Genomic DNA, 49810 nt, shown 5'->3' with positions numbered 1-49810 from the left:
GGGCCTTTGTTCCGGGGGCTTCGGGGCGGGGCGATCTTAGCATCGGGAAATATCTTGACGGTGCTAAGATTTAAATCTTAGCATCGCTAACATTCAGCCCCGAGGTGCATCCCATGGATTCAAGATATGCGTGCTTCGCGCTCAGCATCGACAGCGGTGTCGCCCACTTGCAACTCAATCGCCCCGACAAGGCCAACAGCCTGACGCGGGCCTTCTGGAGCGAGCTGCCGGAAGCGGTAGGGCGCCTGAGCCGTTCCGGCCAGGTGCGGGCGCTGGTCATTTCGGCGCAGGGCAAGACGTTCTGCGGCGGCCTGGACATGCAGATGTTTTCCACGGCCAAGGAATTCCATGCCAGCAGCCCGCAGGAGCGGGAGCTGCTGCAGGTCAACCTGGAGCGCATGCAGGGGGCGCTGAATGCCCTGGAGCAGGCGCGCTTCCCGGTGATCGCGGCGGTGCAGGGCGCCTGCATCGGCGGTGGCTTCGACCTGATCGCCGCCTGTGACCTGTGCTTCGCCAGCGAGGCGGCCACCTTCCGCATCGAGGAAACCAACGTCGGCATGATGGCCGACCTGGGCGTGCTGCAGCGCCTGCCACGGCTGATCCCGGCCGGCGTGGCGCGCTACCTGGCGTTGACCGGGGACACCCTGGGCGCCGCCGAAGCCTACCGCCTGGGCCTGCTGGCCAAGCTCTTCGCCACGCCCGAGGCGCTGCTGGAGGGGGCCTTCGCCGCCGCCCGCAGGATCGCCGAGCGCCCGCCGGTGGCGATCAACGGGATCAAGCGCGCGATGCTCTACAGCCGTGACCACGGCGTCTACGAATCCCTGCAGCACACCGTCCTGCTGCAGAGCGCCATCCTCAGCGGGCAGGACATCCTGCGCTCGGTGGGGGCGCGGGCGGCGGGTACGCCGGCGCAGTTCCCCGACCTGCTCGAATTGCAGGAAACCTTCTGAGGCCTTTTTTCCAACCCAATCTTATCGTTGATAAGTTCGAGGTGATCGATGACGCATTACGACGCCGTGGTGATCGGCGCCGGCAACGCCGGGCTGACCGCCGCCACTGCGCTGCAGCGGGGCGGCAGCCGCACCCTGCTGGTGGAGCGCCACAACATTCCCGGGGGCTGCGCGACCTCCTTCGTGCGCGGCAACTTCGAGTTCGAGGTGGCGCTGCACCAGCTCAGCGGCCTGGGCACCGAGGACAAGCCGTTCGTGATGCGGACGTTCTTCGACAAGCTCGGGGTGCTGGACAAGGTCCAGTTCATCCAGGAGCACGCCTTGTACCGCCTGGTGGTGCCCGGTGAGCTGGACGTCACCCTGCCGGCCAGCTGGTCGGGCATCCGCCGCCTGCTGCAGGGCATGTACCCCGCCGAAAGCGAGGCCATCGAGCGCTTCATGCTGGTGTGCGAGAAGGTCACCCTGGAAAGCTTCATGACCCTGCCGCAGGCCAGCCGCAGCAACAGCGAGGCGATGCTCAGGTCGCTGTGCCCGTACTACGTGCAGTACGGCTTCCGCCCGGCGCGGGAGGTGCTGGACGAGTTCTTCGCAGACGCCAAGCTGAAGAACATCCTCGCCACCTACTGGCTCTACCTCGGCGTGCCGCCGAGCATGCTGCCCTTCGCCGACCTGGCGACCATGCTCTACGCCTATGCGGTGTTCAAACCCTGGCACATCAAGGGCGGCTCCCAGGCCATGTCCAACGCGCTGGTGGGGTCCTTCCTCGAAGCGGGTGGCGAGGTGCGCTTCAACTGCGCCGTGGAGCGGATCCACACCGAGGAGGGGCGCGTCTGCGGTGTCACCCTGGAAGGCGGCGAGCGGGTCGGGTGCGACGCGGTGGTGTCCAACGCCAGCCCGCTGATCACCTTCAACGAGCTGCTCGACCTGCCGCAGCCGCCGTCGAAGGTGCGGCAGGACTTCAAGTCTCGGCGCATGGGCACCTCGGCCTTCGTCATCTACCTCGGCCTGGACTGCACGCCGCAGGAGCTGGGGGTGACCACCGCCTCCAGCTTCATCTACGAGACCCTCGACGAGGAGCAGATCCACGCGCGCATGGGCAGCCTGGAGCCGCCGCTGGGCGGCATGCTCACCTGCTATAACCTGGAGGACCCGAGCGCCGCCCCCGAGGGCAAGAGCCAGGTGGTGCTGGTCTGCCTGCAATACGGCGATGTGTGGAAGTCGGTGAAGCCGGAAGACTACGCGCAGACCAAGTACGCCTTCGCCGAGAAGCTCATCGCGGTGATCGAGAAGGTCTACCCGAAGGTGCGCCAGTACATCGAAGAGGTCGAGGTGGCCACGCCGCTGACCATGATGCGCTACCTCAACACGCCCGGCGGCGCCATCTACGGCTTCCAGCAGAGCGCGCAGGACTCGGCGCTGCTGCGCGAGCGCCTGGACGCGGCGCCGGGCCTGTACATGGCCGGCGCCTGGACCTCCATGGGCGGTTTCCAGCCCACCTACATGGCCGGCGAATCCACCGCCCGCGCCGTACTCAAGCACCTGAAGGCGAAGAAAGAGGTGGCCCATGCCTGAGCACAACCCGTTGAACGCGATCGCCGGCTATGCCGAGGCCTTCGCCGCCAAGCTGGCGCTGGAGGAGGGGGGCAGCGACTTCCAGGAAGTGCGCGGCGAGGTGGGCAGCACCGTGGTGCAGCTGCACCCCAAGCGCCTGGCGCTGGAGGTGGCCGAGATCATCGACGAGACCCCGAGCACCCGCACCCTGCGCCTGGTGGCGGCCGACGGCCAGCCGCTGCCGCCATTCCAGGCGGGGCAGTACGTCAACCTGTTCGTCGAGATCGACGGCGTGCACACGGCCCGGCCCTACGCCATGTCCTCCTCGCCGCTGCAGCGCATGCACTACGACCTGACGGTGAAGCGGGCCCAGGGCGGCTTCGTCTCCCACTACCTGCTCGATGGCGTGAGCGTGGGGCAGCGCCTGACCAGCTCCGGGCCGATGGGCACCTTCCACCACAACCCGCTGTTCCATGGCGACGACCTGGTGTTCCTCGCCGGTGGCTCGGGCGCGGCGCCGGCCCGCAGCATCCTGCTGAACATCCTCGACCGCCAGCCGCCGCAGCGCCTGCACATGGTCTACGTGAACAGCCATGTGGACGACGTGATCTTCGCCGAGGAGCTGCGCGAACTGGCCGCGCGCCATGCCAACTTCACCCTCAGCGAAGTCATCTCGCGCCCGCCGGCAGACTATGCCGGGCACAGCGGTCGCCTGACCCTGGAGACGCTCCAGGCGCTGTTGGGCGAGGTCGGCGAGCGGATGTACTACATCTGCGGGCCGACGCCGTTCAACGACAGCTGCGTGGCACTGCTCGGCGAGCTGGGCGTGGCCCGGCGGCGCATCCGGGTCGAGGCCAACGGTGCGCCGAAGACTCCGCACGAGCAGGCCGGCTGGCCGGCGGGCGTGGCGCTGGAGGATGAGGTGCAGGTCACCGTGCGCGGCCGTGGCAGCTTCCGCAGCCAGGTCGGCGAGCCCCTGCTCAATGCCCTGGAGCGCAACGGCTACTTCGTGGAGAACGCCTGCCGCTCGGGCGAGTGCAGCCTGTGCCGGGTCAAGCTGGTGGCAGGCAACGTGTTCAACCCGCAGGAGGCGCATCTGCGCCAGTCCGACCGTGACTTCGGCTGGATCTATGCCTGCGTGGCGTTCCCCACCGGGGACATCGAAATCCTGCTGTAACGCGGCGCGGGCGGCTCGTCATCGCGGGCCGCTCGCCGGCAACCTCGCGGCGTTCGCCCCGGACGCGCGCAGGGCGTCGAGCGGCTGGCCGCCTACAAGGTGCCCAGGCGCATCGGGTGCCGCGCGCAATTGCCCAAGCCGTCCATCGGCAAGATACTCCGGGCCCAGCTGTGCACCTGAGCGGGCATGGGCCCATGCCGGGCAGGTTTCTTTCTGATTGAGGAGTTCCGATGTCGATCTGGATCACCGCCTTGCCCGTGCTGGCGGTCGGGCTCGGCGCCCACTACCTGCGTACGGCGGCGCGCAAGCCGGAGCTGGTCTATCAGGCCAACCCGGAGAACCAGGCGCTGATCGCCCAGGTGCCGCGCCTCACCCGGCGCTTCTGGGCGACGCCCTGGCTGTTCAACGGCCACCTGCAACTGCTTGGCCTGGGCCTGAAGAAGGCCTTCGCCCCGCGCCTGGCCTACGACCGGGTCGACACCCTGCGCATGGCCGATGGCGGCACCACGGCGCTGCACTGGCTCGGCGCCGAGCTGCCGGCGGAGGTGCCGACCCTGGTGGTGCTGCACACCATCACCGGCTCGCCCCACAGCATGCGCGGCTTCGTGCGGGACCTGCAGCGGCTCACCGGCTGGCGCGTGGTGTTCTGCGAGCGCCGTGGCCACGGCCGGCTGCCGCTGACCAGCCCGCGCTTCAACACCCTGGGCGACACGGCGGACCTGCGCGAACAGCTGCGCCTGATCGGCGAGCGCTACCCCCGCTCGCCGCTCTACGCCGCCGGTATTTCCGCCGGCACGGGGCTGCTGATCCGCTACCTGGGCGAGGAGGGCGAGGCGACACCGTTGCGCGGCGCCTTCGCCTACTGCCCGGGCTACGACATCCGCGTGGCCTTCGCCCGCTCGCGCGCGCCCTACACCCGCCTGATGGCGCGCAAGCTGGTGCGCCAGTTCGTCACCCCCAACCGCGAGGCACTGGCGCACCTGCCCAGCCTGGCCGCCCTGGAGGGCGCGCAGAGCCTGGATGAGTTCCACCGCCACCTGTACGAGTGCGCGGGCTACCCCAGCCAGCAGGCCTACCTGGAGAGCTGCAACCCGATCACGGTGATGGAGACGGTGAGCATCCCGCTGCTGGTGCTCAACGCCGAGGATGATCCGGTGTGCGTGGTGGGCAACGTGCGCGACCACCAGCACGCCATGGCACGCATGCCCAGGACCGTGCTGGCGGTCACCCGGCGGGGCAGCCACTGCGCCTACCTCGCCGGCTTCACCGCGCGCTCGTGGGCGCATCACCTGGCGGCCGAGTTTCTCCGGGCGGTGGACGTGCAAGCCCGGCGCTAGCCGCTACGCGGCCCGGTTCAGCTTGAGCTAGACACGCTTCAGCACATGCTGAGTGCGTGGTGTGCCGCCGAAAGATATGGTGAGAGTAAGGGTGTATCCATCACGGGAAAGCAGCAGGTTTACCGGAAGATCCGAAGCTTCGAATGCAATATCCGATTTCGACTTAAGTTGCCCGCTCAAGTGGATAACGTTAGGGAAACCGAACAGAGCAAACAGCTCAACAGATTGGCCAGCGGCACCAACAACTCCAGCCATTTGCACCTTGTCCCTCATGCGGAGCTCAATCATCTGGCCGTGTCCCGAGCGCGTTATCTGCAATAGAGCTGCATCATCGAGCGATCTGTACGTACCGGCCAGATGTTGCATGAACTCAAGAGCGGGAATATGCGTGATCATTTCGAGCGCCGGGGCGTTGTGGTTGAAGGGGGATGTCAGGGTGTCTCAGGCAAACTCATCTGCCGGCGATGTCACCAATGCCAGGCGATGGTAGGTTGCCAGCAATGCCATTCTTATGAGCGGCATCATGATATGGAAATTACAGCGAGCGCTTTGGGTTTGGCGTGAGGCCTGCTGGTAGCTGCATTCATATATCGTGCATTCCTTTGGCTGGCTCCGGTGCCTAACTTACGGAAAGTAGCTGAATGGATGGCGATATGTCATCAGGAAACGTGGACCCTTTTCGACGCTCCGTGCTGAAGTCGACGGCGGGCCATCCAGTTGCTGGTTCTGTTTGCCTCTGCGCCCGAACCGGCCCTATCAAACTCGAATACGGTGACTCGATTGACTGACTATGCCTGCCTGCTGAAAACCCCATCGGTCCAGGTCTACCAGGCCCTGCGCCTGGGTTCCGGCCTTAGCGGCAAGACCGATGAAGCTGCGGCCCGGGGGCTGCCCAATACGCTCTTCGCCGTCCAGGTCCTGCATGGGGAACAGCCCGTCGGGATGGGGCGGGTCATCGGTGATGGCGGCTGTTTCTTCCAGGTTGTGGACATCGCCGTCCTCAAGGAGCACCAGGGCAAGGGCCTGGGGAAACGCATCATGGGCGAGATCCTGACGTACCTCCAAGCCCATGTTCCGGCGAGCGGTTATGTCAGCCTCATCGCAGACGGCCAGGCGCAGGACCTGTATGCGCAGTTCGGGTTCGTTCATACCGCGCCGCGCTCGGTGGGCATGGCGTACAGGCCGTCGGAGGCGGCGGAAAGGCGCCGGGCGCCCGATAACGGCTCCTGATCCGCACGGTTCCCTTCCGGCTGATGGGGCAGGGACGGATGCACCGCCGCCTGCTGGCCGAGGGCAGCAGCTTCAGGCAGGTACTCAAGGAGGCCCTGATGCGCTCGCCCTGGAGCGCATCAGGGCCGGGCGGCTCTCGGTGGAGGAGATCGCCCAGTTGCTCGGCTACAGCGACGTGGCCAACTTCAGGCGGGCGTTCAGGCAATGGGAAGCCGTGGCGCCGTCGGAGTACCTGCGGGTGCAGGGCGAGGTGCTCAGAGCCGCCTCCCGCCATGCAAGTTGACCTGTTGCCCCAGGCGCCTGACGGGTCGGCCGCTGGCGGCGGTTTCTACGCATTCTTTATGGCGTGCCGTCCTGGCCATCTAGCTTCGTAACGCAGTAGCGGCGGATTCTCGGTGCGACCCATCGGGCCCAGCCTCGCACCTTGCGCAGGCCTGCCCGGCTACCCAGGGAAGACGTGATCCATGTTGAACTCCATGCCTCGAGGCCTGCTCACGGGCCTTGCCTTCCTCCTGGCGGCGGCGATCGCTACGCCCGTCGACGCCTACCCACACCCGCGCAGCGCTGGGCAGGGGCCGTCCAGCCCCGCCGCTCAGAGTCCCTGGCACGAACCGCGTGGCAAGGCCGCAGCCCCCGGTGAGCCGATGAACCTTGCTGGGGCCGATGTCGTCAGTCCGTGCCCGACGACGGGTGCTGGAGTGGCGTCCGTCCGATGCAGCGTGTCGGCACCGAGGGCGGCGAATGCTCCCTCAGCCTGGGCGGCATTGCGGCGTTCGATGGACCCGGTGACCCGGGACCCTGTCCGGGCCCCCTGATGCGGATCCAAGGAGAAACAAACGTGGATTCCCTCTGCCCCGACCTGCTGGCCGAGGTGCGCGCCTTTCGTGCGCAGCACCCGCAGGTGCGCCATGTCGATCTGATCTCCCTGGATATCCCGGGGCATTTCTACGGCAAACGCTATCCCGTTGAGCTGCTCGAGAAGGTGGCGGCCGGAAGTGCCCTCAAGCTGCCGCAGAACTGTGTGTTGCTGGGGGCGCAGGGCGGGATGTTCCAGATCGGCCGGTACTGCTTCAATGATGGCGACCCCGACGCCCGGCGTCGCCTGGTTCCCGGCACCTTGAAGCGGGTTGGCTGGGAAGCGCAGCCGCTGGGGCAGATGCTGATCACTTCCGAGGGCACCGAGGCTCCCATCGCCTTCGAGCCCCGTGAGGTGCTCGCGCGGGTCCTGGCGCGCCTGCGGGGCAAGGGCATCCATCCGGTGGTGGCCTTTGAACTGGAGTTCTATCTGTTCGCCGCCCAGTTGAGCGACGGCCTGCCGCAATTCCCTCGCGATCCGCTGACGGGCGATGCGGACGACCAGCCGAACATGCACATCGAACGCCTGTCGCGCTTTTCAGTCGTGCTCGATGAGATGGTCGAAACGGCTCGGGCCCAGGGTATCGACGCCACGGCCATCACCGCCGAGCGTGGACCTGGCCAGTTCGAGATCAATTTCAGCCACCTCGCCGACGGCCTGCGGGCTGCCGACTGGGCGGCCCTGTTCTGTCGCAGCACCCGAGGCGTGGCGCTCAAGCATGGCTACCGCGCCAGCTTCATGGCCAAGCCCTACCTGCAGCACGCGGGCAGCGGCATGCACGTACATGTCAGCCTCTACGACGAAGCGGGCGACAACCTGCTGGCGGCAGGACGGCAGTCGGCATTGCGGCATGCGGTAGCCGGTTGCCTGGAGCTGCTGCCCCACTGCATGCCCGTCTTCGCGCCGAACCACAACGCCCTGCGCCGCTACCGCGGTGCGGTTTGGGCTGGCTGGGGCTACGAGGACCGTAACGCCTGCCTGCGGATTCCAGAATCGGACCCGGGTAACCTGCGCATCGAGCATCGGCTGGCCGGTGCCGACGCCAATCCCTATCTGGTGCTGGCGACCATCCTCTGCGGGATGGAGATCGGCCTGGAGCGCCAGCGTGAGCCGGAGGAAAGCCAGGTCGGCGGCCTCGCGTTCCCGCAGGACATGATCGAGGCGGCTCGCGCCATGCAGCACCGGCCGGAACTGCGCGAGGGACTGGGGGCGGAGTTCGTCGATATCTACTGCGAGAACAAGCGGCAGGACCACCTGGCTTTCATGCAGGAAATCGGGGCGAACGAATACCGCTGGTACCTGTAGGAGAAGGCGGCAGGGCGTCACCCAGGCGATGGACAGGGGCCGGGCGCCCGACAACGGCTCCTGACCCGCACGGCCCTGGGCTAGTGCGAGTGTGCTAATTGACCCCCCGCCCATGGCGCCTCTAGATTCCAGCGCTCACCAGCGGGGTGCCTGTGGCGTCCGGCTGCCACCTCGGCAAAGGATGGGCCCGCCATGCGTTCTTCCCTCGTGTACCTGTTGTTCGCCCTGCTGCTGTTCACCCCCCATGGGATGGCGGCCGAAGTCGAGGCGATCTTCCGCTCGCAGGACACCGACGGTGATGGCGCGATCTCCGTGGCGGAGGCGCAGGCCGCGGCGCCGGCGGCTTTCGCGGCCATCGATCGCGACGGCGACGGAGTGGTGGGCGTGGACGAGATCGCCGCGAACATGGTCGCCGAGAGCGGTCCGGACATGGCCTGGCCGGCACCGGTGTTGAACTCGGTGGCGCAGAAGACGCTGGAATACTGGGATGCCAACCACGACGGCAAGGTGACGGGGCAGGAGTATGCGGACGCCTCGGTCGCACTGATGCTGCTGGCGGACTCGGACGGTGACCGCAAGGTGACCCGCGAGGAGCTGCGGCGCTTCCGGGGGGAGGCCCCCACGCCCTGAGTGAGCGTCGTCGGGAGGTCAGGCGACGCGCTTCGAGCGCCTCGGCCATGGCCGGCTCCTGCCGCGTCACCCCCGCGAACGCGGGGGCCACCGACCCCATCTCCTCGCAAGCCGAGGCTCGCGTATTGCGGCTGCCCGGTCAGTTGGCTGCCGCTGCCCTGGCCCGCGCCGCATGCAGCTTCTTGTAGCTCTCCACCAGGCGCAGGTGCCGGTCCAGACCTTCCAGTTTCAGGCTGGTCGGCGTCAGGCCGTGGAAGCGCACGCTGCCGTCCAGCGAGCCCAGCACCGCGTCCATGCGCTCGTTGCCGAACATGCGGCGGAAGTTGGCCTCGTAGTCGGCCATGTCCAGGTCGTCGTCCAGGGTCACTTCCAGCGCCGCGTTCAGGGCCTGGTAGAACAGGCCGCGCTCGACGGTGTTGTCGTTGTACTGGAGGAAGGCTTCCACCAGTTCCTTGGCGTCTTCGAATTTCTTCAGCGCCAGGTGGATCAGCAGCTTCAGCTCCAGAATGGTCAGCTGGCCCCAGACGGTGTTGTCGTCGAACTCGATGCCGATCAGCGTGGTGATGTCGGTGTAGTCGTCGACCTCGGTGTTGTTCAGGTTGCGCAGCAGCGACTTCAGTTCGCGGTCGCTCAGGCGGTGCAGGTTGAGGATGTCGGCGCGGAACAGCAGGGCCTTGTTGGTGTTGTCCCAGATCAGGTCCTCCACCGGGTAGATCTCCGAGTAGCCGGGCACGAGGATGCGGCAGGCGTTGGCACCGAGGTCGTCGTAGACCGCCATGTACACCTCCTTGCCCATGTCTTCGAGGATGCCGAAGAGGGTGGCGGCCTCCTCGGCGTTGCTGTCCTCGCCCTGGCCGGAGAAATCCCACTCGACGAATTCGAAGTCGGCCCTGGCGCTGAAGAAGCGCCAGGACACCACGCCGCTGGAGTCGATGAAGTGCTCGACGAAGTTGTTCGGCTCGGTCAGCGCGTGGCTTTCGAAGGTCGGTTGCGGCAGGTCGTTGAGGCCCTCGAAGCTGCGGCCCTGGAGCAGCTCGGTGAGGCTGCGCTCCAGCGCCACCTCGAAGCTCGGGTGGGCGCCGAAGGAGGCGAACACGCCGCCGGTGCGCGGGTTCATCAGGGTCACGCACATCACCGGGAATTCACCGCCCAGGGAGGCGTCCTTCACCAGCACGGGGAAGCCCTGTTCCTCCAGGCCCTGGATGCCGGCCAGGATGCCGGGGTACTTGGCCAGCACGGCCTGGGGCACGTCCGGCAGGGCCAGCTCGCCTTCGAGGATTTCGCGCTTGACCGCCCGCTCGAAGATCTCCGACAGGCACTGCACCTGGGCTTCGGCCAGGGTGTTGCCGGCGCTCATGCCGTTGCTGAGGTAGAGGTTCTCGATCAGGTTGGACGGGAAGTACACCGTTTCGCCGTCGGACTGGCGCACGAAGGGCAGGGAGCAGATGCCGCGCGCGGTGTTGCCGGAGTTGGTGTCGTACAGGTGCGAGCCGCGCAGCTCGCCGTCCGGGTTGTAGATCGCCAGGCAGTGTTCGTCGAGGATCTCGGCCGGCAGGGCGTCCTTCGGGCCGGGCTTGAACCAGCGCTCGTTCGGGTAGTGGACGAAGTCGGCGTTGGCGATGTCCTCGCCCCAGAACTGGTCGTTGTAGAAGAAGTTGCAGTTCAGCCGCTCGATGAACTCGCCCAGGGCCGAGGCGAGGGCGCTTTCCTTGGTCGATCCCTTGCCGTTGGTGAAGCACATCGGCGAGCTGGCGTCGCGGATGTGCAGCGACCAGACGTTGGGCACGATATTGCGCCAGGAGGCGATCTCGATCTTCATGCCCAGCCCGGCGAGCAGGCCGGAGAGGTTGGCGATGGTCTCTTCCAGCGGCAGGTCCTTGCCGGGGATGCAGGTGCGCTGGCCGCTACTGGTGGGGATCAGCAGCGCCTGGGCGTCGGCGTCGAGGTTCTCCACCTCTTCGATGATGAACTCGGGGCCCTGCTGCACCACCTTCTTCACCGTGCAGCGGTCGATGGAGCGGAGGATGCCCAGGCGGTCTTTCTCGGAGATGTCGGCCGGCAGCTCCACCTGGATCTTGAAGATCTGCGCGTAGCGGTTCTCCGGGTCGACGATGTTGTTCTGCGACAGGCGGATATTGTCGGTGGGGATGTCGCGGGTCTGGCAGTACAGCTTGACGAAGTACGCCGCGCACAGGGCCGAGGAGGCCAGGAAGTAGTCGAACGGCCCCGGGGCCGAGCCGTCGCCCTTGTAGCGGATCGGCTGGTCGGCGATCACCGTGAAGTCGTCGAACTTGGCTTCGAGGCGGAGGTTGTCGAGAAAGTTGACCTTGATTTCCATGCGGGATACCGGCGTAAGGAGTCGAGCGGTGAAGGAGGGCGGTGTGGCCAGGCGGGCAGTTTACGCCGGGCGGCGCGTGATGCCTGCCTTTCAGGGGGACGGCATGGAAGCCGTCCGCCCGACGGAAGTCAACCCCCGGAGGCCGGGGCGCGGTCATGAGGCCCGGAAAAAGCGCTTGCGGAAGGCTGCCGGGGAAATGCCGACACGCTGGCTGAACAGGCGCCGGAAGGAGTTGCTGTCCTCGTAGCCCACCCGGCTGGTGATCTCGTCGAAGCCCAGGCGCGTGGTCTCCAGCAACTGCTTGGCCTTCTCCAGGCGCAGGGCCTGGAGGTAGGCCAGCGGCGTGGAGCCGGTGGCCTCCTTGAAGCGCCGCTTGAAGTTGCGCACGCCGAAACCGAAGCGCGCGGCGAGTTCGTCGATGCCCAGGGGGGCGGTGAAGTTGGCCTCCATCCAGTCCTGCACGCGCAGCACCGCCTCGTCGCCATGGCCACGCGGCATCGACCAGCTGACATAGACCGATTGCTCGCTGCGCGTGCCGTCGATCAGCAGGTAGCGGCTGCACTGCTGGGCCAGCTCGCGCGAGGCGAAGCGGCGGATCAGGTGCAGCAGCAGGTCCATGGCCGCGCTGGCACCGGCGCTGCTGATGAGGCGGCCGTCCTCGCAGAGGATGCGCCGCTCGTCCAGCCGGACCTCCGGGTAGCGACGGCGCAACAGGTCGGCGAAGGCCCAGTGGGTGGTGGCCTCGATGCCGTCGAGCAGCCCGGTGTCGGCGAGCATGAAGCTGGCCGTGCACATCGACGCGATGACCGCGCCCTGCCCGTGCTGGCGGCGCAGCCAGGGGCGATACCGTTCGAAAGCCGGCAGGGCCTCGCGCAGGCTGAAGAGGAAGCCGGGAATCAGCACCAGGTCGGTTCGCGCCACGTCATCGATTGCGGCGTCCACCGCCATCGTCCGACCCGAGGCATTGGCCACCGGCTGCCCGTCCAGCGAAGCCACGCTCAGGGTGAATGGCGCGGGGGCGGGGGCGGCGAAGCGATTGGCCGCATCCAGTATCTCCAGCGCCAGGGCGGCGCTGGCGTGCGAACTGTACTGGGCGAGCAGGAGCGTGACGTGCATGGGGATTCTCTTGCGCAAGTCGCATGGTATTAGTCATTTGTGCACCTACCTTATCGCAACCGCGCGCTCTAGAGTGCGGCACTCGTCGTTCAAACAGGTGTTCGCTAGATGAACCTATGGTTTCGCCTTCTGTTGATGCTGCTGCGCCGCCCCTGGCGCAAACCCGTACACGGGCTCGCCACCACCGTGGTGCGGCTACGCGTATGGCCGCTGGATCTGGACCTCAACCGGCATGTCACCAATGGCCGCTATTTCACCCTGGCCGACATCGGGCGGATGGACTACGTATTGCGCAGCGGCGCCTATCGCGTGGCGTTGCGGCATCGCGCGCTGCCCATCGTGGGTGATGTGTGGGGCAAGTTCCGCCGCGAGCTGAAGCTGTTCGAGCGTTTCGAGGTCCACTCGCGGATGCTGGGCTGGGATGAGAAGTGGAGCTTCATGGAGCACCGCTTCGTCAAGGACCAGCGGGTGATCGCGGTGGTGGTGATGCGGGGGCTGTTCCGCGGCCCCAAGGGCACCGTGGCGCCCGCTGAGTTCGCGCGTGAACTGGGCGTGGACGAATCGCCGGCGTTGCCAGGGTGGCTGCAGGACTGGTCGGCCAGTTGCGACGGCCTGAGCGAGCACCTGCGCGAGGCGGAGGCGCCGCTGCGATAGCTGCACCTGGGCACGCCGCCCGTGCCATCGCACGGGCGGCGGCCTCGTCATTGGGCGATGGGCACCGGTGTGGCTGCGGGCACGGGCTGCTGGACCCTGACCACGACCTTTCCCCTGGCGCGGCCCGTCTCGACGTAGGCCAGGGCCTCGTCCGTGTCCTCGAAGGCAAAGACCTTGTCGATCACCGGCCGGATCGCACCCTCGCCGATGAGCTCGCCGAGCCTGCGCAGCTGCCTGCCGCTGGGCTGCATGAACAGGAACGAGTAGCGGACCTGGTGCCGGCTGGCCTGCTTGCGGATCTTCCGGCTGATCAGGCGGATGATCAGCTGCACCAGCTTGGGCATGCCGGCGCTCCTGGCGAAGTCGGGGTCCGGCGGGCCCGAGATGGAGATCAGCAGGCCACCCGGCTTGAGCACGCTCAAGGATTTCTCCAGCTCATCCGTGCCCAGGCTGTGCAGGACCACATCGTAGCCACGCAGGATCTTCTCGAAGTCGTCCTTGCGGTAGTCGATGACGATGTCGGCGCCAAGGCTTTTCACCAGCGCGACATTGGCCGTGCTGGTGGTGGTCGCCACGCTGGCGCCCAGGTGCCTGGCCAACTGGATCGCGATGCTCCCGACCCCGCCTGAGCCCGCATGCACGAATACCTTCTGGCCTTTCTGCAGGTTGGCCTTCTCCACCAGCGCCTGCCAGGCGGTGAGGGCTACCAGGGGGAGGGAGGCCGCCTGCTCCATGCTCAGGCCGGCCGGCTTCGGGGCGACGTTGGCCTCGGATACGGCGATGCGGTCGGCGAAGGCGCCGATGCGCGCGGTGTCGGTGCGTGCATAGACTTCATCGCCCGGCTTGAAGCCCGTGACCCTGGCGCCGACCTGGCTCACCACGCCGGCCAGGTCGTTGCCCAGCACGAGCGGCAGGCGCAGGGGCACAACCCGCCTGAGAGCGCCACTCTTGAGCTTGATGTCCAGCGGATTGATGCTGGCGGCGTGGACCTGCACCAATACATCGTGCTCGCCGAGCGTCGGCTCCGGCACATCCGCAGGCTTGAGGCGCTCCTGCTTTCCATAACGTTCGATGACGAAGGCTTTCATGGTTTCACCTGTTCAGCCGCGCGGGCGCTATCGGCCTGCGCGCGGCTCGAGGGTTGAGTGTGGAGGTGCGGGTTCAGCGGATGCCCTGTGCTCTCAGGGCGGCGGGAGTGAACTCCGATTTGCTCGCCTTGAAGCCGAAGGTGATGGGTTGCGCGCTGTTGTAGATCAGGCCGAACACCAGGTAGCGGTTGTTGCTGAAATCATAGATCGCCTCACCGGCGTACCAGGGCGTATCGGCGTAGTCGTACTGCACGTGGAAGCCCTCGGAGAAGCGCCACAGTTCACCACGGCTGTCGTAGTGCTCCGCCAGGGCGATCTGCCAGGTGTCCTCGTCGATATAGAACACGCGCTTGGCATAGATGTGGCGCATCCCCGGCTTCAGCGTGCCGACCACCTTCCACACCCGGTGTTTTTCATAGCGCAGGTATTGCGGTGCGAGGTGGCCCTTCTCGATCAGCTTGGCCGAGGTGAGCTCATGGCTGGTCAGGCGGTAGTTGTTGTAGGGGATATAGAGTTCCTGCTTGCCTTCGAGCACCCACTCGTAGCGATCGGGCGAGCCCGTGTACATGTCGTAGTTGTCGGAGGTGCGCAGGCCGTCCGCTGCGGTGCCGGGGCCGTCGTAGGCGACTTGCGGCGCGCGCCTGACGCGCCGCTGCCCGGAGTTGTAGAGCCAGGCGAGGCGCGGTTGTGCAACCTGGTCGACGGTTTCGTGCACCAGCAGGATGTTGCCTGCCAGGCGCGCCGGGGCCGTCACTTTCTGGGTCGAGAAAATCATGATGTTGGCATCGCGCACCGGGTCGAAGCCGGTCAGGTTTTCCGGCCAGGCGGCGCGGTCTTCGAGCCGGACCTCACTGAACGCACCGCTCGGCTGGGTGATCACCTGGGTGTGTTCGCGGAACAGACTGCCGCCGCGGTATCGCATGAAGTGATTCCACAGCACTTCCACGCCGCTCTTGGGGTGGCTGAAAGGCACGTAGCCCTCGTAGTCGAGCACCCCGTTGCCACCGGGTGCCAGCCTGGCTGTCTGCGCGTTCCTGCGCGCCGCCTCGTAGACATGCTCGGGATACCGGGCGGTACGCCGGGTTTCGTAGACGTTCAGCCGGTAGCCGTCCGGGTTGCGGCGCAACTGCTCGATTTGCCCGGGCGTCAGGTTGTCCCGGTAGGTTTCATAGTTGCTGGCGTCGATGGAGAACTTCACCGGATCGCCGGCGAAGGGGTCGACGAACTGCTTCGGGATGTCGCTCCAGGTGATGCCGCGGCTGAACCCGCCGGTCCATGCGGGGATGGACCCGTCGGCGTTACCGGCCGCCTCGGCACCCAGTGGTGTGAGCGCTTCGGCGGCGGCGGTGAAGCTGGCCGCCAGTGCCATTGCGGCCATCAGGGCGCAGAGCACGCGTGGCTTAGTCATTTGCATGCCCCGCTTGCTCCAGCTGCCGTTCGACCGCAGCCAGGTGCTTGCGGGCCTCGCGTGCGCCGAGCTTCTGGGCCTGCTGGAACCAGCTGTGGGCGTATTCCAGTGCCGCTACGCTGCCGTCCTGGGTGGCACGGGCCATATGGCAATTGCCCACCGCCAGCGCCAGTTCTGCGGTGATCACGCTCTCGTCCAGTTCGTTGGTGATGCAGGTGTCTTGGGGTGCGGCCTGTGCGGTCGCGACGACGAGGAAGGTCGTCGCACCCAGGAGTTGCTTGATCATGAATAGACCTCGAAGGGAAGATTTTCATTAGGTTCTATGAAAGAACCATGGGGCGGAAAACTAGGTGCTATCATGAAACCTGTCAATCGCTTTCTCGATAACCGCTCAACCTCACCCACGACGGAGACTTCACCGTGGAAAGAGTCACGTTCGAAGATCGAAACTGTTCCATCGCCCGTTCCACGGACGTGCTCGGCGACTGGTGGAACCTGCTGATCATCCGCGAGTTGCTCTGGGGAACTACGAAGTTCGACGAGTTCCAGCGCAACCTGGAGATTTCCAAGGGCATCCTCTCCAAGCGCCTCAAGCTGCTTCAGGAACACTCGATCATCATCAAGACACCGGTCGGCACCGGCACCGAATACACCCTGACCGACAAGGGCCGGGCCCTGCACGTCATCATCATCGCCATGCTCCAGTGGGGGGATGAATGGAATCCGCTGCCGGAGGGGCCCCCGCTGATCCCCATCAACCGGAAGACCGGGGCGCCCCTCGCGCCCTTGCAGTTGGTAGACAGTGAGGGTGTGCCGCTCGGCCTGAAGGACCTGGGCCTTCGCCCCGGCCCCGGTGCGGACGCGACGACCCTGGAGCGCCTGGACAGGCTGCGCAAAGCCCGCTGACTGGCGCGGCGGTGCAGGCCCATCGCAGCGGGGCGAGCACTGGTCGGCGGTAATTTCCTCGACGGACGCTAACATCCGCGCCAGAACGCCCCTCCGGCCATTGCGGACCCCACCTGATGAAATTGCGCCTGTTGCCCCTCAGCCTGCTTCTCGCCTCTTCCCTGGCCCTCGCCGCCGACCCGGAACCGGTGCCCAAGGCGCTGGAGGAGCAGGTCGGGCGCCTGGTGGAGCTGCTCAGGGACAGCTACGCCACCGGCTACCCCGAGGCGACCATGACCCAGACCCTGGATACCGGCGAGGAAAGCCAGGTCACCCTGGCGGTGTTCACCGTCGAAGGCTTCGGCATGGGCAACAACTACGCCCAGTTCCTGGCGGCCTTCACCCCGGAGGCGAACGAAGAAGGCGTGCCGCACTACAGCCTGATCGACGTGGTGCGCATCGGTGGCGACAGCTGGCGCTCGATCGAGAAACTCGACGCCAGGCTGGTCAGCGACCCCGCAGGCGACAAGACCCTGATCGACATCCCGGTGATGGAGAACACCGATGACGATTCGCCGAACTTCCCGACCCGTCCCGGCGTGATCCACCTGTCCGTGGACGACGCCTCCCAGGCCACCCGCCTGCTGGAGCTGAAGTGACCTCACCCGTCTCCACGCCCGGCCGCGATGGCCGGCCATGAAGGTCTGTGATCACTGCGGGTTCCTCGTCTTCGAGGTGCACCGCCCGTGCACGCGATGCGCCGAGGATGCGCGGCGGGCGCTGCAGGCCCGGGGGCCCGGACCCAGGCCGTCCGTGCTGCCGAAGGTCCTGAAATGGCTGTTCATCGGCATCGCGGTGCTGGGCCTCGCCGCAGCGGGCGGGATCGCCTGGGTCCTGCATTCGCTGGGGCCGATGCCCTCGTTCGGTTGATGGCGCCAGCAGGCGACGCCGACGCGGCAGGCGCTAGGCCCGCACCCAGCGCTGGCGGGTCCAGCCACTCAGGGCGTCGACCGCGAGCACCAGCACCAGCATGGCCAGGATCACGGTGCTGGCGCGGGCTTCCTGGAACAGGCTGAGGCTGACATAGAGCATCTGCCCCAGGCCGCCGGCACCGACGAAGCCGAGCACGCTGGCCATGCGGATGTTGTTTTCCCAGCGGTACAGCGAGTAGGCCAGCAGCTGCGGCCACAGGTTGGGCAGGGTGCCGTAGCAGAAGGCGGCGATCTGGCCGCCGCCTTGCAGGCGGATGGCTTCGGCCGGGGCGCTCGGCGTGTTCTCCAGCGCTTCGGCGAACAGGCGGCCGAGCACGCCCGCCGTGTGCAGGGCCAGGGCCAGGGTGCCGGCGTTGGGCCCGAGGCCGGCGGCGAGCACCATCAGCGCCGCCCAGACCAGCTCGGGTATCGCCCGCAGGCCATTGAGCAGCAGGCGGGTCAGGCCCTGTGGCAGCGTGCCGAAGCGCCCGGCGGCGGGCAGCGCCAGCAGCAGGCCCAGCAGCGCGGCGAGCAGCGTGCCCAGGGCCGACATGGCCAGGGTCTCCAGCGCGCCCCGGGCGATGGCCAGCAGGTGGGAGTCGCTGAGGTCGGGCTGCAGGAAACGCATCACGTACGCCCCCATCTGCTTGAGGTTTCCCGCCTCACCCAGGGCCGGCAGGTCCAGGCCCAGGTAGAGGAAGGAGGCGATGACGGCGGCGAGGATCGCCAGCAGCAGGGCGGTGTCGACCAGGCGCTTCATGCCAGCCTCCCACGCAGCACGCGGCTGAGCAGGTCCGCCAGCAGCACCAGCAGGAAGAAGGTCAGCAGCATGCTCGCCACCTCGCCGCCGGCGAACATGCGCAGCGACAGGTCGATCTGCTGGCCCAGGCCGCCAGCACCCACGAACCCCATCACCACCGAGGCGCGGATGGCGCACTCCCAACGGTACACGGTGTAGGAGGTCAGCTCGGCGGCGGCGTTCGGCAGCAGGCCGTAGAAGAAGGCGCCCAGGCGCCCGGCGCCGCCCTGCAGCAGGGCATGCATGGGGCGCTGGTCGACCGACTCGAGGATTTCCGCGTAGACCTTGCCGAGCATGCCGGCATAGGTGATGGCGATGGCCAGCACGCCTGCGGTCGGGCCGAGGCCCACGGCCCGCACGAACAGCAGCGCCCAGACGATTTCCGGCACGCTGCGCAGGATGATGAGCAGCACCCGTACCGGCCAGCGCACTGCCCGGCCGAGCATGCCGGGATGGCCGCCCCGGGAGGCCGCCGACAGCGACAGGGCGCGGCTGGCGAGCAGGCCGGCGGGCACCGCGACCAGCAGCGCCAGGACCATGCCGGCGGTGGCGATGGCCAGGGTCTGCAGGGTGGCGTCCAGCAGCAGCTTCAGGAAGGCCGGGTCGTGGGCAGGCGGCCAGAAGCCGGCGAGGAAGCGGCCCATCTCGCTCTGGCTGTCCGCGGCCAGGAGCACGCCGGGGTCCAGTTCGGCCAGGCGGATGCCGGGCCACAGCAGCGCCACCGCCAGCAGCGCCAGCAGCAGGCGGGGCAGGGTGGCAGGGTCGCGGTGGTCGGCCCTCAGCATCGGGGTATCTGCACCTGCAGGGTCACGGCCTGGGGCGGCGGAGACTGCAACTGCTCATTGGCGTAGAGGGCGTCGAGCAGCGCCTGGTCGACCTCGCCGGCCGGGCGATCGAAGGCGATGCGCCCCTCGCGCACGCCGACGATGCGCGGGAAGTGCGACAGGGCGAGTTCCACGGCATGCAGGCTGGCCACCAGCGTCATGCCATGGGCCTCGGCGTGCTGGCAGAGCACGCGCATCGTGTGGTCCGCGAGCACCGGGTCCATCGCGGAAACCGGCTCGTCCGCGAGCAGGAGTTCCGGCGCCTGGTACAGCGCCCGGGCGATGCCGACGCGTTGCAGCTGGCCGCCCGACAACTGCTGGCACTGGGCGAAGAGCTTGTCGGCCAGGTCCAGGCGCGCCAGCGCGGCGCGCGCACCGGGGATGTCCAGTGGATGCAGCAGGTTGAGCAGGCTGCGACCCAGCCCCCATTGGCCGAGCTTGCCGGCGAGCACGGCGGTGACCACCCGCTGCCGTGGCGGCAGGGGTGGCGACTGGTGGATCAGGGCGATGCGTGAGCGCAGATGCTGCCGGGCACGGGACGACAGCTGCCAGGGGTTCTGCCCGAGCGCCTCCACATGGCCCGCGCTCGGCTGCAGGGCGGTGGCGAGCAGGTTCAGCAGGCTGGACTTGCCTGCGCCTGAGGGGCCGATGATGGCGACCCGTTCTCCGCTGGCGATGCCCAGGTCGACGCCGCGCAGGGCGTGGACCCCATTGCCGTGCTGCAGGCAGGCGCCTTCGAGGCGCAGGCTCATTTCAGCAGGTCGGCGGCGCGGGCGGCTTCCTCGATGCCCTTGTAGTTGTCCGGGTTGGTCTCGATGAAGCGGCTGGCGGCCTGCAGGTCGAGGATCGCCTTGTGCTCCGGGTTGGCCGGGTCGAGGGCGAGGAAGGCCTTCCTGATCTTCTCGGCGAGGGCCGGGTCGAGGGTGCCGCGCACGGTCCAGTTGTAGTCGTAGTAGGCCGGTGTGGTGGCGAACACCCGGACCTTGGCGGTGTCGACCTTGCCGGCGGCGACCAGCTTGTCCCACACGCTGGCGTTCAGCACGCCGCCGTCCACCTTGCCGGCCTGGACCCAGGCGGCGGTGGCGTCATGGGCGCCGGAATAGCCGATGCGGCTGAAGTACTGCTCGGGCTTGATGCCGTCCTTGAGCATGAAGTAGCGCGGCATCAGGCTGCCCGAGGTCGAGGAGATGGAGCCGAAGGCGAAGGTCTTGCCCTTGAGGTCGGCCAGCGACTTCACCTCCGGGTTGGCGGTGATGAACTTGCTGGTGAACTGCGCATCCTGCTCGCGCTGCACCAGCGGGATGGCGTTGCCGGTCTTCAGGCGCACCTGGACGAAGGTGAAGCCGCCCAGCCAGGCCAGGTCCAGGCGGTCGGTGGCCAGGGCCTCGACCACGGCCGGGTAGTCGGCGACCGGGACGAACTGGACCTGCATGCCCAGCGTTTTTTCCAGGTAGGCGCCCAGCGGCTCGAACTTGCGCAGCAGCTCGGTGGGGGATTCGTCGGGGATGGCGCTGACGCGCAGCACGTCGGCGGCCTGGGTGGCCAGCGTGGACAGGGACAGGGCGAGGCCGGCGGTGGCGGCCAGGATGCGCTTGAGCATGAAGATTCTCCGGTTCAATGGCGGAAAAGGTTCGCAGTCACGCGCCGGGCGCGCTTGCAGAGGGTAGCCGAATCGGCGGCGATTATAGGGAGGGAGGTGCGAAACGCCAGCTTTGCTAAAATCCGCCGCCATCAGAATCACGAGGTGTGCAATGAGCGAGCCGATCCGTTTGACCCAGTACAGCCATGGCGCCGGTTGCGGCTGCAAGATTTCCCCCAAGGTGCTGGACGTGATCCTGGCCGGCAGCGGCGCGCAGAACCTCGACCCGCGCCTGTGGGTCGGCAATGCCTCGCGCGACGATGCTGCGGTGTACGCCCTGGACGAGGAGCGCGGGGTGGTCTCCACCACTGATTTCTTCATGCCCATCGTCGACGACCCCTACGACTTCGGCCGCATCGCCGCGACCAACGCGATCAGCGACATCTATGCCATGGGCGGCGACCCCTTGATGGCCATCGCCATCCTCGGCTGGCCGGTGAACCTGCTGTCGCCGGAGGTGGCTCGCGAGGTGATCCGGGGAGGCCGCGCGGTGTGCGATGCGGCGGGCATCCCGCTGGCCGGCGGCCACTCGATCGACGCGCCGGAGCCGATCTTCGGCCTGGCCGTGACCGGCGTGGTGAACAAGGCGCACATGAAGCGCAACGACACCGCAACCGTCGGTTGCAGGCTCTACCTGACCAAGCCGCTGGGCATCGGCATCCTCACCACCGCCGAGAAGAAGGCCCGGCTGCGTGAGCAGGACGTCGGCCTGGCGCGGGACTGGATGTGCACCCTCAATACCCCCGGTTCGCGCTTCGGCCGCCTGGCGGGCGTCCGTGCCATGACCGACGTCACCGGCTTCGGCCTGCTCGGCCACCTGGTGGAGATGGCCGACGGTGCCGGCCTCACGGCCCGGCTGGATTACGCCAGCGTGCCGCGCCTGCCGGGCGTCGAGCATTACCTGGCGGAAGGTTGCGTGCCCGGCGGGACGCAGCGCAACTTCGACAGCTATGGCGACAGGATCGCGCCGATCTCCGACGCGCAGCGGGACCTGCTGTGCGACCCGCAGACCAGCGGTGGCCTGCTGGTGGCGGTGGCGCCCGAGGGCGAGGCCGAGTTCCTCGCCGTGGCCGCCGAGCTGCGGCTGGACCTCTCGCCCATCGGCCAACTGGTCGAGCGACAGGGACACGCGGTCGAGGTGCTGTGATGCGTGACAACACCACCGACTACCGCGAGCTCTTTCTCAACGATGTCCCGATGATGGACATGCGTGCCCCGGTGGAATACGCCAAGGGCGCCTTTCCCGGCACCGTCAGCCTCCCCCTGATGACCGACCTGGAGCGGCAGAAGGTCGGCACCTGCTACAAGCAGAAGGGCCAGCAGGCCGCCATCGAGCTCGGCCACCAACTGGTGTCCGGCAAGGTCAAGGCGCAACGGGTGGAGGCCTGGGCGGCCTTCGCCAAGGCCCACCCCGAGGGCTACCTCTATTGCTTCCGGGGCGGCCTGCGGTCGCAGATCGTGCAGCAGTGGCTGAAGGAAGCCGGCATCGAGTACCCGCGCGTGATCGGCGGCTACAAGGCGATGCGGACCTTCCTGATCGAGACCCTGGACCGTGCCGTGGCCGAGTGCGAGTTCGTCGTCGTGGGCGGCATGACCGGCACCGGCAAGACCGAGGTGGTCAAGGCCCTGGCCGACAGCGTCGACCTGGAGGGCCACGCCAACCACCGTGGCTCCAGCTTCGGCAAGCGTGCGACCTTGCAACCCTCGCAGATCGACTTCGAGAACCGCCTGGCCATCGACCTGCTCAAGCGCCGGGCGCGAGGCCAGCAGCAGTTCGTGCTGGAGGACGAAAGCCGCATGATCGGCATGTGCTCGCTGCCGCTGTCGTTGCACCAGGGCATGCAGCATTTCCCGCTGGTATGGCTGGAGGACAGCCTCGAAGGGCGCATCGAACGCATTCTCAAGGACTACGTGATCGACCTGGCCGGCGAATTCCGCGCCGTGCACGGCGATGAGCAGGGTTTCGAGCGTTTCGCCGAGCGCCTGCTGCAGAGCCTCGACAACATCCAGAAGCGCCTCGGCGGCGAACGTTACCAGCGCCTGCGGCTGATCATGCAGGCGGCCCTGGACGAGCAGCGTCGCCGTGGTGTGGTGGATCTCCACCGTGGCTGGATCGAGGGGCTGCTGCGCGAGTACTACGACCCGATGTACGCCTACCAGCGCGAGAACAAGGGCACGCGCATCGAGTTCGCCGGTGACGCGCCGGCCATCCTCGACTACCTGGCGCAGCGCCGGTCGCGGCGTTAGGGGCTGTCGACCAGGGGCGGCCCCGCCGTTGTACGTCGCACTGACTCATGGGTGCCGGATCGCTTCCGGATGCCGGGTGCCGAGGACCACGGCGAGGGAGTCCGGTCGCCAGAATTCCTGGTCGAACTCCACGGGTTGGCCGTGCTCGCCGTAGCTCAGGCGCTCCAGGTAGAAGCTGCCGGACCCCGGCGAGACCTGCAGCAGCTCGGCCTGGACATCGTTCATCGTTTCCGGATGCATGAGCAGTTCGCTGCGTGACTGCACGCGGCCGAAGCGCTCGCGCAGCAGGCGGGTGAGCGAGGTGTTGAGGTCGGTGCGGAGCAGCTCGGGGCACCAGTCCACCAGCAGCACGTTGCATTCCAGAAGCACCGGGCGCTGGTCGACCCAGCGGCGCCGTTGCAGGTAGAAGACCGGCTCCTCGGGGTGCTCCAGGCCCATGCGCTTGGCCAGCCAGGCGCCGGCGGGGCGGCGTTCGGCGTGCAGGCATTCGGTGCGCGGCACGCGCCCCTGGGCCGCCACGTATTCCATGAAGCCGATGATGCCGGTGGGGTCGTAGCGGATGCGCGGCGGGCTCACATACCAGCCCCTTCGGTTCTGGCGGTAGATCAGGCCGTCCGTCTCCAGCAGCTGCAAGGCCTGGCGCAGGGTCACCCGGGTGCAGCCGAAGCGCTCGGCCAGCTCACGCTCCGCCGGCAGCTTGCTGTCACTGGGGAGGACGCCTTCGGCCAGGTCCGTCACCAACTGGTCGCGGATGCGCAGGTAGTGGGGCAGTGATGCTCGCCAACCGCCCTGGGGCAAGGACTCGGTGACGAACGAGGGGCGCGACGGGTTCAGCAGCGCGCCGTTCACGCCGTTGCCTCGGCAGCCGCTGCCAGCGGCTGCTCCTGGTGCCGCAGGTCCTTGCGCCAGGCGTGCAGGCCATAGCCGGCGAGCACCACGAAGCCGGCGTAGAGCGCGGCGGTGAGTTGCAGGTCCTTGTAGAGGAAGAGGCCGACGTAGGCGATGTCGAGGATGATCCACAGCCCCCAGCTCGCCAGGTACTTGCGCGCCGCCCAGAAGCTGGCCACCAGGCTGAAGGCGGTGAGCAGGGCGTCGACCCAGGGCACGGCGGCATCGGTGAAAAGGTGCATCAGGCTGCCCAGCAGCACGGCGCCGAGCAGGCCGGCGAGCAGGCTGAGAACGGCCTCGCGCGGGGGCAGGCGCTCGACGCGGACCTTGCCGCCGACGCTCTGGCCGCTGCTCCAGCGCCACCAGCCGTAGCCTTGCAGCACGGCGAAGACCAGTTGCAGGAGCATGTCGGAGTAGAGCTTCACGCCGAAGAAGATCCAGGCATAGAGCAGCACCGCGACCACGCTGACCGGCCAGCACCAGCGGATGCGCCGGGCGGTGAGCCAGACGCCGAGGATGTTGACGATGACGGCGACGATTTCCAGTGATGACATCGATGGGGCCCTCAGTCGGTGGGGTACTGCGGTTGCAGCGCCCGTTGCTTGAGCGCGCGCTTCTCGGTGGCCGGCAGGTCCTCGCGGCCCTGGTAGGGGGCGCTGTACCAGTGGCCGTAGGTTGGGTTGGGCAACAGGAACCAGCGCTCGCCCAGCCAGCCGAGGTAGGGCGCGGCCACCCGTTGCTGATCGGCCAGGCTGCCCTTGCCGGCGATGAAGTCCCCGAAGCTGTCGCCCACCAGCATCAGTACGCGGGCCTGGCTGCCGACCCAGTTGCGCCGGCAGGTCTTGTCCGAACCCGCGTCGGCGCAGCCGCCGATGGCGGTGCCGGCGGTGAGGATCTGCGCGGTGCCGTCGATGGGGAAGCCGGCGCGCCGGAGGTTGGCCAGGGTGGCCTGCTCCTGCCCGGGCTCGCGGTTGGTCAGGTAGTACGGGGTGATGCCGCGCTGGGCCGCCGCCTGCAGGAAGGCCACCGCGCCCGGTAGCGCCCTGGCCTCGGCACGCTCCACCCATTGGTTCCATTGCCTGTGGTCGTAGGGGCGGTCCTCGAGGACGGTGCGGGCGTTCAGCGGCACGTTGTCGAGCAGGGTCTCGTCGATGTCGACGATCACCGCCGGCGGCAGCCCGGCCAGCTCGCGAGGCGCTTCGGCCAGGGCGTCCCAGCCGGGGTCGGCCAGGGCCCTGTCCAGGTGCCGCGTGGCGTTGGCGTAGACCTGGCGGAACAGCAGGTCGTGCTCGATGGAGGTCTGGGTCCAGAGCACCGCGTCCAGCTGGTCGTTGGCGGGCGGGTGCTGCTGGCAGCCGGCCAGGAGCGAGGCGAGCAGGGCGGTGACGAGGGGGGTGGCGATGCGCACGGCAGGCTCCTCAGAAGTTCAGGGTGGCGGAGAGGCGCGCGGTACGCGGGGCGCCCTGGAACAGGTAGCCGTCGCCCATGTACTCGCCGGCGTCGCGCCAGTAGCGGGCGTCGAAGAGGTTGTCGACGGTCAGGCGCAGCACCGTCTCGTAGCCGTCGATATCCAGGCTGTAGCGGCCGCCGAGGTCGAACACCGCGTAGTCGTCCACCTTCACGTTGCCGGCCTGGCTGGCGTACTTGCTGCCGCTGTACTGCACGCCGCCGAGCAGGGCCAGGCCCTGGATGCCGGGGATGGCGTAGTCGGCATGCAGGCTGGCGCGCAGCTCGGGCACGTTGATCGCCTGGTGGCCTTCGTAGACGGCGGTGCCGCTGCCGGCGACCCGCGCGCGGATGGCCGCGGCACTGGCCGAAACCTGCAGGCGGTCGGTGACCCGGCCGGTGGCGGAAAGCTCCAGGCCGATGTTCTTCTGCTCGCCCTGCTGCACGTAGGTGAAGGTGGTGTCGCCGTTGGGCCGCGCGTACTGGTAGGCCTTGGTGATCTGGAACAGCGCGGCGCTCAGGCTCAGGCGCTGCCAGTCGCGCTTGATGCCCAGCTCCAGCTGGCGCGAGACCGTCGGCGGCAGGATTTCGTCGGCGTTGGTGGTGAACCAGGCCGCTTCGCCGCCCAGGGACAGGCCCTTGCTGTAGCTGCCATAGAGGGAGATGTCCGCGCGCGGCTTGTAGATCAGCGCGACGCTGGGCAGGAACGCCGAGCGCCGGGTGTGGCGGGTGGTGTTGCCGTCCTTGTCGAAGGCCTCTTCGTCCAGGCGCACCTGGCGCCCGCCGATCACCGCCTGCCAGTGTTCGCCGTAGCTCACGCGGTCGCTGGCGAACAGGCCGTACTGGCGGCTGTCCAGGCGGCGATAGGTGTGGCCGAGGGGCACGTCGGTGGGCGGGAAGTCGGGCGTGGGCTGGTGGATGTTGGCGGTGCCCACCCACTCGTTGGTCGACTTGCGCCGGTCCAGCAGGCGGCGGAAGGCGCTGCTGCCGATGGTCAGCTCGTGGCTGAGCGGGCCGCTGTCGAAGCGGCCGGCGAGGGCGGCTTGCAGCTCGTCGTTGCGGCGCGTGTCGCCCGGGTTGCGGAAGTCGTAGATGTCGTAGTCGCCTTCGGGGCTGAAGAAGTTCGGCACGGCGGAGCCGGCGCAACTGGCCGAGCCGTAGCAGCCCCAGGCGAAGGCGCTGTAGTCGTCGATCACCACGCGGCTGCGGGCGGCGCTGAGGCTGCCGGTCCAGTCGTCGTCGAAACGGTATTCGAAGCGGCCGTTGAGGTTCAGCGAGTCGATTTTCACGGGCTTGGACCAGCTCTGGTCGCCGAGGCGGTCGCTCGGGTCGATGCCGCTGGGCACCACGCTGCCGCCCAGCAGCTGGTAGCCGGGCACCGAGCGCTGCTCGCGGGTCTGGTACTCGGCGTCCAGCTGCAGCAGGGCGGCGTCGCTGATGTTCCAGTCGCTGGCCAGGGAGAGGAAGTCGCGCGTGCCGTCGGAGTTGTCGACGTAGGAGCGGATGTCCTCGTGGGCGACGTTGGCGCGCAGGCCGAAGCGCTGCTCGTCGTCGAGCCAGGCGCCGATGTCGGTGGCGATGTAGCGCTCGCCCTGCTCGTTGGTGGCCAGGGTCACCGAGCGCACGGCCTCCGGGCGCTTGGTGACGTAGTTGACCAGCCCGCCGGGCTCGGAGACGCCGCTCTGCAGGCCGGAAAGGCCCTTGAGCACCTCGACCCGCTGCTTGTTCTCCAGGGCCACGTTCTGCTCGCCGGTGATGGTACGGCCGTTGATCTTGTAGCTGCTGGCGGCGTTGAGGGAGAAGCCGCGGATCACGAAGTTCTCGTAGTAGCCGATGGGCGCGTAGCTGTCGCCGACCGAGGCGTCGTTGCGCAGCACCTCGCTGAGCAGCCTGGCCTGGCGATCCTTGATCAGTGCCTCGGTGAACACCGAGACCGAGGCGGGGGTGTCCAGCAGCGGCGCCTCGTCGAAGCCGCCCACCGAGGCGCTTCGGGCCTGGTAGCCGTCGCCCTCGTCGCCGTGCACGGTGACGGTGTCTAGGGTGACGGCGCCTTGCGCCCGGACCAGGGACGGGCTCAGTGACAGGGCCAGGAGCGCCAGGGCGAAACCGTGGCGGTGCTGCAGGAACAGGGATGAAGCCATGGACGAACTCCTCGATGGACGCCGGCATGAAGCGGGGCCGGGCGGTGGGTTGCCCGGCTGGCCGCGCTGGCGTGCCTACTGCTGAAAGACGGAAGAAGGTGGAAGAACCTCAGGCCGGAGCTGCTCCGGTGGACATTGGCAAGGCTGGATCGGCCGCCCATTCCTGCAGCGAGCCGTCGTAGATCGAGACCCGCTGCCGGCCCAGTAGGGTCAGGGCGAGGGCCGTGGCGGCGGCGGAAATGCCGCCGCCGCAATAGAGGATCAGGGGCTGCTCGCCCTCCAGCAGCGGGCCCAGGGCCTGGGCCAGCTGCGGTGCCGGCAGGTAGCGGCCGCTCGTGTCGAACAGGCCGCGTGCCGGGTGGCTGAGGCTGCCGGGAATATGGCCGCGCCGGGCATAGCGGGTCACGGCGCTGCCGTCGAAGAGCGCGGCGGACAGCGCGCAGACCAGCGTGCCGGGCGCGTTGCCCTCGACCACGGCGAGCACGTCCTGGCGATCGGCCCAGAAACCCGCCTGGGGGGCCAGCTGCGGCAACGGCCCGCCGCCACCGGGCTCCTCGCCCTGTGCCAGGGGCAGGCCGGCGTGGCGCCAGGCCTTGAGGCCGCCATCGAGTACGGCGGCGGTGATGCCGAGGCTGCGCAGCATCCACCACAGGCGCGCGGCCCAGAAACCGTCGTGGCGGTCGTAGATGACGATGCGCCGTGCGCCGCCGATGCCCAGGCGGGCCAGGGGGCGCTGCAGGGCGGCCGGGGACGGCAGGGCGAAGCTGAAGCCCGCCGCGCCATCGGCCAGCTCGTGCAGCAGGTCCGCATGGCGGGCACCGGGGAGGTGCTCCTGGCGCCAGGCCGCCTCGCCGCTTGCCACCCGGTAGTCGCCGTCGAATGCGGCGGCGGCCAGTTCGACGCTGGCATCGAGCAGCAGCAGGCCGGGTTCGGCCAGGGCCCGGTGCAGGGCCTGCGGGGCGATGAGGATGGCGGCTTGGTGCGTGGGCATGGCGGTTTCCTAGTTGCGTGTGCGGGCGTGCCGGTCGAGGTGGTCGAGCAGGCGGGTGCCCTCGTTGTCGCCGAACCAGCGGGCATGGCCGACCAGGAAGGCGTGGTAGGCGATATCCGCACTGGACCGGGAGCCGACGATGCCTTCGAAGTAATCCACCTCGGCGAGGGCGAAGTCGGCGTGCACCAGCGGCAGCAGTGCCTTGAGGGTGAACAGGTCGTTGCGGTCGAGGGGCCGCTGGCTCGTGTAGCCGGCCAGCAGCGCATCGACGGCGTCGAGGTCGGCCGGGGCGCGGCCGCCATCATCCAGTTCCAGCCAGGGAACGCAATTGCGTTCCAGCGCGGTGGCGAGGTCGAACAGGGCGAAGGTGAGGTCGCTGAGGCCGAAGTCGAGGACGCTCTCGACCTCGGCCGAGCCACCTTCGGCGCGCCACAGCAGGTTGGAGGCATGCCAGTCGTTGTGGGTCCAGAGCGCTGGTTGGCCGGCGAGCAGCGGCAGCAGCTCGCGGTGCCACGGCAGGTGCAGTTCCGCCAGGGTCCGGCGCCAGTCCTGCCCGGCCAGGTAGCGGGCCAGGGCGGGCCGCCGGGGCAGGGCCAGCTCGATGGCCTGCAGCGGGTCGCGCTGGCTGAAGACGCGCAGGTTGGACACCAGCACCGGAGCCTGGCGGGCACGCGCGGTGAAGCCTTCGGCGGCGCGGTGCAGGCGGGCGAGGGTGGCACCGGCCGAGTAGGCGTGGTGCAGGTCGAGGAAGGGCGTCCAGGACAGCGCGTCGCGGTAGAGATCGTCCCCGGCGGCGCGGGGCAGCACTTCGTAGGTCCAGTCGCCGAGGGCCAGCGAGCTGTTGCCGTGCGTGTCGGTCAGGGGGCTGACCACCGGTGCGCCTCGGCTCGCCAGGTGGCGGATGAAGCGGTGTTCCTCTTCCAGCCAGGCCGGCTGGCGCACGCTGTGGTGATGACGCTTGACGAACAGCTCGCCCCGCTCCGTCTGCACCTGGGCGGCGGCGGAGAAGGGGCGCGGGCTGTGCCAGCCGAGCTGCACCCCGGCGCCCAGCTGCGGGAAGCGCTGCAGCACCTGCTCGACGTCCCGTTGCTGCAGGGCGGGCCAGTCGGCTTCCACCGGTTGCGAGCCCATGCCGTGGGCGATGCGTCCGGGCTCGCTCATGGCCGCGGCTCCGCCAGGTAGCCGTTGTGGGTGGCGTGGCGCCAGGCGTCCGCGTCGGCGAGCACACCGTGCGCGTGCAGCCAGTGCGCATAGGGTGCGAGCAGTTCTTCACGCTGCCGGCCCCAGCGCTGCTCGTGCAACCAGGTGGTGGCGATGCGCTGCAGCGACTGGCTGAGCAGCTCGGTGGGGAAGTAGGGGATGGCCGCCTCATAGGCGGGCAGAGCGCTTTGCGGGTCGGCCGCCACGGCGCGGAAGCCGCGCTCGGTGGCGGCGAGGAAGGCGCGTGCGGCTTCGGCGTTGTCGTCGAGCCAGTCCTCGCGGCCGCCCAGCAGGTAGCTGTGGTAGCGCGGTGCGCCGATCTCGTCCACCGGCCAGACCACGCGGCGTTCGGCCGGGATGGGGCTGTCCATCAGCGCTTCCCAGGCCCAGTAGCCACCGAAGCTGGCGTCGGCGACCCCGGCGGCCAGTTGTTCCGGGCGCAGCTCGCGCACCTTGCTGTCGACGATGATCACGGCATCCGGATCGCCACCGTCGGCAGCCACCAGGTGGCGCACCATGGCCAGGCCGCGCGGCGTGGGGTTGAGCGCCAGGCGCTTGCCGGCCAGGTCGCGGGGACGCTGGATGCCGAGGCCGGTCAGGGTCTGGATGGACTCCAGCCCGCCATGGTTGATGGCGGCCACGCCCAGCAGGGGTTGGCCGAGGCTGCGCCGGACCAGCAGGCGGTTGCTGGGGAATACGCCAAGATCGGCCGCCCCCTGCAGCACGTGTTCGAGCGTGTCGCCCCGGAAGGGGTCCGGCACCTGGAGCTGCACATCCAGCCCGGCGTCGCGGTACCAGCCGCGTTCGCGCGCCACGTAGAAGCCGGCCGAATTCGGCCAGGGATGAAAATATTCCAGCATTACCCGTACAGCGATCATCCATCTTGCTCCGCATTGCCCAGTGGGCTCGTCGGGGCGGATTTAAAGGGAGGGTCCCTGGTATATACCAATACCCTTCAGCGCTATTGATATCCCTTCATGGAATAAATGACGTGCTGCTAATTCAATCGAGGATTAAGCGGCGGCGTGCCGGCGCGACCGCCGACGGTGCAGGCTCCGCGCCGCTGCGTAGCTGTCGGCGCCCCGGGGTTGTCTTGTAGACTTCGGCACCGTCAGGGGGCGTCGGTCGGGTTCGATCCGAGTGCCTCCCTGGCTCCCCTGGGCCCTGCTGGTACGCCACCGCATGCACGCCGTTCGCCTGAATCGACAGCCGTTTTCCTGGCCCCTGCTGGTGCTGCTTCTGTTGCCGTTTTTGGCAGGGGCGGGCGAGCGGGTGGTCGACGCCGCGGCCGTGGACCAGGCTGCGCTGTCGCTGACGCCCTTCGTCTCGCTGCTGGAGGACCCGGACCGTTCCCTGACCCTGGCGGACGTGCAGGCACCCGAGCGGGCGGCGCGCTTCCGGGGCGACCTGCCGCCCGGCAACGCGCTGGCGCTGGGCTTCACCCGCTCCGCCTACTGGCTGCGCCTGGTGTTGCGCAACCCGGGCGATACCCCGTTGCGGCGCATGCTGGTGGTGGAGAACCCGCGCATCTCCCATGTCGAGGCGCATATCCCCGATGCGCAGGGCGTCTACCATGCGACCGCCACCGGCTGCGACGTCCCGCCCTCGAGCAAGGCCTATCCCAACCGCAACTTCGTCTTCCCCCTGCACCTGGGCGCACATTCGGAGCAGGTGCTGTACCTGCGCGTGGAGTCGAGCGTGGGGCTGCTGGTGCCGCTGCAGCTGTGGCCGGTGGAGGCGTTCCACGCCTACGAGCGCGACGACTATGTGAGCAAGGTCTGGTACTTCGGCATCGCCACCGCGATGGTGCTGTTCAACCTGATGCTGTTCGTCGCCCTGCGCGACCCTGTCTACCTGCTGTACGTGGCCTTCGTGGCCTCCACCGCCTTCACCCTGGCGATCAAGAACGGCCTGGCCCCGGACGGGACCATCGCCGGGCTGCCGCTGAACTCCAACGTCGCCTACTACTCCGGCGTTTCCCTGGCCCTGAGCGCGATGTTGCTGTTCACCCGGCGCATGCTGCGCACCGACCAGGTGATGCCGAGGGTCGACCGCCTGCTGCTGGCGATGGTCGCCCTGTACCTGGTCACGCCGCTGCTCTATGCCTTCGCGCTGCCGCTGTTCTCGCGCCTGGCGGTCTACTTCAACCTCGCCACTGCGGTGGTGGTGCTGGGCGTGGCGCTGGCGGGGGTATTCAGGCGCCAGCGCGCCGCCTGGTTCTTCCTCGCGGCCTTCGCACTGCTGATGTTCGGCGGTGCCATGACCACGCTGCGCGCCATGGGCCTGATGCCCACCAACATGTTCACGGTGGACGGCATCCAGCTGGGCTCGGCGATGGAGATGATCGTGCTGGCCTTCGCCCTGGCGGATCGCTTCAACGTCATGCGCCGCGAGAAGGCGCGGGTGCAGGAGGCGTTGCTGCAGGCGCAGCAGATGCTGGTGGAGACGCTGCAGGGGTCCGAGCGGGAGCTGGAGCTGCGCGTGGCACAACGCACCGATGAACTGCAGGAACTCAACAGCAAGCTGGAAACCCTGAGCCTGACCGACGCGCTGACCGGCATCGCCAACCGCCGCCACTTCGACGAGGTGCTGCAGCAGGAATGGCACCGTGCCCAGCGCACCGGCGAGCCGCTGGCACTGGCGATCCTCGATGTCGACTGGTTCAAGCGCTACAACGACCACTACGGCCACCCGGCCGGCGACGCCTGCCTGCAGCGTATCGCCCAGGTGCTGGCGAGTACCCTCGGTCGCTCCAGCGACCTGGTGGCCCGCTACGGCGGCGAGGAATTCGTCGCCCTGATGCCGCTGACCGATGCGGACGGGGCCCAGGGTATCGCCCAGCGACTGGTGCAGGCCGTCGAGACGCTGGACCTGCCGCACGCGCTCTCGACCTTCGGCCGCGTCACCCTGAGCATCGGCGTCGCCGCCACCACCCCCGGCCCGGACGAGGCCCCCGAGACCCTGCTGCAGCGTGCCGACGAGGCGTTGTACGAGGCGAAGAAAGCCGGGCGCAACCGCGTCGGGCGCTTCATGTAGCTCGCGTGCTGCGCGAGCCCGCTGTCAGGGCGCGGAGAGGTGGGTCAGCAACTGCCGCGCGTGGGAGGACAGCGCATCCCCGCCCTTGATGCACAGCCGCAGTTCCCGCGTCGCCCAGGTGTTCTCCAGGCCGACGATGGCCACCGGCATCTCCTGCGCCAGGCGCGTGGCCGCCGCTTCCGGGAGCATGGCGATGCCGGCGTGCTGGGCCACCAGCTGGGCGATGGCGTCGAAGCTCGGCGCGCGCACCCGCACCTTCAGCGGTAAGGCGTAGTTCACCGCCATCTCCTCGATGAAGCGTTGCATGGCGCGCTCCGGCGGCAGGCAGACGAAGGCGAAGCCCAGTGCCTCGCGCATGTGCGCCTGGCGGCGCCCGGCCAGGGGGTGGTCCCGAGGCACCAGCAGCACCAGGCGGTCATCGCGAAAAGGCATCGAGACCAGCCCGCCGGTGGGCAGGTTGCCGTCGTAGACGCCGATATCGAACTCGCCCGCCTGCACGCCGCGCAGCACGTCGCGGCTGTTCAGCTCGGTGAGTTGCAGGTCCACTTCCGGGTAGTCGGCGAGGAAGGGCCCGAGCGTGGCGGGGAGAAAGGTGCTGTTGGCGACGGTGCTCGCCGCCAGGCGCAGGGTGATGCGGTGCTGCCCGGCGAGCTCCTGCAGGGTGTCCTTGAGCTTCTGCGCCTCGTGCAGCACGCCGTGACAGGATTCCAGCACCAGGCGTCCTGCCGGTGTCAGCGCCATGCCATCGGCCTTGCGCACGAACAGGGCCAGCCCGCAACGCTCCTCGAACTGGCGCAACCGCGTGCTCGCCGCCGAAACCGCGACCGGGAAGGTGGCAGCCGCCTTGCTCAGGCTGCCGGTGGCGGCGATGGCGGTGAGCAGGCGCAGGTCGGCCAGGTCGAAATGCATGGGCGTTCTCTTTTGGCGAAGGGTCTTTTCGGTAAAAAGCGATTCTAGCCGTATTGTCTTCGCTTCAGAATAAGACTCCCTCACTGCTGGCCGAAGCCCGATGAACGTCTTGCTCTCCCTCTATCAGCGTGGCGCCCGCAACGGTGCCCTTTATGCGGTGCTCTCGGCCGTCGGATTCAGCCTCAAGGCGATCTTCGTCAAGCTGTCCTACGCAGCCGCGCCCGTGGATGCGCTGACCATCCTGGCGATGCGCATGGGCCTGGCGTTACCCCTGTTCGCCTGGTTGCTGTGGCTGAGCCGTGGCACCGGGCAGGTGGCGTTGTCGGGCCGCGACGGGGTGCGCGTGCTGCTGCTGGGGATGTTCGGCTACTACCTGTCCAGCCTCTTCGACTTCTATGGGCTGGCGTTCATCAGCGCCGGCCTGGAGCGGCTGATCCTGTTCACCTACCCGACGCTGGTGCTGGTGTTCCAGGCGCTGATCTTCCGCGAGCGGCCGAGCCGGCGCACCTTGCTCGCCATGGGCCTGTGCTACCTGGGGCTCGGGATCGCGCTGATGCACGATATCGGCAGCACCGACATGGGCACGCAGGTGATGATCGGCGCCGCCTGGGTGTTCGCCAGCGCGGTGACCTACGCGCTCTATTACCTGGGCACCGGCGTGGTGGTGAAGCGTATCGGCTCCATGCGCCTGGCCGGCCTGGCCGGGGGGGCTTCGGCGCTGATGGTGCTGGCGCACTACGGTGTGGTGGCCGACTTCACCCAACTGGCGGCGCTGCCGGCGTCGGTGTGGCTGTACGCCACGCTGATGGCGCTGTTCTCCACCGTGCTGCCGATCTACTGGATGGCGCTGGCGATCCAGCGCATGGGCACCACCCACACCGCCGCCTTGGGCAACCTGGGGCCGGTGCTGACCATCCTGGCGTCGTGGGCGTTGCTGAACGAGGCCATCTCGGCCTACCAGCTGGTCGGGCTGGCGCTGGTGCTGTTCGGGGTGTCGCGGCTCAGGCCGGCGCCAGCCACTGCCGCGCCTGTCGTCGTGACCCGCGTGGCGGGTGCGGGGCGCCACACCTCCGACTGAGGTGTGAAGGTGGTCGCGAAAGCCGCCGCCGACACGCTTGCCAAGCTGTTCTACTCTCCCATCGGCGAGCCATAGATCGCGGGGTAGGGCAGATGGGAAGCAGCCACAGATCAGCGGGACCGAGGGCAAGGCACGACGGGGTGTGGCGCTGGCTGGCGTTATGCCTGTGCATGCTGACGTCGGCCCTGGCACTGGGGGCCGAGCCGGTAGCGGAGGGGGACGCCCGCGAGGCCGCCGAACTCAGGGTGATGAACCGCAGTATCCAGGTGTTTCGCACCGTGGTGCTCGGTGAGACCCCCGGGCAGCGGGTGAGGCGCGCCCGGGCGGTGATCGGCGAGGCGCTGGAAGGCACCGAGCGGCTCGAGGTGCGCATCGAGGCCGTGGGCGAGGACTATCTGCTGCTGCTCGGCGACCGCCGTGCCTTCATCGTCGCCCCGGGCGATGTCGACCCGCTGGCTGCGGCCTCCGTGCGCGAAGCTGCCCAGGGCGCCGCCGAGAGATTGCGCCTGGTGGTGACCGAGACGCAGCAGGCACGCAGCGTACGTTTCATCGTCGAGGCAGCGGGATATTCCGCGCTGGCGACCTTGCTGTTCTTCGCCGCGCTCAAGGCCATCCAGTTCATTCGCCTCCGATCGCTGGCGCGCCTGCCCGACCTGATGACGCGTCACGCGCCGGCCCTGCGCGTGGGGCAGACGCCCGTGCTCGAGGTGCGCTACCTGTACCCCGTGGTGGGACGGGTATTCTGGGCGTTCCGTTGGGCGCTGATCCTGCTGCTGTGCTACGAGTGGCTGAGCTTCGTGCTGTCGCGATTCCCCTATACGCGTCCCTGGGGTGAAAGCCTCAACTCCTACCTGCTGGAGGTGGCCGGCCACCTGTTGCAGGGCATCATCGGCGCGGTTCCGGGGCTGGTCCTGGCCGTCTCCATCTTCTTCATCGCCCGGGGTGTCACGGCGTTCAGCCAGCGGGTACTGCGACGCATGGCGATGCCGGGAACCCTGAGCTGGCTGAACCTGGAAACGCTGCCAACCACAACGCGCCTGACTTCGCTGGCGATCTGGCTGTTCGCCCTGGCCATGGCCTACCCCTACCTGCCGGGGGCGGGCACCGAGGCGTTCAAGGGGCTTTCGGTGCTGGTGGGGCTGATGATCTCCCTCGGCGCTTCCAGCGTGGTGGGCCAGGCGGCGGCGGGCCTGATCCTGACCTATACGCGCACGCTTCGGGTGGGGGAGTTCGTGCGTATCGGCGAGCACGAGGGCACGGTCACCGAGCTGGGCATGTTCACCACGCGGGTGCGCACCGGGCTGGGCGAGGTGCTGACCATCCCCAATTCGATGATCACCAGCAGCGTGACCAAGAACTACTCGCGCGCCGTGCAGGGCCAGGGCTACGTGGTCGACACCACGGTGACGATCGGCTACGACACGCCCTGGCGCCAGGTGGAGGCGATGCTGCTGGAGGCGGCGCGGCGTACGGCGGGCATTCTCGAGCAGCCGGCCCCGCAGGTGTTCCAGACGGCGCTGTCGGACTTCTACCCCGAATACCGCCTGGTGGCTCAGGCCATCCCCAGCGAGCCGCGTCCCCGCGCGGAGCTGCTGAGCGAGCTGCACGCCAATGTCCAGGATGTATTCAACGAATACGGCGTGCAGATCATGTCGCCGCACTACCTGGGCGACCCTCAGCAGGAGAAATGGGTGCCGCGGGAGAAATGGTTCGCCGCCCCGGCGCGGGAGCGGGACGAACCCTGAGAGGTGGCGGTCAGCCGGGCAGCCGGGCGATCACCTTGATCTCGAAATCGAAGCCATAGAGCCAGGTGACGCCGATGGCGGTCAGCGTCGGGTGCGGAGCCGCGCCCCAGAACTCCGGCACCACCTGCCAGATGGCTTCGAATTTCGATTGCGGGTCGACCATGAACACGGTGACGTCGACCACGTCGTCGAAGCTGCAGCCGGCCTCGCCGAGAATCGCATTGAGGTTGGTGAAGGCCTGGCGCACCTGGGCCTTGAGGTCCGGCTCCGGCGAGCCGTCGGGGTTGCTGCCCACCTGCCCGGAGACGAACAGGAAGCCATTGGAGCGGATGGCCGGCGAGTAGCGGTTGCGCTCGTAGAGCGCCTGGCGGCCGGGCGGGAAAACGACGTCGCGTTGGGTCATGGGGAGGTACTCCAGTGGTGGGTCGATGCGACCCGGGGTCAACGATGGAGGCGACTCTAGGCCCTTGCGCAGGGGTGATAAACGCGCAAGCTTGTCCATCACTGTTTGCCGATCCCAAACAATCCGCCGGATATCTGGAGCGTCCATGGACCGTTTCGATGCGATGCAGGCCTTCGCCCGGGTGGTGGAGGCGGGCAGCTTCACCCGCGCCGCCGACACCCTGCACATGAGCAGGACCAGCGTCACCCAGCTGGTGCAGCAGCTGGAAGCGCGCCTGCGCGTGAAGCTGCTCAACCGCACCACGCGACGTGTCGCGCTCACCGCCGACGGCGCCGCCTACTATGAGCGGGTGGTGCGCCTGCTGGCCGACCTGGACGATGCCGAGACCAGCCTCTCCAGCGCCTCCGCCTCGCCCCGTGGGCGCCTGCGGGTGGATGTGCCGAGCCCGCTGGCGAGCATGATCCTGGTGCCGGCGCTGCCCGAGTTCCATGCACGCCACCCGGACATCCAGATCGACATGGGCGTCAGCGACCGCATCGTCGACGTGATCGGCGAGAACGTCGATTGCGTGGTGCGCGGCGGGGAGCTGAGCGACCAGTCGCTGGTGGCGCGGCGGGTCGGCGACCTGCGCCTGGGCGTCTACGCGGCGCCGGACTACCTGCGGCGCCTGGGTACGCCGACGCACCCGCGCGAGCTGGAGGATTCGCCCCATCGCATCATCGGCTTCCTCTGGGCGCGCACCGGCAAGCCGGTGCCCTATGCCATGCGCAAGGGGGACGAGGAAATCCGCGTGAACGGGCGCTACGTGCTGGCGGTGGACGACGGCAACGCCTACCTCGCCGCCGGCCTGGCGGGGCTGGGCGTGCTCTGGCTGCCGGAGTACATGGCCCGGCCCAGTTGGGCGAACGGTGCGCTGGTGCCGCTGATGGAGGACTGGACGCTGGACCCGATGCCGATCTACCTGGCGTTCCCGCCGAACCGGCACATCAGCGCCAAGCTGCGGGTGTTCATCGACTGGGTGGCCGAGCTGATGGCGCGCCACGCGCCGGTGATGACCCGCCCGGGCGCGTGACGCCGTGAAGGAATGACGACGGGGCCGCAACGGCCCCGTCGCCTTCGGGTCAGAACGCGACCCGGACCCCGGCCTCGACGCTGCGACCGGCCGCCGGCACCTCGTCCCGCAGGATAGAACTGGCGTAGCGCACGGTCTGGTCGTTGAGGTTGTCGCCCTTGAGGAACACCAGCCACTCGCTTTCCGCCAGGTCGAAGCGGTAGCCGAGGCTGGCGTTGAGGGTGGTGTAGCCGTCGGTGCCGCGCTCCTCGTCCGGGACCCGGCGCTGGGCGCTGGCGTGCTCGACGCCGACGCTGGCCTGCCAGCTCTGGTAGTTCCACAGCAGGGCGCTGTTCAGGCGCAGGGGCGAGATGCGTGGCAGGGGCTCGCCGGTCTCCTTGTTCTTGGCGCGGGTGTAGTCGGCGGAGCTCTGCAGGGCGAAGTCGCCGTAGGCGGTCTGCGCCAGGCGCCAGTGGTCCTGTGCCTCGACGCCCCAGAAGTCGGCCTTCACGCCGCTGTAGAGGTACTCCGGCAGCGCATCGGCATCGCTCGGGGCGACTTCCTGGCCGTCCTCGTCCAGGTAGCGGCCGCTGCCCAGCAGGCCGATGTAGTTGGAGAAGCGGCTGTAGAACACACCGACGCTGCCCTTGTGGGTGCCGTCGTCGAAGCGCAGGGCCAGGTCGGTGGACCAGGACTTCTCCTTCTCCGCATCGGCGTCGCCCACCTCGTAGGTGCCGGTGGCGGCGTGGGGGCCGTTGGCGTAGAGCTCGTAGAAGGTCGGCGCACGCTCGGTGTAGCTGAGGGTGCCGGCCAGGGACCAGATGTCGGTCAGGCGGTAGATGGAGCCGAACGACAGGCTGCCGGCGGTGAAGCTGTGGCTGTCGTCGGCGCCTTCGAAGCGTTCGTTGCCGGCGGCGTCCGGGCGCAGGCGGGTGTGTTCCAGGCGCCCGCCGAGGCTGAGTTCCAGGCGCTCGGTGGCCTGCCAGCTCTCCAGGGCGAAGAGGGCGCCGCTGTCGGTGTCGGTCTGGGGCACGAAGGCTTCCTCGCCCAGGGCCTCGAAGCGGCTCTGGGCCACCTGCACGCCGACCACGCCTTCCAGCGGGCCGATGGGCGCGTGGCGGGCTTCGAGGCGGGCTTCGTAGCCGTCGTTCTTGAAGGTGGTGCCGACTTCGCCGTCCTCGATCTCCCGGTGCTCGTACGTGGTGTGGCCGACGTCCAGCTTCAGCGAGCTGAAGGGGCCTTCCAGGTCGCGGATCTCAGAGGCCAGGGCGTAGTGGCGCTGCTCCATGTCGATCCGCACGGCGTCTTCGGCGGGCGAGCCGTAGTTGCTGTCGTACTCGTCGTAGGAGAGGCCGACGTAGCCATGGTCCCAGTGGTAGGCGCCACCCACCGCGCCACCGTCCTGGCGGCCGTCGCTGTTGTTGACGCGGTGCTTGCTGTCGTCGCCGTCCTGGGCGCGCTGGTCGCGGGAGCGGGCATGGCCGGGGATGCGCGTGTCGTTGAACTGCCGCGAGTTGGCGTCCAGGTGCAGGGCGAAGTTGCCGTCGCCGGCCTCCAGCTTGCCGGCCGCGCTGCGGGTGGTGTCGGCGCCGCCGTAGCGCAGCTCGCCGCCGCCGTGCAGGCCGTCCACCGGCTCGGTGGGGATGCGGTTGTCGAAGGTGTTGACCACGCCGCCCACGGCGCTGCCGCCGTACAGCAGCGCCGCCGGGCCGCGCACCACTTCGATGCGCTCGGCGTTGGCCGCGTCATAGGGCACGGCGTGGTCGTAGGAGAGCGAGGAGGCGTCCAGCGCGCCGACGCCATTGCGCAGGATACGGATGCGGTCGCCGTCGAAGCCACGGATCACCGGGCGGCTGGCGGCCGGGCCGAAGTAGGTGGATGACACGCCGGGCAGGCCGTTGAGGGTTTCGCCCAGTTGCGCTGCGCTGCGCAGGCTCAGCTCGTCGCCTTCCACCACGCTGGTGGGCGAGGCGAGGGTTTCGCTTCTCAGCGGATTGGCGGTGATCACCTGCTGGTCGAGGACGATGGGCTGCGCGGCGAATGCCTGTTGCGCCACCAGCAGGGCGGCGGCGAGGGGCGTGCGGAGGAGGAGTCGAGCGGACATCGGAAGCAATTCCTGATAGTTGGAATTGCAATGTTACAACATAACAATATTGGCGCCAGTACTTTGCATGCCCGTCCTAGAGCGCCCCGCAGGGGCCGGGGTGTGGCGATGCCGGAACGAACCGGTGCGCTTGTGCAGGACGCGCGCTCGCGCAAGCCAGCTGACGACCTGATGCTCTGCGCCGCCCAGGCTGGAACGCGGTGCTGGCCGGTGGCTCGGGTGGCGGCGTACTCGCCAATGCAAAATGCCGCGTGCCGCTTGGGCGATCTTGCAGTTTGCAATTCACCGTGCCGCGGCGTCGCAAGCCAACCCATTGTTCTGCAAGGACTTATGGGGTTTCGCCGAACTGGCATGTTGCGTGCTCTCTCCTCCACTACAAGCACTACAAGCAGGAAGACGCCCATGAATGTCTGTGTCAGAGAGATCATCGAAGCCTTTCCCGATCGGGAAGTGACCCTCACCACCCGCGCGGACGGTCGCCTGTCGCTGACCATCGTGGGTGCGGCCCAGCCGGCCTTCCACCGGGTCATCGACTGCGATGCCGTGTTGTCGCGGGCCCAGGTCGGCAGCCTGATCGACCAGTTGGTGGAGGACGTGCGTGCCGGTGCCGACAATCGCCAGCCGGGGCAGGGTGCCCGCTGGCTGGCCCGGGGGCTGCCGACCGCCGCTGTTCCTCCCTTCATCGCTGCCCGCGCGTCCAGCGCCCGGGCGGGCGAGCCGCGCCCCGGGCGCGCGACCTGCTGAGGGCAACGCCATGGAGCACTTTCTCATCGTCAAGGACCACCAGGAATGGGCGTGTCGCCGGTTCGGCAGCCTGGAGAACCTGTTCAGTTCGGCCAGCAAGGCGGACGTCATCTGCATGGCCGCCGCCCAGGTCGGGCACCTGCAATCGTCGGTGAAGATCCACGGCGAGGACGGTTCGCTGGAAGAGGAGCGGATCTACCCGCTGCTCAGTGGCGATCCGCTGCGGTATCTCTGACGCGCGATAAGCGAGGCCCAACGCCTGATCACCCGGTAGCACCGGGCAGCGTTGGGCCTCGCTGCGCTCGGCGCCGACCTACGGGGCGTGGTCGATGAAGCGCTCGCGCAGCAGGTAGCGCAGGGATTCACCCAGGGCTTCGCCGTGGCCGAGGCCTTCGAAGGACTGGAAGCGGGCGTCGAGGCCGGGCACCTGGGCGAGGTCGTCCACCAGTGCGGTGGCGGCGCGTTCCGGGTAGGGCTCGGCGGTGCCGCGCGGGTTGGCGGGTTCCGCGCTGCCGCGCATCAGCAGCAGGCGCGCCGCGTGGCCGGCGATGCGCTGCTCCAGCCCCGGGCGTTCACCGAGGATGACGCCATCCCCCCACCAGAGCGACGGGCTGGCGGCGGCGAACTGGCTGAACTGCTGGGGCCGGGTGAACAGCGCATGCAAGACCAGCAGGCCGCCATAGGAGTGCCCCCAGAGTGTCTGCCGGGTGGCATCGAAAGGCGCGTGTGCGGCCACGGCCGGGCGCATCTTCTGCTGCAGCAGGTCGAGGAAGGCATCGGCGCCACCGCTGGGCTGGCCGGTGAGCGGGTCGCGCTGGCCGGGCTTGTCGGGCTGCGGGGGCGTGTAGTCCAGGGTGCGGGCGTTGCGCTCGATGCGTTGCGGGGTCTGGTAGCCGATGGCGACCAGCAGCGGCGCATCGCCCTTGGCCAGGTCCTGCAGCAGGGGCGCGTCGAGCACGCCGAAGGCGGCATTGCCGTCGAGCATCCACACCACCGGGTAGCCGCCGGCCGGGGCCGGGCTTTTGGGCTTGGCGATCCACAGTTGGTAGTGGCGCTGGCCATCCTCGGAGTCGAGTTTCAGGCTGCTGAAGGCGTAGGGCAGGTCCTGGCGCTGCAGCAGGCGCGTGTCCATCAGGGCGTTGGGGTCGGGTCGCGCCAGGGGCGCGACTCCGGGAAGTGCCACTGCCAGGGTGAAGGCCAGGGCAGAAGTGAAGCGGGGCAGTCTCATCAGGCGGTCTCGACGGTCAGAACGAGGCGGTCATGCTGGTGTAGAGGGTGCGGCCGGGCTCGTTGTAGGTGGCGGCGCCGGCACCGTCGATGTTGTTCACGCCCTGGGCGTTGCCTTCGCGGTAGAGGCGCTTGTCCAGCAGGTTGTCGACGCCCGCGGTGAAGCTCAGGTTCTCGCTCAGGTCGTAGGTGCCGCTCAGGCCCAGCAGCGCGTAGGGCGAGAGCTGGTTGTTGGCGTTGCCGGTGACGCGGTTGCCCTGGTAGCCGTATTTCTTCGGCTTCTGCTTGCCGTACCAGGCGACGCTGGCCTGCAAGGACAGGTCGTCGCGCACCTGCCAGTCGAGCATGGAGTTGAGGGTGTAGGCCGGGGTGACGGAGAGGGTGTCACCGGTTTCCTTGTTCTTCGACTGCAGCATCCAGGTGAGGTTGTTGGTCCAGGTCAGCTGCTCGGTGAGCGGCAGGGTGAGGTTGCCTTCCAGGCCTTCCACCAGCGCCTTGGGCACGTTCTCCCACTGGAAGATGCGGGCATTGGCGTAGTTCACGCCGCCGACCACCTGGCCGCCGGTGGCGCTGCCGATGGCGGCCATGCCGGACTCGATCTTGTTCCTGTAGTCGTTGCGGAACCAGGTCAGGCCGGCGACCAGGCCGTCCTTCTTGTACTCGATGCCCAGCTCCTTGTTGACGCTGGTTTCGGCGTCGAGGTTCTCGTTGCCGCGCAGGTAGCAACTGGTGGTCTGGCCGTAGCAGCCCTGGCCACGGCTGTAGAGCAGGTAGTCGGGGTTGAGCTGGTACAGGTTCGGCGCCTTGTAGGCGCGGGCGATGCCGGCCTTCAGGGTGAGGGTGTCGGTGAGTGCGTGGGACAGGTTGAGCGACGGGCTCCAGTTGTTGCCGACGATGTCGTGGTGGTCGAAGCGCAGGCCCGGGGTGAGCATGGTGCCGGGGGCCAGTTCGATGTTGTCTTCGGCGAACAGCGAGAAGATCTGCGCCTCGGAGGTGGTGTCGCGGCCGCTGCTGGTGAGGCCGCCGATGGCGCCGCCCTCGGTGGTGGTCTGGGTGTTGGAGCTCGGGTCGTCCAGTTGCTGGCGGGTCCACTCGCTGCCCAGGGTCAGGGTTTGCGGCAGGCCGGCATCCAGGGGCAGGTTGAGCTCGCCGTGGGCGGTGAGGTCGCGCAGCACGGCGGTGTAGTAGCCGCTGTTGGCGAAGATGCCTTCGGTGCCGCCAGCCAGGCCTTCGTTGATGCGGTTGTTGCGGGTCTTCTCGTACTGCAGGTAGGCGAGCGAGCTGCCGAAGTCCCAGTCGCCTCGGTGGGTCAGGGCGTAGGTCTCGCGGAAGGTGCGGTTGGTCTCGTGGCCGAGCATCTTCTTCACGGTGGCGTTGCTGTTGGTGTTCTGCGTGTCGCCGGTGTAGAGGTTGCCCTGGCGGCTGAAGCCGGTTTCCAGCTCCAGGGTCTGCTCTGGGGTCAGGTTCCAGCTGAGCAGGCCGTTGACGTCCTTGTTGCGCACGCCTTCGCGGCCGGCGGGCAGGGTGCCGGCCTGGTTGCCGGTGCGGGCGGATTCGTGGCCTGAGTTGATGTCCCAGTCGTCCGACTCGGTCTTGGCGACGTTGCCGTAGACGCGGTAGCTGAGGCTGTCGGTGAGCGGGCCGTTGAGGCCGAAGCTCAGGCGCTGGCTGGCGCCTTCGTCCTTGTGGGTGGGGAAGGAGGTGTAGAGGGTGGCGTTGCCGTGGGTCGTGGCGCTGGCCTTCTTGGTGATGATGTTGACCACGCCGCCTGCCGCGCCGTTGCCGTAGCGCGCGGCCGCCGGGCCCCGGATGACCTCGATGCGCTCGACCTGGTCGGCCGGCACCCAGTTGGTGTCGCCACGGCTGTCACGCTCGCCACGCCAGCCGTAGCGCACGGCGTTGCGGCTGCTCACCGGCTTGCCGTCCACCAGGATCAGGGTGTTCTCCGGGCCCATGCCACGGATGTCGATCTGGCGGTTGTTGCCGCGCTGGCCGCTGGTGGAGTTACCGGTGAGGTTCACGCCCGGCATGGTGCGGATGATCTGCGACAGGTCGTTGGCCGGCGGGCGCTTCCTGATGTCTTCGGCGGTGATCACCGAAACCCCTGGCGCCTGCTTGGTCTCTTCCTCGGCGGTGGCGATGACGTTCTGGGCGTCCAGCTCGATGCCGGGGGCACTGGCGTCGATGTTGGCCGCGTGCACGGCGAACGACAGCAGGCAGCTGGACAGCAGCAGGAAGGGGATGGCGGGGGAAGACGGGTGAGGCGACATGGACGATCTCCGGTAATGCCGTGGGATGCGCGAAGATCACGAATGATATTAATTGTTATTTGAGAGTAAAGCGCATTAACTTTCTAAACACTTCGTGAGGGTCCGTGTTGGGGGGATTCGCGAGCAGAGCTCGCTCCTACAGCGGGGTGCCGGGCCATTGCGGGATGCGGCCGGCCGCCCCGTAGCCCGGGCTACAGGAGGGAACATCACGCTGCCGGCAGCCGCAGGTGCAGGCACAGGCCCGGGTGGGCGTTGCTGGCCCAGAGCCGGCCGCCTTGCAGTTCGATGGCGCGGCGGGCGATGGCCAGGCCCAGGCCGAAGCCTGCGCCGGTGCCGCCGTCCAGGCGCTGGTAGGGCAGGAAGATGCGTTCCAGGTCCGCCTCGGCGACGCCCGGGCCCTGGTCGCGTAGGCGCAGGTGCCAGCAGTCGCCGTCGCGCTCACCGTCGAGGCGCACCGTGCCCCCTTCAGGGGAGTGGCGGATGGCGTTGCGCAGCAGGTTCTCCAGGGCCTGGGCCAGGCTGTCGAGATGGACCTGCACGCGGCAGTCGGCATCCAGGGAGCAGGGCAGCCTCGCGGCATCCCAGCCGCTTTCGAAGCAGGCGTCCTCGCGCAGGGCTTCCCACACCGACAGCACCTGCACCGGCTCGGTGGGCAATTGCGGGCGCTCGGTGTCCATCCAGGCGAGGTCGAGGGTGTCTTCCAGCAGGCGCTGCATGTCGGTGATCTCGCGATCCAGCCGTTGGCGCAGCTGTTCGGGCGGCAGCTCGCTGTCGTGGGCGATGCGCAGCCGGGCCAGCGGGGTGCGCATCTCGTGGGACAGGGTGCGCAGCAGCAGGCGCTGCTGGCCCAGGCTCAGGCGCAGGCGCTCGGCCATGTGCTCCAGGGCTTCGGCCAGCTCGCCCAGTTCGTCACGGCGGTCGGCCAGGGGCGTGCCCAGGGGCGCGCTGTCGAGTTCGTCGGCGCGCAGGGCATCGGCGCGGTCGCGCAGGCGGTTCAGCGGCACCACGAGATGGCGGTAGATCAGCAGGCCGAGCAGGGCCGCCAGCAGCGTCGGCACCACGCCGTGGGTGAAGAGGTGGGTCCAGGGCGTCAGGCCGCCGGGCAGCAGGCGTTCGGGCAGTTGCAGCACCAGGCGGCCGTTCTCCGGGTGCTCGGGGAACTCGATGCTGACGTAGGGCAGCTCGTCTTGCAGGCGCCGGCTCATGGGCCAGTCGAGCTTGCGCATGAAGGTCAGGTGGCTGGATTCCTCGGCGTTCAGCAGCGTGCCGTCGAGGCTTTCCAGGCGCGGGCCCAGCACCGCCACCCAGGTGTCTTCGCGGCTGGCCAGGTCCTGGCGGAAGCGCGCGACGCCGGCCGCGCCCTCGTTCTCCCAGGCCTGTTCGGCCTGCTGCGCGTATTGCGCCAGGTAGTCGCGGTCGGCCGGGGCGAGGAAGTAGGTGCTGCGCTCCACCGACAGGCCCCAGGTATAGATGAGCCAGGTGAGCAGCAGGCAGAAGCCGACCTGCAGAAGCGCCAGCTTCCACAGCAGGGGATGGCGGCGCATCAGGAGCGTTCCGTCTCGACCAGCAGGTAGCCCTGGCCGCGCACGGCCTGGATCTGCAGATGGTGGATGCCGATCTCGGCCAGTTTGCGGCGCAGGTTGCAGACGTGCACGTCGAGCCCGCGGTCCAGCCGCGTGTAGGCACGGTGCAGCACGCACCGGTAGAGGAAGGGCTTGCTCAGCGCCTCGCCGGGGTGGGCCTGCAGGGTGGCCAGCAGGCGGTATTCCGACGGCGTGAGCCCGGCCGCGCGGCCTGAGTGGGTCACGTCCTGGGCCTGCTCGTCGAGGTGCAGCGATGGACCCGGGCGTTGCGCCGCCTGGCGCCGGTCGAGGCGCACGCGGCGCAGCAGGGCATCGGTCCGGGCGTCCAGCTCGGCGAGACTGAAGGGCTTGGGCAGGTAGTCGTCGGCTCCCCGGGTGAAACCCGTGATGCGGTCCTGCTCGGCTCCCAGCGCGGACATCAGCATCACCGGGGTGTCCTGCCGCCGGCGCAGGGCTTCGAGCAGCTGCAGGCCGTCGAGGCCGGGCAGCATGATGTCCAGCAGTACCAGGTCGAAGGGGTCGCGTTCGGCGGCGGCCAGGCCCAGGGTGCCGGTGGCGCAGGTGGTGACGGCGAAGCCGCGCTGGCGGAAGTGCAGGTCCAGGTCTTCGCGCAGCCGGGGGTCGTCTTCGACCAGCAGCAGGCGCGGGGAGGGGGCGGGTCGTTCGATATGAGAATGTTTCACATTTGAAAATATCTCATTGCCAGGGGGTTCCTGGCAATCGCGCGATGCTCGCAGGGGTCAGCGCGTGGCGGGCTCCACCACCACCTGGTTGCGGCCCTGGCGCTTGGCCCGGTACATCATTTCGTCGGCCTGCTTGAGGGTGGCTTCCAGGCTCCGTCCGCCGGGTGTCCATTCGGCCACGCCGAGGGAGATGGTCACCTGGCCGACGCCTTCGGTACGCGCCTCCTCCACCGAGTGGCGCAGGCGTTCGGCGACTTCCGAGGCTTCCGCCAGCGTGGTGCCGGGCAGCAGCAGGAGGAACTCCTCGCCGCCCACGCGGCAGGCCAGGTCGCGGTCCCGCGAGCAGGCCTGCATCACCGTGGCGATCACCTTGAGCGTGCGGTCGCCGGCGTCGTGGCCGAAGCGGTCGTTGACCTTCTTGAAGTGATCGATGTCCAGGGCCACCACCGCCAGGTCGCGCTCGCCGCCCCGGATGGCCACCAGGGCTTCCTCCATCGCGCGGCGGTTCAGCAGGCCCGTCAGCGGGTCGGTCTGCGCCTCGTGATTGAGGCGGCCGAGCTTCTCCTGCATCAGGGCGATGCCGGTGATCAGGGCCTGCTTGATGTGCGCGGCCTCGAAGTACCAGGCGCGCACCGTGGCCAGGCGTTCCGAGCTGCCCGGCTCGCCCATCTGGCGGGCGCCGGCGGCCAGCTGGCGCAGCGGGTCGGCGATCAGCCGTGTCGTCCACCAGAGCACCGCGAACCCCAACAGCGCCAGGGGCATGGCAGCGACGAGCACGTGCCGGACCAACCCCTCCAGCGCCACCAGGGTGGCCTGGCGTGGCTGCTGCGAAACCACGCCCCAGCCGGTTCCCGGGATGCCGGCATAGCCGGAGAGCATCTCCACGCCCTTGGAGTTCACATACACCAGGGTGCCGCTGCGCCCGCCCAGCACGGCATCGTCGACGGCGCTGGCACCGACCTGCTGGCCGATGCGCGCGGGGTCCGGGTGGTAGAGCAGCCGGCGGTTGGCGTCGATCAGGTAGACGTATGCGTCCTGGTGAAAGTGCAGGCCGATCAGGCCGTGCAGCAGGTTGTCCTTGCGCATGTAGATCGAGCCGCCGACCAGGCCCAGGTACCGGCCGTCGGCATCGAGTACCGGCTGCGAGACGAAGACCACCAGCCGCCCGCTGGCGGCGTTGAAAGGTTCACTGATCAGCGGGCGGCGGGCACGCAGCGCCTCCTCGAGGCCGGGGGAGCGGCCGCTTCCATCGAGCTGCGGCGCCTCAGGCACGGCGGCCAGCACGCGGCCATCGGCGGCGACCACGGCGATGGCGTTGAAGCCGGCATCCTGCAGGTCGAGCCGGCGTGCCTCCTCGGCGAGCAGCTGCGGGTCATCGAAGTGCTTGCCCAGCAGCGCCGCGCTGTACGCCAGCTGTTGCTGGGCCGCCTGCAACTGGGCGCCGATGCTGCTGGCCAGCTTCTGGGCGTAGGCGTGGTTGTTCTTCAGCGCGCCGTCCAGCAGCGAGGCCTTCTGCACCCGGTAGGCCGCGTACAGGCCGTTGGCCAGCGTGGCGATGCTGGCCAGCAGGACGAGCAGCAGGATCAGGTGGCGGAGCCGTGTCGCGGGGAAGGGGGTGGGGTTCATCGACGACGACTCTCCTGCGACGCGTGGGGGGACCGGCCGCGCGCCCAACGACGGCATGCAGCGGGGGCGGCGTCAGCAGTGTAGCCAAGGCGCAGGCGCGCGCCCCTGGGCCCTGGCCCTCAGTCGAAACCCTTGAACACGGCGAACTCCTCCACCGGGGCGCGTTCGGAGCGCAACTGGTTGATCGGTGCGGTGCGGTCGGCGTGGCCGAGCGCCATGGCGCAGTAGAGCAGCTCGTGCCCGGGCAGCCCGAAGTGGGCGTGCAGGCTCTGGCGCACCATGCCCCAGGCTTCCTGCATGCAGGTGGCCAGGCCGCGCTCCTCGGCCACCAGCGCCAGGGACTGCATGAACATGCCCAGGTGGGCCCATTGGCCGTGGCCCATGGAACGGTCGATGACGAAGAACAGACCGACCGGCGCGCCGAAGAACTGGAAGTTGCGCGACATGGCGCGCAGGCGGGCGGCCTTGTCCTCACGGGGGATGCCGAGCCTGGCGTAGAGCGCCTCGCCGATGGCGTAGCGGCGGGTGCGGTAGGGCTCGGTCAGCCCCTCGGGGTAGATGGGGTGGTCGCCGGCTTCGCCAGCGGGGTTCTTCATCAGGGTTTCCAGGGCGATGCGCTCGACCTCGGCCTTGGCGGCGCCGCTCACGGCGATCACCTTCCAGGGTTGCAGGTTGCCCCCCGAGGGTGACCAGCGCGCGGTGTCGAGCAGGGCGTGCACGGTGGCGGCGTCGACGGGTTCATCGGTGTAGGCGCGGACGGAGATGCGTTGCTGCAGCATTTCGGCTACGGACATGGCGACGTTCCTCGGCAGGTGATGGCGCGGCCTGGACCGCGCACGGGCCCGGCCGAACTTAGCGAAAAGCCCGTGCTTGACGCCACAGGCAGAACTGCCAAGAACCATCACCCGCGCGCTTCTCGCCGGTCGCGCGGGGGATGGGCGGGGTCATTGCGCGGCGGTGCCGGGCTGCTCCCAGAAACGCGGGAAGGTTTCGTGCGGGTATTGCGTGCCGTCGTACTTGAGGGTCTTGCGCACGGTGCGCAGGTATTTCTCCCCGGCGGCCGAGTCGCCGGTCACCCTGGCGGCCAGGACCAGGTCGGCGAAGCCGTTGCTGCTCGTCTTGGCGAGGTCGAGGGTGACCCTGGCGCTCTCGGTCATGAAGTCCGGGTCGTTGACGCAGAGGGTGCCCTTGATGGTGGTCCATTCGGCGAGGTAGGCCTTGAGCACCGGGCGCAGGGCCTTGCCTTGCGGGGCGAACAGGGTCAGTTCCTCGTCCGAGCCGCCGTCGGGGCAACTGGCGCCACGGGCGGTGCTGTCGAACACCAGGCCGAAGGCGCGCAGGCCCGGCGCCAGGTGGTAGCGGGCGGTGTCCAGCCACAGGCTGTCGCCGCTCACTTCGGTGGCGGCGTCCTCGTCCAGGGTCGAGTCGTAGCGCTCCAGCAGCGCGCCGCTCCTGCCGTCCACCTTGGCCACCAGCAGCGCCAGGCTGCGTTCACCCTGGGCGACGCCTTCATCACCCGGCCGCTCATAGGCGAGGGCGACCACCGACTGGGCCTTGTCGTCCGGCCAGGGTTTGCAGGCGGCGGCTACCAGCGGGCCTTCGCCGTAGCTGTCGGGCGCCGTCCAGCCGCTTTGCCCCAGTTGCTTGGCCAGGGCCTTGATCAAGGGTGCGGGGCAGGGT

Annotated in this window: 47 protein-coding genes; 20 read left to right on the top strand and 27 right to left on the bottom strand. The window is 68.5% G+C overall.

The window, feature by feature from the left end; genetic code table 11:
• Window positions 1-113 precede the first annotated feature (113 nt).
• From DMX10_RS22935 to DMX10_RS22920, 4 genes are all read left to right on the top strand, one after another.
• On the top strand, window positions 114-950 hold the full coding sequence (locus DMX10_RS22935; RefSeq protein ID WP_111263249.1) for an enoyl-CoA hydratase-related protein: 837 nt from the start codon (window positions 114-116) through the stop codon (window positions 948-950).
• Between the two features lie 48 nt (window positions 951-998).
• The gene (locus tag DMX10_RS22930; RefSeq protein ID WP_111263248.1) at window positions 999-2522 is read left to right on the top strand and encodes an NAD(P)/FAD-dependent oxidoreductase; all 1524 of its coding nucleotides are present in this window, start codon (window positions 999-1001) and stop codon (window positions 2520-2522) included.
• Complete coding sequence (locus DMX10_RS22925; protein WP_111263247.1) at window positions 2515-3678, top strand: FAD-binding oxidoreductase; 1164 nt, start codon at window positions 2515-2517, stop codon at window positions 3676-3678. Before DMX10_RS22930 ends, DMX10_RS22925 begins: the two co-directional genes overlap by 8 nt.
• Window positions 3679-3908: 230 nt before the next feature.
• Window positions 3909-5015 (top strand): YheT family hydrolase, encoded by a 1107-nt coding sequence (locus DMX10_RS22920; protein WP_111263246.1) that lies wholly within the window; start codon window positions 3909-3911, stop codon window positions 5013-5015.
• Between the two features lie 27 nt (window positions 5016-5042).
• Here DMX10_RS22920 and DMX10_RS22915 read toward each other — a convergent pair whose 3' ends face one another.
• The gene (locus tag DMX10_RS22915) at window positions 5043-5411 is read right to left on the bottom strand and encodes a hypothetical protein (protein WP_111263245.1); all 369 of its coding nucleotides are present in this window, start codon (window positions 5409-5411) and stop codon (window positions 5043-5045) included.
• A 384-nt stretch (window positions 5412-5795) separates the two neighbouring features.
• Between DMX10_RS22915 and DMX10_RS22910 the strand changes: the two genes are divergently transcribed.
• The 4 genes from DMX10_RS22910 (at window position 5796) to DMX10_RS22895 (ending at window position 9036) form a co-directional block, all read left to right on the top strand.
• Window positions 5796-6245, top strand: coding sequence for a GNAT family N-acetyltransferase (locus tag DMX10_RS22910; RefSeq protein ID WP_111263244.1), 450 nt, complete (start codon window positions 5796-5798; stop codon window positions 6243-6245).
• Window positions 6142-6528, top strand: a complete 387-nt coding sequence (locus DMX10_RS33720; RefSeq protein WP_371921722.1) for a helix-turn-helix domain-containing protein — start codon at window positions 6142-6144, stop codon at window positions 6526-6528. Before DMX10_RS22910 ends, DMX10_RS33720 begins: the two co-directional genes overlap by 104 nt.
• A 531-nt stretch (window positions 6529-7059) precedes the next feature.
• Complete coding sequence (locus DMX10_RS22900) at window positions 7060-8406, top strand: glutamine synthetase family protein (RefSeq protein ID WP_178083000.1); 1347 nt, start codon at window positions 7060-7062, stop codon at window positions 8404-8406.
• Window positions 8407-8598: 192 nt separating this feature from the next.
• A complete protein-coding gene (locus DMX10_RS22895; protein ID WP_111263242.1) occupies window positions 8599-9036 on the top strand; it encodes an EF-hand domain-containing protein in 438 nt (145 codons plus the stop codon).
• A 139-nt stretch (window positions 9037-9175) separates the two neighbouring features.
• Here DMX10_RS22895 and DMX10_RS22890 read toward each other — a convergent pair whose 3' ends face one another.
• A complete protein-coding gene (locus DMX10_RS22890) occupies window positions 9176-11374 on the bottom strand; it encodes an OsmC domain/YcaO domain-containing protein (protein ID WP_111263241.1) in 2199 nt (732 codons plus the stop codon).
• 153 nt (window positions 11375-11527) lie between these two features.
• Window positions 11528-12490: a GlxA family transcriptional regulator gene (locus tag DMX10_RS22885; RefSeq protein ID WP_111263240.1), complete on the bottom strand. Its 963-nt coding sequence runs from the start codon at window positions 12488-12490 to the stop codon at window positions 11528-11530.
• Window positions 12491-12598: 108 nt separating this feature from the next.
• Here DMX10_RS22885 and DMX10_RS22880 point away from each other — a divergent pair, with 108 nt between their 5' ends.
• Window positions 12599-13144, top strand: coding sequence for a thioesterase family protein (locus tag DMX10_RS22880; protein WP_111263239.1), 546 nt, complete (start codon window positions 12599-12601; stop codon window positions 13142-13144).
• A gap of 47 nt (window positions 13145-13191) precedes the next feature.
• Here the strand turns inward: DMX10_RS22880 and DMX10_RS22875 are convergent, their stop codons facing one another.
• The 3 genes from DMX10_RS22875 to DMX10_RS22865 all read right to left on the bottom strand — a co-directional run bounded on the left by DMX10_RS22875 (window position 13192) and on the right by DMX10_RS22865 (window position 15926).
• Window positions 13192-14232 (bottom strand): NADP-dependent oxidoreductase, encoded by a 1041-nt coding sequence (locus DMX10_RS22875; protein ID WP_111263238.1) that lies wholly within the window; start codon window positions 14230-14232, stop codon window positions 13192-13194.
• Window positions 14233-14305: 73 nt separating this feature from the next.
• Entirely contained in the window at window positions 14306-15646 is a 1341-nt protein-coding gene (locus DMX10_RS22870; protein ID WP_371921721.1) for a DUF1329 domain-containing protein, read from the bottom strand.
• Complete coding sequence (locus DMX10_RS22865; RefSeq protein WP_111263236.1) at window positions 15633-15926, bottom strand: hypothetical protein; 294 nt, start codon at window positions 15924-15926, stop codon at window positions 15633-15635. Before DMX10_RS22865 ends, DMX10_RS22870 begins: the two co-directional genes overlap by 14 nt.
• 134 nt (window positions 15927-16060) lie before the next feature.
• Here DMX10_RS22865 and DMX10_RS22860 point away from each other — a divergent pair, with 134 nt between their 5' ends.
• The 3 genes from DMX10_RS22860 to DMX10_RS32590 all read left to right on the top strand — a co-directional run bounded on the left by DMX10_RS22860 (window position 16061) and on the right by DMX10_RS32590 (window position 17455).
• Window positions 16061-16546, top strand: a complete 486-nt coding sequence (locus tag DMX10_RS22860) for a helix-turn-helix domain-containing protein (RefSeq protein WP_111263235.1) — start codon at window positions 16061-16063, stop codon at window positions 16544-16546.
• A 116-nt stretch (window positions 16547-16662) separates the two neighbouring features.
• Window positions 16663-17184, top strand: coding sequence for a hypothetical protein (locus DMX10_RS22855; RefSeq protein ID WP_111263234.1), 522 nt, complete (start codon window positions 16663-16665; stop codon window positions 17182-17184).
• A 37-nt stretch (window positions 17185-17221) separates the two neighbouring features.
• Window positions 17222-17455, top strand: coding sequence for a hypothetical protein (locus DMX10_RS32590; RefSeq protein WP_146603051.1), 234 nt, complete (start codon window positions 17222-17224; stop codon window positions 17453-17455).
• A 33-nt stretch (window positions 17456-17488) separates the two neighbouring features.
• On the opposite strand, the gene phnE is transcribed toward DMX10_RS32590, so the two are convergent.
• From phnE to DMX10_RS22835, 4 genes are read right to left on the bottom strand one after another with little or no spacing between them, the layout of a single operon-like run.
• Window positions 17489-18256: a phosphonate ABC transporter, permease protein PhnE gene (gene phnE, locus DMX10_RS22850; protein WP_111263233.1), complete on the bottom strand. Its 768-nt coding sequence runs from the start codon at window positions 18254-18256 to the stop codon at window positions 17489-17491.
• Window positions 18253-19080 (bottom strand): ABC transporter permease, encoded by an 828-nt coding sequence (locus DMX10_RS22845; RefSeq protein WP_111263232.1) that lies wholly within the window; start codon window positions 19078-19080, stop codon window positions 18253-18255. The genes phnE and DMX10_RS22845 overlap by 4 nt, the downstream gene beginning before the upstream one ends.
• Complete coding sequence (locus DMX10_RS22840) at window positions 19074-19871, bottom strand: phosphonate ABC transporter ATP-binding protein (protein WP_111263231.1); 798 nt, start codon at window positions 19869-19871, stop codon at window positions 19074-19076. Before DMX10_RS22840 ends, DMX10_RS22845 begins: the two co-directional genes overlap by 7 nt.
• A complete protein-coding gene (locus tag DMX10_RS22835; RefSeq protein WP_111263230.1) occupies window positions 19868-20719 on the bottom strand; it encodes a putative selenate ABC transporter substrate-binding protein in 852 nt (283 codons plus the stop codon). Before DMX10_RS22835 ends, DMX10_RS22840 begins: the two co-directional genes overlap by 4 nt.
• A gap of 151 nt (window positions 20720-20870) precedes the next feature.
• Here DMX10_RS22835 and selD point away from each other — a divergent pair, with 151 nt between their 5' ends.
• Together selD and mnmH are read left to right on the top strand one after the other, a co-directional pair.
• A complete protein-coding gene (selD, locus tag DMX10_RS22830) occupies window positions 20871-21905 on the top strand; it encodes a selenide, water dikinase SelD (protein WP_111263229.1) in 1035 nt (344 codons plus the stop codon).
• Entirely contained in the window at window positions 21905-23005 is a 1101-nt protein-coding gene (mnmH, locus tag DMX10_RS22825; RefSeq protein WP_111263228.1) for a tRNA 2-selenouridine(34) synthase MnmH, read from the top strand. Before selD ends, mnmH begins: the two co-directional genes overlap by 1 nt.
• 45 nt (window positions 23006-23050) lie before the next feature.
• On the opposite strand, the gene DMX10_RS22820 is transcribed toward mnmH, so the two are convergent.
• The 7 genes from DMX10_RS22820 to DMX10_RS22790 all read right to left on the bottom strand — a co-directional run bounded on the left by DMX10_RS22820 (window position 23051) and on the right by DMX10_RS22790 (window position 30549).
• Window positions 23051-23776: a UTRA domain-containing protein gene (locus DMX10_RS22820; protein ID WP_111263251.1), complete on the bottom strand. Its 726-nt coding sequence runs from the start codon at window positions 23774-23776 to the stop codon at window positions 23051-23053.
• Between the two features lie 74 nt (window positions 23777-23850).
• Window positions 23851-24447, bottom strand: coding sequence for a nicotinamide riboside transporter PnuC (pnuC, locus tag DMX10_RS22815; protein ID WP_111263227.1), 597 nt, complete (start codon window positions 24445-24447; stop codon window positions 23851-23853).
• A gap of 11 nt (window positions 24448-24458) precedes the next feature.
• Window positions 24459-25301, bottom strand: a complete 843-nt coding sequence (locus DMX10_RS22810) for a 5'-nucleotidase, lipoprotein e(P4) family (protein ID WP_111263226.1) — start codon at window positions 25299-25301, stop codon at window positions 24459-24461.
• A gap of 10 nt (window positions 25302-25311) precedes the next feature.
• A complete protein-coding gene (locus DMX10_RS22805; protein ID WP_111263225.1) occupies window positions 25312-27480 on the bottom strand; it encodes a TonB-dependent siderophore receptor in 2169 nt (722 codons plus the stop codon).
• 109 nt (window positions 27481-27589) lie between these two features.
• Window positions 27590-28471: a sulfurtransferase gene (locus DMX10_RS22800; protein ID WP_111263224.1), complete on the bottom strand. Its 882-nt coding sequence runs from the start codon at window positions 28469-28471 to the stop codon at window positions 27590-27592.
• 9 nt (window positions 28472-28480) lie between these two features.
• A complete protein-coding gene (locus DMX10_RS22795; RefSeq protein ID WP_111263223.1) occupies window positions 28481-29632 on the bottom strand; it encodes a phosphotransferase enzyme family protein in 1152 nt (383 codons plus the stop codon).
• A complete protein-coding gene (locus DMX10_RS22790; protein ID WP_111263222.1) occupies window positions 29629-30549 on the bottom strand; it encodes an ABC transporter substrate-binding protein in 921 nt (306 codons plus the stop codon). Before DMX10_RS22790 ends, DMX10_RS22795 begins: the two co-directional genes overlap by 4 nt.
• A 262-nt stretch (window positions 30550-30811) precedes the next feature.
• On the opposite strand from DMX10_RS22790, the gene DMX10_RS22785 reads away from it, so the two are divergent.
• A complete protein-coding gene (locus DMX10_RS22785) occupies window positions 30812-32707 on the top strand; it encodes a diguanylate cyclase (protein WP_256604853.1) in 1896 nt (631 codons plus the stop codon).
• 24 nt (window positions 32708-32731) lie between these two features.
• On the opposite strand, the gene DMX10_RS22780 is transcribed toward DMX10_RS22785, so the two are convergent.
• Window positions 32732-33616 (bottom strand): LysR substrate-binding domain-containing protein, encoded by an 885-nt coding sequence (locus DMX10_RS22780; RefSeq protein ID WP_111263220.1) that lies wholly within the window; start codon window positions 33614-33616, stop codon window positions 32732-32734.
• Between the two features lie 100 nt (window positions 33617-33716).
• Between DMX10_RS22780 and DMX10_RS22775 the strand changes: the two genes are divergently transcribed.
• Entirely contained in the window at window positions 33717-34694 is a 978-nt protein-coding gene (locus tag DMX10_RS22775; RefSeq protein WP_111263219.1) for a DMT family transporter, read from the top strand.
• A 170-nt stretch (window positions 34695-34864) separates the two neighbouring features.
• Window positions 34865-36439 (top strand): mechanosensitive ion channel family protein, encoded by a 1575-nt coding sequence (locus DMX10_RS22770; protein WP_111263218.1) that lies wholly within the window; start codon window positions 34865-34867, stop codon window positions 36437-36439.
• 10 nt (window positions 36440-36449) lie between these two features.
• Here the strand turns inward: DMX10_RS22770 and DMX10_RS22765 are convergent, their stop codons facing one another.
• On the bottom strand, window positions 36450-36842 hold the full coding sequence (locus DMX10_RS22765; protein WP_111263217.1) for a RidA family protein: 393 nt from the start codon (window positions 36840-36842) through the stop codon (window positions 36450-36452).
• A gap of 145 nt (window positions 36843-36987) precedes the next feature.
• On the opposite strand from DMX10_RS22765, the gene DMX10_RS22760 reads away from it, so the two are divergent.
• Window positions 36988-37914: a LysR family transcriptional regulator gene (locus tag DMX10_RS22760; protein ID WP_111263216.1), complete on the top strand. Its 927-nt coding sequence runs from the start codon at window positions 36988-36990 to the stop codon at window positions 37912-37914.
• 49 nt (window positions 37915-37963) lie between these two features.
• Here DMX10_RS22760 and DMX10_RS22755 read toward each other — a convergent pair whose 3' ends face one another.
• Window positions 37964-39997, bottom strand: a complete 2034-nt coding sequence (locus tag DMX10_RS22755) for a TonB-dependent receptor (RefSeq protein WP_111263215.1) — start codon at window positions 39995-39997, stop codon at window positions 37964-37966.
• A 402-nt stretch (window positions 39998-40399) separates the two neighbouring features.
• On the opposite strand from DMX10_RS22755, the gene DMX10_RS22750 reads away from it, so the two are divergent.
• Together DMX10_RS22750 and DMX10_RS22745 are read left to right on the top strand one after the other, a co-directional pair.
• Window positions 40400-40741 (top strand): hypothetical protein, encoded by a 342-nt coding sequence (locus tag DMX10_RS22750; protein ID WP_111263214.1) that lies wholly within the window; start codon window positions 40400-40402, stop codon window positions 40739-40741.
• 10 nt (window positions 40742-40751) lie between these two features.
• Entirely contained in the window at window positions 40752-40976 is a 225-nt protein-coding gene (locus DMX10_RS22745) for a DUF2188 domain-containing protein (RefSeq protein ID WP_111263213.1), read from the top strand.
• Window positions 40977-41054: 78 nt separating this feature from the next.
• On the opposite strand, the gene DMX10_RS22740 is transcribed toward DMX10_RS22745, so the two are convergent.
• The 7 genes from DMX10_RS22740 to DMX10_RS22710 all read right to left on the bottom strand — a co-directional run.
• The gene (locus DMX10_RS22740) at window positions 41055-41969 is read right to left on the bottom strand and encodes an alpha/beta hydrolase (RefSeq protein ID WP_111263212.1); all 915 of its coding nucleotides are present in this window, start codon (window positions 41967-41969) and stop codon (window positions 41055-41057) included.
• Between the two features lie 16 nt (window positions 41970-41985).
• Window positions 41986-44238 carry a TonB-dependent siderophore receptor gene (locus DMX10_RS22735; protein WP_111263211.1) on the bottom strand — a complete coding sequence of 751 codons (2253 nt, stop codon included), beginning with the start codon at window positions 44236-44238 and terminating at the stop codon, window positions 41986-41988.
• A 206-nt stretch (window positions 44239-44444) separates the two neighbouring features.
• Complete coding sequence (locus DMX10_RS22730; protein ID WP_111263210.1) at window positions 44445-45782, bottom strand: histidine kinase sensor domain-containing protein; 1338 nt, start codon at window positions 45780-45782, stop codon at window positions 44445-44447.
• Complete coding sequence (locus tag DMX10_RS22725) at window positions 45782-46504, bottom strand: response regulator transcription factor (protein ID WP_111263209.1); 723 nt, start codon at window positions 46502-46504, stop codon at window positions 45782-45784. Before DMX10_RS22725 ends, DMX10_RS22730 begins: the two co-directional genes overlap by 1 nt.
• Window positions 46505-46561: 57 nt before the next feature.
• Complete coding sequence (locus DMX10_RS22720; RefSeq protein WP_111263208.1) at window positions 46562-48130, bottom strand: sensor domain-containing diguanylate cyclase; 1569 nt, start codon at window positions 48128-48130, stop codon at window positions 46562-46564.
• Between the two features lie 119 nt (window positions 48131-48249).
• The gene (locus DMX10_RS22715; protein WP_111263207.1) at window positions 48250-48924 is read right to left on the bottom strand and encodes a nitroreductase; all 675 of its coding nucleotides are present in this window, start codon (window positions 48922-48924) and stop codon (window positions 48250-48252) included.
• A gap of 150 nt (window positions 48925-49074) precedes the next feature.
• Window positions 49075-49810, bottom strand: a 736-nt coding sequence (locus tag DMX10_RS22710) for a hypothetical protein (protein WP_256604852.1), incomplete at its 5' end; no start/stop codon positions are given.

Source organism: Pseudomonas sp. 57B-090624, assembly GCF_003234055.1.
GTDB lineage: Bacteria > Pseudomonadota > Gammaproteobacteria > Pseudomonadales > Pseudomonadaceae > Metapseudomonas > Metapseudomonas tohonis.
Note: the sequence above shows the minus strand (reverse complement) of the source record. Positions and strands in the feature narration are given on the sequence as shown.

Excerpts from the sequence above, each read along its gene's own strand:
- DMX10_RS22935 (WP_111263249.1), top strand. The coding sequence starts at position 114 with ATGGATTCAAGATATGCGTGCTTCGCGCTCAGCATCGACAGCGGTGTC.
- DMX10_RS22930 (WP_111263248.1), top strand. The coding sequence starts at position 999 with ATGACGCATTACGACGCCGTGGTGATCGGCGCCGGCAACGCCGGGCTG.
- DMX10_RS22925 (WP_111263247.1), top strand. The coding sequence starts at position 2,515 with ATGCCTGAGCACAACCCGTTGAACGCGATCGCCGGCTATGCCGAGGCC.
- DMX10_RS22920 (WP_111263246.1), top strand. The coding sequence starts at position 3,909 with ATGTCGATCTGGATCACCGCCTTGCCCGTGCTGGCGGTCGGGCTCGGC.
- DMX10_RS22915 (WP_111263245.1), bottom strand. The coding sequence starts at position 5,411 with ATGATCACGCATATTCCCGCTCTTGAGTTCATGCAACATCTGGCCGGT.
- DMX10_RS33720 (WP_371921722.1), top strand. The coding sequence starts at position 6,142 with ATGCGCAGTTCGGGTTCGTTCATACCGCGCCGCGCTCGGTGGGCATGG.
- DMX10_RS22900 (WP_178083000.1), top strand. The coding sequence starts at position 7,060 with ATGCGGATCCAAGGAGAAACAAACGTGGATTCCCTCTGCCCCGACCTG.
- DMX10_RS22895 (WP_111263242.1), top strand. The coding sequence starts at position 8,599 with ATGCGTTCTTCCCTCGTGTACCTGTTGTTCGCCCTGCTGCTGTTCACC.
- DMX10_RS22890 (WP_111263241.1), bottom strand. The coding sequence starts at position 11,374 with ATGGAAATCAAGGTCAACTTTCTCGACAACCTCCGCCTCGAAGCCAAG.
- DMX10_RS22885 (WP_111263240.1), bottom strand. The coding sequence starts at position 12,490 with ATGCACGTCACGCTCCTGCTCGCCCAGTACAGTTCGCACGCCAGCGCC.
- DMX10_RS22880 (WP_111263239.1), top strand. The coding sequence starts at position 12,599 with ATGAACCTATGGTTTCGCCTTCTGTTGATGCTGCTGCGCCGCCCCTGG.
- DMX10_RS22875 (WP_111263238.1), bottom strand. The coding sequence starts at position 14,232 with ATGAAAGCCTTCGTCATCGAACGTTATGGAAAGCAGGAGCGCCTCAAG.
- DMX10_RS22870 (WP_371921721.1), bottom strand. The coding sequence starts at position 15,646 with ATGCAAATGACTAAGCCACGCGTGCTCTGCGCCCTGATGGCCGCAATG.
- DMX10_RS22865 (WP_111263236.1), bottom strand. The coding sequence starts at position 15,926 with ATGATCAAGCAACTCCTGGGTGCGACGACCTTCCTCGTCGTCGCGACC.
- DMX10_RS22855 (WP_111263234.1), top strand. The coding sequence starts at position 16,663 with ATGAAATTGCGCCTGTTGCCCCTCAGCCTGCTTCTCGCCTCTTCCCTG.
- DMX10_RS32590 (WP_146603051.1), top strand. The coding sequence starts at position 17,222 with ATGAAGGTCTGTGATCACTGCGGGTTCCTCGTCTTCGAGGTGCACCGC.
- phnE (WP_111263233.1), bottom strand. The coding sequence starts at position 18,256 with ATGAAGCGCCTGGTCGACACCGCCCTGCTGCTGGCGATCCTCGCCGCC.
- DMX10_RS22845 (WP_111263232.1), bottom strand. The coding sequence starts at position 19,080 with ATGCTGAGGGCCGACCACCGCGACCCTGCCACCCTGCCCCGCCTGCTG.
- DMX10_RS22840 (WP_111263231.1), bottom strand. The coding sequence starts at position 19,871 with ATGAGCCTGCGCCTCGAAGGCGCCTGCCTGCAGCACGGCAATGGGGTC.
- DMX10_RS22835 (WP_111263230.1), bottom strand. The coding sequence starts at position 20,719 with ATGCTCAAGCGCATCCTGGCCGCCACCGCCGGCCTCGCCCTGTCCCTG.
- selD (WP_111263229.1), top strand. The coding sequence starts at position 20,871 with ATGAGCGAGCCGATCCGTTTGACCCAGTACAGCCATGGCGCCGGTTGC.
- mnmH (WP_111263228.1), top strand. The coding sequence starts at position 21,905 with ATGCGTGACAACACCACCGACTACCGCGAGCTCTTTCTCAACGATGTC.
- pnuC (WP_111263227.1), bottom strand. The coding sequence starts at position 24,447 with ATGTCATCACTGGAAATCGTCGCCGTCATCGTCAACATCCTCGGCGTC.
- DMX10_RS22805 (WP_111263225.1), bottom strand. The coding sequence starts at position 27,480 with ATGGCTTCATCCCTGTTCCTGCAGCACCGCCACGGTTTCGCCCTGGCG.
- DMX10_RS22800 (WP_111263224.1), bottom strand. The coding sequence starts at position 28,471 with ATGCCCACGCACCAAGCCGCCATCCTCATCGCCCCGCAGGCCCTGCAC.
- DMX10_RS22795 (WP_111263223.1), bottom strand. The coding sequence starts at position 29,632 with ATGAGCGAGCCCGGACGCATCGCCCACGGCATGGGCTCGCAACCGGTG.
- DMX10_RS22790 (WP_111263222.1), bottom strand. The coding sequence starts at position 30,549 with ATGATCGCTGTACGGGTAATGCTGGAATATTTTCATCCCTGGCCGAAT.
- DMX10_RS22780 (WP_111263220.1), bottom strand. The coding sequence starts at position 33,616 with ATGCATTTCGACCTGGCCGACCTGCGCCTGCTCACCGCCATCGCCGCC.
- DMX10_RS22775 (WP_111263219.1), top strand. The coding sequence starts at position 33,717 with ATGAACGTCTTGCTCTCCCTCTATCAGCGTGGCGCCCGCAACGGTGCC.
- DMX10_RS22770 (WP_111263218.1), top strand. The coding sequence starts at position 34,865 with ATGCTGACGTCGGCCCTGGCACTGGGGGCCGAGCCGGTAGCGGAGGGG.
- DMX10_RS22765 (WP_111263217.1), bottom strand. The coding sequence starts at position 36,842 with ATGACCCAACGCGACGTCGTTTTCCCGCCCGGCCGCCAGGCGCTCTAC.
- DMX10_RS22760 (WP_111263216.1), top strand. The coding sequence starts at position 36,988 with ATGGACCGTTTCGATGCGATGCAGGCCTTCGCCCGGGTGGTGGAGGCG.
- DMX10_RS22755 (WP_111263215.1), bottom strand. The coding sequence starts at position 39,997 with ATGTCCGCTCGACTCCTCCTCCGCACGCCCCTCGCCGCCGCCCTGCTG.
- DMX10_RS22750 (WP_111263214.1), top strand. The coding sequence starts at position 40,400 with ATGAATGTCTGTGTCAGAGAGATCATCGAAGCCTTTCCCGATCGGGAA.
- DMX10_RS22745 (WP_111263213.1), top strand. The coding sequence starts at position 40,752 with ATGGAGCACTTTCTCATCGTCAAGGACCACCAGGAATGGGCGTGTCGC.
- DMX10_RS22740 (WP_111263212.1), bottom strand. The coding sequence starts at position 41,969 with ATGAGACTGCCCCGCTTCACTTCTGCCCTGGCCTTCACCCTGGCAGTG.
- DMX10_RS22735 (WP_111263211.1), bottom strand. The coding sequence starts at position 44,238 with ATGTCGCCTCACCCGTCTTCCCCCGCCATCCCCTTCCTGCTGCTGTCC.
- DMX10_RS22730 (WP_111263210.1), bottom strand. The coding sequence starts at position 45,782 with ATGCGCCGCCATCCCCTGCTGTGGAAGCTGGCGCTTCTGCAGGTCGGC.
- DMX10_RS22720 (WP_111263208.1), bottom strand. The coding sequence starts at position 48,130 with ATGAACCCCACCCCCTTCCCCGCGACACGGCTCCGCCACCTGATCCTG.
- DMX10_RS22715 (WP_111263207.1), bottom strand. The coding sequence starts at position 48,924 with ATGTCCGTAGCCGAAATGCTGCAGCAACGCATCTCCGTCCGCGCCTAC.